Genomic DNA, 56,524 nt, shown 5'->3' on the forward strand with positions numbered 1-56,524 from the left:
GCTTCGGCTGGCCGGGCTCGACTGGCCGGCCATCGAGAAGATGGCCGGGGATCTGGCGGCCGGCTACGAGGTCGAGTTCCACCCGGGCGGGCCGCCCGCCGAGCTGATCGACGCGTACGCCCGCACCAAGGCCGAGCAACGGGTGCTCGAGGACGGCGACCTGGACCTGCGGCCCAGCTCGTACGACCCGCAGCGGTTGCAGGAGAGCCTCGGCTGCCTGTACCGGCGGGGCATGAAGCCGTACATCGTGCTGGCCCGACACCCACGGACCGGTCAGGTCGCCGGGCTCACCGAGGTCGTCGTGCCGGCGCAGCACCCGAACCGGGCCGATCAGTACGACACCATCGTCGCTCAGGACCATCAGGGCCAGGGCATCGACCGGGCGGTCAAGGCACGGATGCTGCTGGAGCTGCGCTCGGCCGAGCCCCAGCTCACCGAGGTGCAGACCTGGAACGCCGAGGGCGACGAGCAGCTGATCGCGATGAACGAGGAACTCGGCTTCCAGCGGGACCGGGACTGGTGGGACTACGGTGCCGACATCCCGACGCTGCTGCACCGGCTCGGAGTGCGTAGCTGAACCGGCCCGCCTGAGGCCGACGGCGCGTCCTCGGCAAGGACCGCTGGCCGGGGCCGGCCGTCAGCGGCGCAGGGCGTGCGCGGCCTCGACCGCCCAGTAGGTCAGGATGATCTGCGCACCGGCCCGGCGGATCGACGTCAGCGTCTCCATGATCACCCGTTCCCGGTCGATCCAGCCGTTCGCCGCAGCCGCCTCGACCATCGCGTACTCGCCGGAGACCTGGTAGGCGGCGACCGGGACCTGGACGAGCTGGCGGACCGCGGCGAGCACGTCCAGATACGGCAGCGCCGGCTTGACCATGACCAGATCCGCGCCCTCGGCCACGTCCAACTCGACCTCGCGCAGCGACTCCCGTAGGTTCGCCGGATCCTGCTGGTACGTACGCCGGTCACCGACCAGCGCCGACTCGACGGCGTCGCGGAACGGGCCGTAGAACGCCGAGGCGTACTTCACGGCGTAGGCCAGCAGCGCGGTGTCGGTGTGCCCGGCCGCGTCCAGCGCCCGACGCACCACGCCGACCTGCCCGTCCATCATCCCGGACGGGCCGAGCATGTCCGCCCCGGCTTCCGCCTGGGCCACGGCCAACCGCGCGTACGCGGCGAGCGTGGCGTCGTTGTCGACCGTGCCGTCGTCGGCGAGCAGCCCGCAGTGCCCGTGTGAGGTGAACTCGTCCAGGCACAGGTCGCTCATCACCACGGTGGCGTCGCCGACTTCGGCGACCACGTCCCGGATGGCGACGTTGAGGACGCCGTCCGGGTCGACGCCGCCGGAGCCGGTGGCGTCCCGCCGCGCCGGCACCCCGAACAGCATGATCCCGCCGACTCCGGCCGCCACCGCCTCGGCGGCGGCCTTGCGCAGCGAGTCCCGGCCGTGCTGGAACACCCCGGGCAGCGACGCGACCGGTCGTGGCTCGGTCAGCCCTTCCCGGACGAACATCGGCAGCACCAACTCGGCCGGCGCCAGCCGGGTCTCCTCGACCAGCCGTCGTACCGCCGCGGTACGACGCAGCCGACGTGGCCTGATCTGCGGATAACCCATGCCCGGCCACCCCATCCTCGATCGTGCGTGGTCAGCGGACCCTGGTCGTGGTGATCAGCGGAACCGCAACGCGGTCGGGCCCTGCACCTTGGAACCGCGTCGCTGCTTGGCCGGCATGGCCACCAGTTTCTCCCGCAGCTCGACCGCGTAGCTGGCGAGCGCCTCGACCAGGTCGGGCACGGAAGCGTGCGCCGGCTGCACGTCGACCCGCAGGCCGAACTCGGTCGCGGTCTCGGCGGTCTTCGGGCCGATCACCGCGACCACCGTACGGGCGTGCGGCTTGCCCGCGATCCCGACCAGGTTGCGCACGGTCGACGAGGAGGTGAACAGCACCGCGTCGAAGCCACCGGACTTGATGGCGTCGCGGATCTCCGCCGGCGGCGGCGCGGCTCGTACCGTCCGGTAGGCGGTGACGTCGTCGACCTCCCAGCCGCGTTCGGTCAATCCGGCGGCGAGCGTCTCGGTGGCGATGTCGGCCCGGGGCAGCAGCACCCGGCCGACCGGGTCGAGAATCTCGTCGTGCGGGGAGAACTCCGCGAGCAGGCCCTCGGAGGACTGCTCGCCGGCCGGCAGCAGCTCCGGCTGGATGCCGAAGTCACGCACCGCCTTGGCGGTCGCCTCGCCGATGCAGGCGATCTTGACACCGCCGAAGTGGCGGGCATCCAGTCCGTGCTCGGCGAACTTCTCCCACACCGCCCGGACCGCGTTGACCGAGGTGAAGACCACCCAGGCATAGCGACCGTCGACCAGACCCTTGACCGCCCGCTCCATCTGCGCCGGGGTCCGTGGTGGTTCGACCGCGATGGTCGGCACCTCGCACGGGATGGCACCGTACGCGCGCAGTTGTGCGCTCATCACCCCGGCCTGCTCCTTGGTCCGTGGCACGAGCACCTTCCAGCCGTACAGCGGCCGGTTCTCCCACCAGCTGAGCTTGTCCCGCTCGGCGACGCCGGCACCGAGGGTGAGCACCACCCGGCCGGTGAACCCGAGCGCCGCCGCCACGAAGCTATCCACAGTAGAGGTGGTGGTGTACTGTGTCTCACCGGTGCCGTCGCCGGTGACCGCGACCGAGGTCGCACCGTCGACCCCGGCGGCCAGCAGTCCGTCGCGGACGGTCGCCAGCTCGCCGGCGTCGACCGCGAGGGCGAGGGATCCGCGGCCGACCGCTGCGGCGAGCGCGTCGAAGTCGAGGCCACCCGTGTCGTCGACATCGGCCACCGTACGGATGCCGGGCAGCGGCACGCCCGCGTAGCTCGCCACTCCCTCGGCCTGGCTGACGCCCGGCACCACCTCGAACGGCACCGCGGTACGGGCCACCGCCTGGACCTCGGTCACCACCGCGTGATGGCCGAACGGATCACCGGCGACCAGGCGGACCGCCGCCTGACCGGATCGGGCCGCGGAGATCAACACCTTGGCCACGTCGCCGGGCACGCCTTCGGCCGGGCTCAACTGGGCGTCCGCCTTGGCCTGGGCGCGGATCACGGCCAGCAGGGCTTCCGGGACACCCCGGTCGTACACCACCTGGTCGGCCTCGACCAGGGCGTCGTGCGCCCGGCGGGTCAGCAGGCCGGGGTCGCCGGGGCCAGCCCCCACGAAGGCGATGTGGCCTGCGAGCTTACGGGTGCGGGTCATCTATGCTCCCCATGTTCTGGGTCGTCGCGCCGGACGGATTGGGCGCTGAAGGTCGCTGGGGCACCACGCCGCCATCCGCGGCGTCTGCGCGCAGGCCGCCAGGCGTGGTCCCGGGAAGGATCGTGTCGGCCCCAGCGTCGAGCAACTCGGTGGCGAGTGCCTTGCCGATGTCGGCGGCGTCAGCCGGAGGACCGGTACGCGACAGCCGGATCTCCCGGACCCCGTCCGGGCTGATCACGGCCGCGCGCAGGTAGATCTCGTCACCGTCGTCCCCTTCGGCGACTTCGGCGTACGCCGCGACGGGTGCGCTGCACCCGGCTTCCAGCGTCGCCAGCAACGACCGTTCCGCGGTGACCACGCAACGGGTCGGTGCATGGTCGAGCAGGCTCAGCAGCTCGACCAGGTCGGTGTCATCGGCCCGGCACTCCACCGCCAGCGCGCCCTGCGCGGGGGCCGGCAGCATGAGCATCGGGTCGAGCGTCTCGGTGATCTCGTCGGCGCGGCCGAGCCGGACCAGCCCGGCCCGGGCCAGGACGACCGCGTCGAGATCGGCCCGCGGACCGCGGACCCGGCCGATGCGGGTGTCCACGTTGCCGCGGATCGGGGTGACCACCAACTGGCGACCGAGGGCGTGCAACTGGGCGATCCGGCGCAGCGCGCCGGTGCCGACGGTAGTGCCCGGGGACAGCTCGGCGAGCATCCGCCCGTCCCGGGTGAGCAGGGCGTCGCGCGGATCCTCGCGCGCCGGCACCGCCGCCACCAGCAGCTCCGCCGGGGTCGCGGTGGGTAGGTCCTTGTACGAGTGGACCGCGAGGTCGATCTCCTTGGCCTGCAACGCGTCGCGCAGCGCCGAGACGAACACCCCGACGCCGAGCGCGGCCACCGGTGCCGTGGACCGGTCCCCGGTGGTGACGATCTCCACCAGCTCGACGTCGCGGCCGGTCGCCGCGCGCAGCATGGCGGCGACCCGGCCCGACTGGGCCATGGCCAGCGCACTACCCCGGGTGCCCAACCGCAACGCGCTCACGAGGCACCGTCCAGATCCGGTATGGCAGCCGCGCCGGAGGTTCCCGGCACGTCCAGGTCGAACAGCTGGCGCAGCAACGCCGCGTACTGGTCCCCACCGGGTTCGGCGGCGAGCTGACGCACCCGCACGGTCGGTGAGTGCAGCAGGCGCTGCACCACCCGGTGCACGGTGTGCGCCACCTCGGCGCGTTGGGCATCGGTCAGGTCCGGACGGCGCTGCGCGAGCCGGCGCAGCTCGGCGCCGACGACGTCGTCGGCGCGGCCACGCAGGGCGGCCACGGTCGGCGCCACGTCCGCACCACGCATCCAGCTGAGGAACGCGGAAACCTCGGTGGTGACGATCTCGGCGACCGCGGCGGTGTCCGCCGCCGCGGGCGCCTCGGTCAACGCGCCGGCCAGTCCGTCGACATCGACGACCGCCACGCCGGGCAGGGCGGCTGTGGCCGGCTCGACGTCTCGCGGCACCGCCAGGTCGAGCAGGACCAGCGGCCCGTCGCGGCCGGCCGGGCGGTGCCGCAGGACCTGCTCGACGGTGGCGCGGGTGAGCACCGGTTCGGCCGAGGCGGTCGCGCTGATCACCAGGTCGACACCGACGAGCGCGTCCGACAGCCGCGCGTACGGCACCGCCGTGGCGCCGTACGTACCGGCCAGCCGCACCGCGCGCTCGTCCCGACGGTTGACCACCTGGATCGTGGTGACGCCGGAGCGCGCCAGGGTGGCGACGGCCAGCGCACCCATCGAGCCGGCGCCGAGGACCAGCACCGACCTGCCGGTCAGCCCGCCGGGCAGCAGGTCGCCGCCGATCCGCAGAGCCGCGCTGACGACATTCTGGCCGGCGCGGTCGATCCCGGTCTCGGCGTGCGCGCGCTTACCGACCCGCAACGCCTGCTGCATGAGTTCGTGCAGCAGGCGGCCGGTGGCGTCGGCCTCGTTGGCCGCGTGGTACGCGTCGCGCAACTGCCCCAGGATCTGGGCCTCGCCGACGACCATCGAGTCGAGCCCGGCGGCCACCCGGTAGGCGTGCTCGACCGCCGCCTGGCCGTAGTGCACGTACAGGTGGTCGGCAAGCTGGTTGGGCAGGCTACCGGTGCGTTCGGCGAGTACCGCGCAGATGTCGGCGAGGCCGCCGTGGAATCCGCTGACCGCCGCGTACACCTCGACCCGATTGCAGGTGGAGAGCACGACGGCGGCATCGACGTAGGGCTTGGCCAGCAGCAGACGCAGCACCGCGGGCTGGTCCGCAGGCGCCACGGCCAGCTGTTCCAAGGTGGCGACCGGCGTGGTCCGGTAGGACGCTCCGACGACGAGCAGATTCACGATCCAACCGCCTCCGCAGGCCCGGACGGCAGCGAACCGGACGGCAGCGCGCCGCCCGCTCCGGCCACGAAGCCGGCCGGTGCGCCGGTGCCGTCGAAGCCCGCCGCACCGGGCAGCCCGGCGTCGCGCCCGCCGGGCAGCGCGGTCAGCCCGGACTTGCGGTGCTCGCCGACCGAGGCGGACTTGCGGTGCTCGTGGAAGGAGAGGATCTGCAGCTCGATCGCGAGGTCGACCTTGCGCACGTCGACGCCGGACGGCACCGCCAGCACGCACGGGGCGAAGTTGAGGATGCTGGTCACACCGGCGGCGACCAACTGGTCGGCCACCTGCTGCGCGGCGGTCGCCGGGGTGGCGATCACCCCGATCGCGATCGACTCGTGCGCCGCGACCGCCGGCAGGTCGTCGATGTGCCGGACGACCAGTCCGTTGATGTCTTCACCCACCCGCGCGGCGTCGGCGTCGAACAGGGCCGCGATGCGGAACCCCCGGGTGGCGAAGCCGGCGTACCCGGCCAGCGCGTGGCCGAGATTACCGACGCCGACCAGGGCGACGGCCCGTCGATGGGTGAGACCGAGAACGTACTCGATCTGCTCGATCAACAAGGTGACGTCGTAGCCGACCCCACGGGTGCCGTACGAGCCGAGCTGGGACAGATCCTTGCGCAGCTTGGCGGAGTTGACTCCGGCGGCGTTGGCCAGACCCTCGCTGGAGACCGTCTCGTGGCCGGCTTCGGCGAGCGCGTGCAGTGCGCGGAGGTACTCCGGGAGTCGGGCGACCGTCGCCTCAGGGAGGTCCGGCAGCGCCGGAACGGCGTCGACCCGGCCGGACGCGCCTGGCTGGCGGTGCTGACTCATGCGTCTCCGTGCGGTGCGATCGTTGACCCGCCGACCGGCCGGTCACTCCGGTGCCCCGGCGGCGACCCGCCGTCACCTGTTGTGCTATCGGGGCTCGTCAGGGTTACAGCGTAGGCGCTTGTGAAGGCGCGCACAAATCGCGATCTTGATGGAGCATCATGAAGGAACCCGGTGCCACATCTTACCCACAAGGCAACCGATCCACCCAGGTGCGACTTGCTCTATTGTCCCCAAATCCGGACTTATCTCCCCGTAGGCCCGACCGGCGCACGAACCGCGACGACGAACCGGCAACTGCCGGGACCGGCGCCCGAGCAGGTAGGGACAACCCCACCCGAGTCCGCCAGCCGACGGGAATGACCCGACGACCGGCAGCATCTAGCGTCGACCTCATGACCACCGCCAGCCCCACGTCGGCCGTCGCGCCGGCTCCCCCCGGCCTGATCACCCGCCGGCTCGGCGGCGACTCGCTGTTCGTCCTCACCGGCCTGCCGCTCGCCGTGGCCAACTTCGTGGTCGCCGTGACCGGCTTCGCGCTCGGCCTGAGCCTGGTCGTCACGGTGATCGGCCTGCCGATCCTCAGCGCGACGTTGCACGCCGCCCGCGCCTTCGCCCAGCTCGAACGGCGGCGGGTGGCCACAGTGCTGGAGACGACCCGGATCGAGCCGAGCTACCACGGGGCCGGACCGGACGCCGGTACCTGGCGCCGCGTCCTGGCGCCGATCATGGAACCGCAGTCGTGGCTGGACCTGGCCTTCGGCGTACTGCGGTTGCCGGTGACGCTGATCGCCGTGCCGGTGACGCTCACCTGGTGGGCGGGGGCGGTGGCCGGTTCGCTCTACTGGGTCTACGACTGGCTGCTACCGGTCGATCGGGGCGAAGGGCTGGCTCCACTGCTCGGGCTCGGCGACGCCCCGGCCACCCGGATCGCCCTGCACACGGTGATCGGCATATTCTTCCTGATCACCTTGCCGATCGTGGTCCGCGGCTGCGCCCTGCTGCAGGCCGGATTCGCCCGTGGCCTGCTCACCGGAGTGGCCGAGATGCGCGACCGGATCACCCGGCTGGAGGAGCAACGGCAGGCGGCGGTGTCCGCCGAGGCGATCGCGTTGCGCCGGCTGGAACGCGACATCCATGACGGGCCGCAACAACGGCTGGTCCGCCTCGCGATGGACCTCGGTCGGGCACGCGAACAACTCGCCGCCGACCCGGACGCGGCGCGGCAGACCATCGACGAGGCGCTGAGCCAGACCAGGGAGACCCTCGCCGAACTCCGCGCCCTGTCCCGGGGCATCGCGCCACCCATTCTGGTCGACCGTGGGCTACCGAGCGCACTCGCCGCCCTGGCCAGCCGAGGGGTCGTGCCGATCGACCTCTGGGTCGATCCGCAACTCGCGACACCTGACGGACGGCTGGACTCGGCGGTGGAGAGTACCGCGTACTTCGTGGTCGCCGAGGCGTTGACCAACGTCGCCAAGCACAGCGGCGCGACCATCTGCACGGTGGCGGTGCGCCGGCAGGGCGACCGGCTGATCATCGCGGTTACCGACGACGGAGCAGGTGGCGCCCACCTGGCCAAGGGACACGGACTGGCCGGTCTCGCCGACCGGGTGCGCACCCACGGCGGTGTGCTGAGCGTCACGAGCCCGACCGGCGGGCCCACCGACATCCGCGCCGAACTGCCGGCCAGCCGGTGATGGCCGAATCAGCCGGCCGGCCGGTGCTGGTAGACATCAATGCCATGCGGGTAGTGATCGCCGACGACGCCGTGCTCCTGCGAGAAGGTCTCATCCGCCTGCTCACCGAGCACGGCCACCACGTGGTGGCGGCGGTCGCGGACGGACCGGCGCTGGTCGCGGCGGTCGTCGAGCATCGTCCGGACGTCTCCATCGTCGATGTGCGGATGCCGCCGTCGCACACCGACGAAGGGCTGCGGGCCGCCGTGGAGATCCGCCGCCGGCTGCCGGGCGCGCCGGTGCTGGTGCTCTCCCAGTACGTCGAGGTGTCGTACGCCGACGACCTGCTCGCCGACCGGGCCGGTGCGGTGGGCTATCTGCTCAAGGACCGGGTCGCGGCGATCGCCGAGTTTCTCGACGCGCTGGGCCGGGTGGCCGGTGGCGGCACCGTGCTCGATCCGGAGGTGGTCAGCCAGTTACTGGTCCGCCGCCGCCGGGACGATCCGTTGCGTGACCTGACTCCCCGTGAGCGCGAGGTGCTCGGCCTGATGGCCGAGGGACGGTCCAACGGTGCGATCGCGCGGCTGCTGGTGGTCAGCGATGGCGCGGTCGAGAAGCACGTCCACAACATCTTCACGAAGCTGCAGCTGCCGCCGGACATCGAGCAGCACCGGCGGGTACTCGCGGTGCTGACCTATCTGCGCAGCTGACGGCCGATACCGCCCTGGCCCGGATGACCGCCGGCCAGCCGGACCGCGTCGGTGAGGCTCTCCGCCACCGGAACACCACGGGCCCGTAGCCGGTCCGGGTCGGTGAAACCGCCCGTGTACAGGACGCAACTCGCACCTACCGCCTCGGCGGCGTCGGCGTCGTCGATCGAGTCGCCGATGAGCACCGTGGTGACCGGGTCCACGCCGAGCTGGGACAGGTGCTGGTCGAGGTGGGCGGCCTTACGGTCGCCGCCGACCTCGGTCCGCAGCCCGTCGATGCGACGGAAGGTGGCGGACAGCCCGTACGTCTCGACCAGTAGCACCAGTTCGTCGTGGAACCACATCGACAGCAACGACTGGGTACCCGCCCAGCCGCGCAATGCCCGTTCCGCGTCCTCGGCGAGGGCGCACGTGGTCAGCCCGGCCCGGTAGGCGTCGTGGAAGATCCGGTCCAGTCGGCCGAACTCCTCCGCGTCCACCACTCGGCCGAGCACCTCGGCGTAGTAGTCGGCGACCGGCCGTCGGAACGCGGTCCGGTGCTGTTCGGCGGTGAGGACCGGCCCGTCGACGGTGGCGATCGCGTGGTTGGTCGAGGCGACCACCAACGCCAGATCGTCGAGCAGGGTGCCATTCCAGTCCCAGACGAGATGGCAACCGGTCACGACCGGCGTCCCTGGCGCAGGTCGGCCAGCAACCGGTCCTCTTCGACCCGCCAGTAGCCGTGCTCGCGCCCGTCGAGCAGCACCACCGGCAGGCGTTCGCCGTACTCACGTTCCAACTCGAAATCGGTGGTGACATCGAGTTCGGACCACCGGTCGCCGGTCTGCCGCGCCACCCGGGTGATCGCCTCGCGGGCGGCCTCGCACAAGTGGCAGCCGGGTCGGGTGATCAGGGTCAGTCGTGACTGGCTCACCGGTCTCCTCACGGTCGGACGCGACACGCCCGAGCAGCGTACCGGTTACCGACAGCGCGTGCGTCGGGTAGCTGACAGCGCACAGAGTGTGCGATATCCCGAGATGGCCGACGGAAATACTTCGTCGTTGTGTAACGGACTCCACACGCCTGGGTGACGTTGGCCCTATCATCGCCTTGGGTCGGCTCACCCGTTTTGCCGTGAGTCGCCACCCCTCAGCCCGAGGAGGCCCGCCGTGCCCGTTAATGCACCGCACCAGCACCTCAGGGAGGTGTGTCGGTCGGCGACACACGTCACCGGCGTGACGGATCGTGCCAGCAACGGCACCCATCCCACCGAGCCAGGTGCCCGGGCCAGCCACCCGGCCGGATCGCCACGGGCACGAACGGAGGACGCCCCATGAGTGTCTACTCCCCCCGACTCGTCTACCCAGCGGTCAGTCGCGAGGTGCACGGCGCCCAGGTCGCCCTGACCCAAGGGCTCCGGCTGCTACGTGCCTCGATGGACGAGATGCTCAGCATCACCCTGCGCGGCGACGGCAACACCAGGCGGGCCAGACAACGCACCCACCCGAACGAGGTGCCGACCCGGCACCAGCCGGGCACCAACGCCAAGCCGATGGGTGGCGCGGTGGCGACCCCGGCCCGGCCGACGATGCCTACCCAGCCGGGCGGCAACGACGCGGAGACGGCCGTCCTGCCGGTGGTGCCGGACCAGGACCGCCGCCGCGGCGCACCGCCGGGCAACTACCCGGACCGTCCCGACGAATCCGACCCGGCCCGGGAGGTGTGGGCGCTGGTCGAGCGAGCGCAGGCCGGGGACACCGAGGCGTTCGGGCTGATCTACGACCGGTACCTCGACACGGTCTTCCGGTTCATCTACTTCCGGGTCGGCAATCGGCAACTGGCCGAGGACCTGACCTCGGACACGTTCCTGCGTGCGCTCAAGCGCATCGGCAGCTTCACCTGGCAGGGCCGTGACCCCGGCGCCTGGCTGGTGACGATCGCCCGCAACCTGGTCGCGGACCACTTCAAGTCCGGAAGGTACCGCCTCGAAGTTACTACGGGTGATGTTCTGGATGCAGAGCGCGAGGATCGTGGGCCGGAAGGCAGCCCGGAAGCCGCCGTCGTGGACCACATCACGAACGTCGCTCTGCTGACCGCGGTCAAGCAGCTCAATCCCGAGCAGCAGGAATGCATCGTCCTGCGCTTCCTGCAAGGATTCTCGGTCGCCGAGACCGCGCGGGCGATGGGCAAGAACGAAGGTGCGATCAAGGCGCTGCAGTACCGTGCGGTACGCGCGCTGGCCCGGCTGCTGCCCGACGGCTTCCAGGCGTAGCGGTCGCGCCTGAGGCTCTGGCATCGGTCACGCGTAGTGAGGATTCCCCGCGCCGGCCCGTAACCCAACTGGCCACTCAGCCGTTTCACGGGGTGCGACCGGTGGTGCCCTTGCGAGGTCAGCCATCCGGCGACGTACCCGGGTCCGTGCGGGACACCTCCCCAACGACCCTGGCCGTGGTCGCATCGGACGGCGGCGACACCCCGCCGCACAAGCCGTGACCTGCAAAGGGAGGGGCCCGCGATGAGCAAGCTCAAGCTCTTGCGTCGCCGCGCCGAGCGTTTCGCACAACTTCTCGATCGGGGAGACGGTGGTGGGCGGCGCCACGTCCGTGACCCGTTGGACGAGGAACTGGCCCCGCTCACGGATCTCGGACGTCGGATGTCCGAGCTGCCACCCCAGGCGACGGGCGCCGTGGACCCCGGCTTCCGGGCCTATCTACGCGCCACCCTCATCGCCACCGCCGAACGGGAGGGGATCGGAGCCACCGCTGCGGCGGCGGCCGGCGGCAACGCGCCCGAATCCAGATCGGTCCGGCGCCGTGCCCGTGCCGTGGTGCCCGGGCGCGCCATCGGGCGGGCACGTGCCCGGGCCGTCGTCATCGCCACCGTGGCCTTCGGTGCCATCACCGTTTCGGGCATGTCGGCCGCGACCGAGCAGGCGCTGCCCGGCGACACTCTGTACGGGATGAAACGGTCCACCGAACGCGCGCAACTCGCCTTCACCCACTCCGACGTGTCCCGGGGCCAGCTCTTCCTCGGCTTCGCCCGGGTCCGGTTGGACGAGGCGATCACCTTGCAGGATCAGCCTGACGCGTTCCGCGCGGTGCTCGACGACATGGACGGTCAGACGCGGCAAGGCGTCGAACTGCTCACCGCGGCCGCCGCCGAGCGCGGTGAGCACGGACCGCTGGACACCGTCGACGCCTTCATCGCAACCCAGCGACCGGTACTTCGCGAACTAGCTGCGGCGGGTACGGTCACCCAGGAGCGGGCCACGGACTCGCTGGCGCTGGTGGACGCGGTCCGCGCCCGTACCCAGGCGTTGCGCAACGGGCTGGCCTGTACGACATCAGCCGGGCTGGAAACCGATGCGCTCGGTCCGCTACCCACCACCTGCACCGTTGGCGAACATGCCGGCGGCGTCGGTGTCCGGATACCGGGCAATGGCCAGCCGGAACTGCCGGGTGAGGCCGCCGCTGGCGAAGGCAAGACAGATGTGGCGCCGGAATCCGTCGGCCCGCCCTCGGCCGCGACCGACGGGAGCGGGCAATCGTCCGCCGCCGCCCCTGATGCCCCGCCGACCGGCTCGCCGTCGTCGGAACTGGCCGAGCCACAGGTCGACGGCGCCGACCAGGTCTTGCCGAACACCCCGCGCCCGGCGGTGAAGGACACCCCGGCGTCCGACCGTTGACGTCCGGTCCCCCGCTCACGCCCCGGCCGGCCAGCTACCCTCGCGAAAGGCGACAGACCGGTGGCGGACGCAAGTCCCGGTGACGGACGGGGGGTGACATTGGGGTGGGCCGCACCCGCAAGGTGACCATCAGCACGGATGCCTACGGCCACACCGCAGGTTGGGCGACCGCCGACCTGGCGGCCGCGCCACCCACCCCCGACACCCGCTCGGCTGCCTTCTTCGACGTCGACAACACCATGCTCCGCGGCGCCTCCATCTACTGGCTGGCCCGCGGTCTGGCCGCGCGCAACTACTTCACCACCGCCGACCTGGCCCAGTTCGCCTGGCGGCAGGCCCGGTACCGGCTGCTGGCCACCGAACACGCCGCGGACATGTCCCGAGCGAGAGAAGCCGCCCTCGCGTTCGTCGCCGGCTGGCGGATCGACGACGTGGAACGGCTCACCGAGCAGATCTTCGACGAGTTGATGGCGCCGCGTATCTGGCCCGGCAGCCGGGCGCTGGCCCAGCTCCATCTCGACGCTGGTCAGCGGGTGTGGCTGGTCAGCGCCGCCCCGGTGGAGATCGGCCGGGTGATCGCCCAGCGGCTCGGGCTCACCGGCGCGCTCGGCACCGTGGCCGAAATCGTCGACGGTGCGTACACCGGCCGGCTGGTCGGCGAGCTGATGCACGGCCCGGCGAAGGCTGAGGCGGTGGTACGGCTCGCCGCGGTCGAGGGATTGGATCTCGGCAGGTGCAGCGCCTACAGCGACTCGGCCAACGACATACCCATGCTCTCGGCGGTCGGTCGCGCCGCAGCGGTCAACCCGGACGCCGCGCTGCGGCGGCAGGCGCGCGAGCGTGGCTGGACGATCCACGATTTCCGGACCGGTCGCAAGGCGGCGCGGATCGCGGTACCGTCGACGGTCGCCGCCGGGTTCCTGGCCGGCGTGGTGACGGCTGGTCTGGCCATGCGCCGCCGCCGGACGGAGGAAAGGTCATCGGTGTGACGGTCACCGTACGCCCGCCCGAGCAGGTCGGGACACCGGGTCGGCGGCCGGGGCGGCACCGGCGCCCCGGCCCGTGGCACCTGGCCGGTCTGGCCGCCGCGTTGGTGGCCGCCGCGCTGCTGATCGCGCTGCCGCAGGCCGGTCCGCCGTCGGCCGACGAGCCGCGCGGACTGCGTACGCTGGCCGAGGTCTGGCCGGACGCCGAGGTCGCCGACCTGGCCGCCAACCTGCCCGACGGCCCGGCGTACAGCCCGGTCCTGTTCATCGACGCGGGTACCTCGGTCGGCACCGCCCCGAGTCCGGACGGAACCGCGCTACGACTGGTGGTCCTGGCCCCGGACGGGTCCGTCCGGGAGCTGCGCCGGCTGCCGCTGACCGCCACCCCGCAGTACGGTGGATTCACCCTCGACGGGGCGACGCTGGCCTGGTCCGAGTCGGTCGCGGACGAGGCCGGGCACGGCCGTACCGAGATGTGGGCGGCCGACGTGAACGGTGGTGGAGCACCGCGCCGACTCACCGGTGACACCGGCGACGTGGTCTTCTTCAACTCCCAGTACGACATGGTGATCAATGACGGGCGGCTGTACTGGGTGGCGGTCGCGCCCGGCGAGGAGCCCGCCACCGAGCTGCGCTCGGTCGCGCTCAGCGGCGGCGACGTCACGGTCCGCACCGACCCGGGCGCCTGGTCGCTGTCCGCCTGGCCGATGATGGTCAGCGCCGGCAGCGGAGAAACCGGTCCGGTCCGGGTCCGGAACCTCGACGCGCGGCGGATAATCGACGTCCCGGCCGGGCCGACCGAACTGGTTACCTGCGGCCCGACCTGGTGCCGGGTGCTGGTGCTGGCGGCGGACGGGCCGGGCCGTATCGACCTGATGCGCCCCGACGGTACGGACCGTCGCCGCGTCGGTGATGGTTCGGTCACCGCCAGCACCATCGATGTCGGCATGCTCGACCGGTTCGAGGTGTTGTCCCGCTCGGCCGCCCCGAACGCGCTGACCAACGCCCAGCAGCTGATCATCTACGACCTGGAGCGGGACGAGGCGTTCGTGGTGGCCGACGGGGTCGGCATGGTCCTGTGTCGGGCCGGGACGCTCTGGTGGTCGGTCGGCGACAGCGAGAGCACCGCATGGCAGGTGCTCGACCTGCGCACGCTGCTGACCTGAGCCGGGTCAGCGACCGAACGGATCGGGCCGGCGTTCGAGCAGCCGGTGTACCGCCTGCTGGATGGTTTCCCGCACCTGGTCGGCGAGGTTGAAGACGACCAGTGGATCGTCGGCGAGCTCGGCCAACGCGGTGGTCTGGATCGGCGGGCAGAACTCGATCATCCATTTGCTCGGCAGCGGAATCAGGCCCAGCGGCCCCAGCCAGGGAAAGGTCGGAGTGACCGGAAAATAGGGCAGGCCGAGCAGCCGCGCCAGCGGGGCGACGTCGGCGAGCATCGGGTACGTCTCCTCGGCCCCGACGATCGCCACCGGAATGATCGGCGCGCCGGTCCGGATGGCCGCGGCCACGAACCCGCCCCGACCGAAGCGCTGGAGCTTGTACCGCTGTGCGTACGGCTTGCCGATGCCCTTGAACCCCTCGGGAAAGACGCCGACGAGTTCACCGGCACCGAGCAGCCGTTCGGCATCGGGGTTGCAGGCCACCGTGCCACCGAACTTGCGCGTCAACTCCGACAGGAACGGCAGCCGGAAGACGAAGTCCGCCGCGAGCAGCCGCAGGCGGCGGTGCTCGGGGTGCTCGTCGTACAGGATCGCGGTGAGCACCATCGCGTCCAGCGCGACCGTGCCGGAATGGTTGCCCACCACCAGGCCGGCGCCCTTGGGCGGCAGGTGCTCGACCCCGAAGATCTCGGTGCGGAACCACTCCCGGTAGAGCGTCCGTAGAATCGGCTGGAACACCCCTTCGGCGAGGTCCGGATCGAACCCGAACTCGTCAACCTCGTACTCGCCGGCCAGTCGACGGCGGAGGAAGGCCAGGCCGGCGGCGACCCGCCGGTCCCAGATGTCCCCGGCACGCACGTCACCGGTGCTCATGCCGGCTCCAAGCCATGGCGCTCGGCGCGATCGGCACCACGGACCCGGCGGATGCCGTCCAGGATCGCGCGCTCCGCCGCCGCCAGCCGATCCCGGCCCAGTACCGTGCCGTCCGGATGGGCCCGGAGGAAATCGTCGAACGCCGCCGCGGTGGAGCGGGGTACGAAGCCGAACTCGCGGGCCAATCGGCTGGTGTCGACCACCCGGCCGTGGATGAACAAATCGATCTGGTCCAGTCCGTACCGCCCCACGCCGAAGACCCGGGTGAAGCCGGCGGCGGTGGACATCCCCGGCTCAGGCACTCCGACGCCCAACCGGCCGGCCCGCCGAATCGCCTGGGACAACGTCAACACCCCGGGCCCGGCCACGTTGAACGTCCCCGGATGGTCCTCGACGGCTGCCCGGTGCAGCACCTCGAGCGCGTCGTCGACGTGCACGAACTGCAGTCGCGGATCGCGGCCGATGACGGTCGGGACCACCGGCTGGGCAAAGTACCGGGTCAAACTGGTGTGTGCCGCGGCACCGATGAACGGCGCGAACCGCAGCACGGTGGCGGTGACGTCCGGCCGACGACGCCGGAAGCCGCGTACGTAGGCCTCGATGTCGAGGATGTCACGGGCGAAGCCGCCCCGAGGGACCTCTCGGGGCTCGGTGTCCTCGGTGAACACCGCCGGGTCACGAAACGACACGCCGTACGCCGCGGTGGACGAACGGATCACCAGCTTGCGCAGTTGCGGCGCTTGTTGGCAGGCGGCGAGCAACTGCATCGTACCGATGACGTTCTGTTCCTTCATCGCCGCGCGACCGCCGTACTGCTGATCCGGTCCGCTGACCACGGCCAGGTGCACGACGGCCTGCGCGTCGAGGTCCGCGACGATGCTGCTGACCGCACCGGCATCGGCCCGCACCTGATCGACGTCACGGAGCAGGTCGGAAAAATCCGGCGACGGATTCGCGACATCCAGTCCGACGACCCGCCCGACCCGGGAGTCGGCGGCGAGCCGGCCCGCCACGCGGGCACCGATGAAGCGGCTGATCCCGGTGACCACGACGGTCGGGGACGTCACGATGTGGCCCTCCCAATGCCGGCGGGTGACCGGGGTGGGTGTGCGCCGGGCCGGAGCCCGGCCACGGTCACTTGCCGAGACGTCGACGCTGGACGCGGGTCTTGCGCAGCAGCTTGCGGTGCTTCTTCTTCGCCATGCGCTTGCGGCGCTTCTTGACCACCGAGCCCATACGACAGCCTTCCCAACGAAGTGCGGGTCGGTTCCTGCGCCGCACGGGGACGCTGGCGGGAACCGAATCTGGACAACCGGCCCGACCACGCTGGTGGTGCACCCACCCGCGCAGGCGATGGCACGGCCGGCGTCAAGCCTAGCCCGCACGCGTCATCAGCACCAACGCGGCCCCGGCACCGGCCGGTCGCCACGCTGGCGCCGCAGCGTCCAGGCAGACCGCTACGCGGTCTCTCGGAACGCACCTCGCAGGTACTCGTGCACCGCGTGTTCCGGCACCCGGAACGACCGGCCTACCCGAACGGCGGACAGCTCACCGGAGTGCACGAGTCGATAGACGGTCATCTTCGACACCCGCATCACCTTCGCCACCTCGGCGACGGTCAGGAACTTGACCTCCGACAGCCTGCCCTCGGACTGTTCGGACTGTGGTGATCCTGCCATGGTTCACCGATCCATCCCATTCCCCGGCACGTGCCGCCCGGCGGGACACTTCAAACGCCGCGACGGGCAACGCGCGTGTTACCAGTACGGTAACGGGGTAGCTGTGACCGGCGCGATCTGTTCCGTCATTTGATCATGCCGCGCCACCCGCCGACACCCGGACGGGCGACTTCTGCCGCCGCCGGCCACGACGGCCGTACGCTGGCGCTTCACCCGGTGCACGGCACCGTGGCTCATCCGGCGGCCTGCCGGACGTAGTCGATGCATGCCTGGTGCAGATCTTCCCACGGCTGGTCGAAATGCCGCCGGGACGCCACGTCGATGGCCAGTCCGTCGTGCACCACCGACCGGAAGAACATCAGCAGCCGCTCCTCACCGAACCGATCGACCAGATGACGCACGGCCAGGTAACCCACTCCGTAGCCGGCCCCCACCTGCCAGTCGGCCGTCTCGGCGGTCGGCTCCATGCCCTGCAGCGGCCCCTGCCAGTCCTGTTCCAGCACCAGCCGCCGGACGTTCGGCAATCCCTCGTAGCGGACCACCGGGCGTCCGTCGGCGGCGGCGTACTCGGCCAGCCCTTCGATGAGCCACCATGCCTCCCGCTCGCGGTGGCCGCCGTCGGGCAGCGAAGCGGCATGCGTCAGTTCGTGCCGCAGCAGGTCGGGCCGCAGCGCATCGCGCAGGTCGGTGCCGTTGAGCACCACCTCGTAGTGCCCGCCGCCGACCGCCACCGCGTAACCGGCAGTCCACTGCGGACGGTTTCCGCCGTACCAGTGCGACCACTCGTCCTCGCCCGCGTAGAAGACGCGGTACCGGTCGGGCAAGGTGCCCGTCACCGCGTACCGGTCGGCGACCAGCGCCGCCTGTTCGGCGTCACGCAGCAGCGCCGGCAGCAGGTCACGGTACGCCGGGGTGGTCGCGACCAGCGTACGGTTGCCGGTCGCCACCACCAGCTCGCTGACTTCCCACGGCCGGGGCCCGTCCTGCAGCATCATCGACGGTTCGACCGCGATCAGCTGCAGTCGTCCATGCACGGTGGTCCACCGCTGTCCGATCACCACCGGGCTGGTCCGACACGACGGTACGACGAAGCAGTGCTCGTAGCTGACCAGCAGCCGCCAGTGGGCACCGCCAGCCGATACGGTCGCCGTGGCCGTGGCCGTCGGTGCCGGCGTGGCCGTGGCCGTCGGTGCCGGCGTGGCCGTGGCCGTCGGTGCCGCGGTCGGCGTCGGGATCACCGTCGGCTCGGGGGAAACCGTGTCAGCGTCCGGATCGATCTGCACCGGCAACGTACTGACCGCCGGTTGCCACGCCGTCACCCGCATCGCCCGCAACGCGTGGTACTGCCGGGTCAACTCCTCGCGTGCCGTCGACCCGGCAGCGGCGATCGACAAGAAGGTCCGCTCGTCTCCGGCGAGTAGCGCTGCGGCCTGCTGGTCGAGCAGCGCCTCGATCTGGGTACGCAACCAGATCTGCGTCATTTCGGCCGGATCACCCGGTAGCGGGCTGGCCGCTGGTGGCGCCACGGTGGACGCCGGCACGGCCGGCGGCTCGGGCTCGGGCAGCCGGTCGACCAAGGCCACCACCCCGGCCACCGGTGCGACGCAGAACAGCAACGTGGCGACGATGCCGAGCACCGGCCAGAGCGGCCAACGCCGCTCAGGCGGCGGACCTGCCGGCTGGCTCGGCCCTGGCTCCGACGGCGACGGGGAATCCGCCGCGGCCGGTGCCGAGATGTCCACTGGAGACGGCGCACGGGGTGGGGGCGGGTCCACCGGTGGCGAGGTAGCGGCCGGCTCCTCCTGCCGGTCAGTCAGCCGGTCGGTCTCCCATTCGCGGTCCGGGTCCGTCACCCGCCGCATGATACGGCTATCCGGTGCGCCCCGATCCGCCCCGGTTAGCCACGAACCGGTTGGCCACGAACCACGGACACGGTCGGTCGTCAGCCGCGCGAACGCAGGGCCCGACCGAGGAAAGCCACGTTCGCCGGTCGCTCGGCGAGCCGACGCATCAGGTAGCCGTACCAGTCCGTCCCGTACGGTAGGTAGATCCGCATCGTGTAGCCCTCATCAGCGAGCCTGACCTGCTCCGCCGGACGGACCCCGTACAGCATCTGGAATTCGAACTCCTCGGGTGCCCGGTCGAACCAACGTGCCCGGTCCTCGCCGATCGCGATCAACCGTGGATCGTGGGTGGCCAGCATCGGATAGCCCGGACCGGACATCAGGATGTTCAGACAGCGGACGAACGACTTGTCGACGTCGATCGCGGACTGGTAGGCCACCGACTCCGGCTCGGCGTACGCTCCCTTGCACAACCGCACCCGTGAGCCGGGGGTGGCGAGCTCCCGGCAGTCGGCCTCGGTACGCCGCAGGTACGCCTGCAGCACCGCCCCGGTGTCCGGATGTTCGACACGCAGCGCGTGCAGGATGTCCAGGGTCGAGTCGGTCGTGGTGTGGTCTTCCATGTCCAGCGTCACGGTGGCGCCGACGGACGCCGCGGCGACACAGATGGCCCGCGCGTGCTCGGTCGCCACCGGCTCGTCGAAGCGCTGTCCCAGCGCGGACAGTTTGACGCTGACGTCGGACCTGGCGGCCAGCCCGGCCCGACCGAGCCCGTCCAGCAACGCGAGGTACTCCGCACGTACCGTGCTGGCCTGCTCGGGTGTCGCGGTGTCCTCGCCGAGGTGGTCCACGCTGATGGTCAGGCCGGCACCGGTGAGTGCCGCGGCGGCGGTCAGCGCCTCGTCGATGTTGGTGCCGCCGACGAAGCGACGGACGACATCGCGGCTGAACGGGGCGGTGGCGACCAGCCGTTCGATCGTGGCCGACCGGGACGCGGCGAGGATGACCGAGCGAAGCATAGGGCGAGCGTATCGTCCGCCGCCCGGGTCGGCCCGGGCAGCGCGCAAGCTGTTGGCGTACGGAGCCGCGCGGGCACAGGTCGCGACGTGCGGGGACAGGCACGGGTGACGACCCGGACGCGGCCGTGGGAGCCCTGCCCGGTCGTGCCCGACGTGCGCGGATGAGCTACAACAGTGCCGTGGACAAGACCTCCCCCCGCCGGCTGCGGTCGACCAGCGTCCAACTGGGCACGCTCACCGCGCTGGCCCTGACCCTGTCCGGCTGCAATCTGGTGACCGACGACGACTGCGACGACGACTGGTCGATGCGCTCCGGCACCTCCGCCGGTGGCGGCACGGCTGCGGTGGCGCTGGCGGTACCGGCCGTCGCTGCCGGTACCGGCGGCGAGGCGGCACTGGCCGCGCCGGCCGCGGTTCCCGACCGGGGTGGTTTCGGCACCCACCTCGCCTCCTGCGGCGGCTGAGCATGCGCCGCCAGACCTGCCGGCCCAGGCCGGACTGGGACGCCACGGTACGCGCGCAGGGCCTGGTGTACGTCGACACCGAACTGCCTGGCGGCTCCGTCATGTCCTACTGGGACGAGACCGCCTGCTACGCCCTTGATCTGCCGGAAGTGTTGCGGCTGGAGGAGGCGACCGAGGAACTGCACCGGATGGCGGTCGCCGCCGCCGAGCACGTGGTCGCCCACCGCCGGTTTGCCGATTTCGGCATCCCGCACTGGGCCGCCGACGCGGTGGCCCGGTCGCTGCGCGAGCAACCACCGACGTTGTACGGCCGGTTCGACCTCTGGTACGACGGCTCGTGGCCGCCGAAGCTGCTGGAGTACAACGCGGACACCCCTACCGCGCTGGTCGAGGCGGCGATCGTGCAGTGGTACTGGCTGGAGGACACGTACCCGCATCTGGACCAGTGGAACAGCCTGCACGAGCGGCTGGTCGCGGCATGGGCACAGCTCGGAGCCGGGCTGTACCAGCCAGGGCTGCACGTGACCTGGTCGAGCGAGGAGGAGACCGGCGAGGACCTGATGACGGCCGGCTACCTGGCTGAGACGGCCCGCCAGGCCGGACTCGACATCGAGTTGCTGCCGATGCTCGACATCGGCTGGGACGGCCGGCGGTTCGTCGACGCCGCCGACCGGCCGATCACCACCTGCTTCAAGCTGTACCCGTGGGAGTGGATGCTGGCCGAGCCGTACGGACGGCTGGCGCTCGAACCCGGCACCCCGACCACCTGGATCGAGCCGGCGTGGAAGCTGCTGTTGTCCAACAAGGCGCTGCTCGCGGTGCTCTGGGAGCTCTTCCCCGGCCATCCCTACCTGCTACCGGCCTACCTCGACGGGCCACGGGACATGCCGGAGTACGTGGCCAAGCCGCTGTTGGGCCGCGAGGGTGCGTCGGTACGGATCGTCACCCCGGCCGGCGAGTTCGCCAGTCCCGGCGAGTACGGCGCCGAAGGCTGGTGCTACCAGCAGTTCCAGCCGCTACCCACGTTCGACGGGAACCACCTCGTGCTGGGTAGCTGGGTGGTGGCCGGCGAGTCCGCCGGTGCCGGGCTACGGGAGAGCGACGGGCTGATCACCGACGGGTACGCCCGCTTCCTGCCGCACTACGTGGCCGCCCACCGCGAGGACTGAATCGTCTACGGTTGTCAGGTGGACTTCGACGCCTACGCGCGAACCGCGGTTGATCTGGTCAACTCCCCGCTGGCCGGCCTCGATGACCTGAAGACGCTGTTCCACGGCGACCACGCCTGGATGCGCGAGGAGGTCACCGAGCGCGATGTGACGACATTCCGACGGACCGCCAAGCGGCTACGGGACGTCTTCGAAGCCGGTACCGCGGGACGCGACACCGACGCGGTCGCCGAGCTCAACGCGCTGCTGGCGGCATTTCCGGTGCAGCCACGGATCTCCGGCCACGACTCGAACGACTGGCACATGCACGTGACCAGCCGGGGGGCGTCGGTCAGCGCGGAGTACCTCACCGGTGCGGTCTGGGGCCTGTCGGTCTGGCTGTGCGAGTACGGCAGTGCCCGGTTCGGTGTCTGCGCCGACACCCGGTGCGGCAACGTCTATCTGGACACGTCGTCGAACTGCTGCCGGCGCTTCTGTTCGGAGCGTTGCGCCACCCGTTCGCACGTGGCGGCGCACCGGGCCCGTAAGCGGGCGGCGGTCGGTGCCAAGGCCCTGGTCCCGGTCTCCTGACCGCCCACACCGCCAGGGACCCGCCGGCCGCGACCTTCTGCTCAGGGCCGCCGGTCGGCGGTCGTGGCGTGGTCGCGACTGGCTTCGCCGGTGCGGGCGAGGTGCCGGCGGGCGAACTCCAACGATTCCCGCAGATCACTTTCGCGCACCGTACGGCTGCGCGCACCCCGGGTGGCCACCTCCACGGCCACCGCACCGGTGAACCCCAGACGGGCCAGCGAGCCGAGCAACTCGCCGCAGGGTTGGTTGCCTCGTCCGGGGACGAGATGCTCGTCGCGGCCGAGCCCGGAACCGTCGCCGAGGTGCACGTGCTGCAGCGCACCGCCCATCGCGTCGGCGAGGGCGAACGCGTCGGCCCGCGACGCCGCGCAGTGCGAGAGGTCCAGGGTGTAGGCGTCGTAGCCGACCGTGGTCGGATCCCACCCCGGCTGATAGGGCACGAACTCGCGGCCGGCCATCCGCACCGGGAACATGTTCTCGACCGCGAAGCGCAGGTCGGGGTGGGCTTCGGCGAGTGCCCGCAGCCCGTCGGCGAACGTCCGGGCGTAGTCGCGCTGCCAACTGAACGGCGGGTGCACCACCACGGTCTGCGCGCCCAGCGTCTCGGCCAGCACCGCCGAGCGCCGCAGCCGCTCCCATGGATCCGGACTCCAGACCCGCTGGGTGACCAGCAGACACGGGGCATGCACGGCGAGCACCGGCACCCCGTAGTGACGGGCGAGGCCGCGCAGCGCTCCCGCGTCCTGGCTGACCGCGTCGGTCCAGACCATCACCTCGACGCCGTCGTACCCGAGGGTCGCGGCCAGCTCGAAGGCGGCCGCGGTCGGCTCGGGAAAGACCGAGGAACTGGAAAGCAGCACGGGGACCGGGGACGTCACGTTGCCCAGCCTAGCCCGGTCCCGCCCACCGCGCCGATCGGCGACGAGGCACTCCCCGTCCCGAGCCGGCTATCCGGACATCAGCTCCAGTCGTGCCATCCGACGCAGGATCACCCCTTCGCGCAAGGCCCACGGGCAGATGTCCAGTGACTCGATGCCCAGCTGGCGCATCACCGACTCTGCCACCACCGCCCCCGCCAGCAACTGGTGTCCCCGGCTGGCGCTGACCCCTTCCAGCTCGGACAGCTCTGCCGGCGGGATGTGCCGGATGAAACCGGACACCTGTCGCAGCCCGGTACGGGTCAGCCGGCGGGGGGCCCACAGGCCGGCGCTCGACGGCGCAGCGCCAGTCAGCCGGGCCAGCGTACGGAACGTCTTGGAGGTGCCGACCGCCTGATCCCAGCCCTGTGCCTGCACCTGCGGAACCAGCAGCTGCACCTGGGCGTCGACATGGTCGCGCAGGTCGGCGACCCGTTGGGCGGGTGGCGGAGTCTCGGTCAGTGGCGTCACGTCGAGCCACTCCCGGGTCAGCCGCCCCGCACCCAGCGGTAGCGACTCGGCCAGATGCGGTTCCTCGTCGACTCCGCAGGCCAGCTCCAGTGACCCCCCGCCGATGTCGAGCACCAGCAGCCGACCGGCCGACCAGCCGAACCAGCGGCGGACCGCGAGAAAGGTCATCCGCGCCTCGTCTGCGCCGGACAGCACCTGCAGCTGCACTCCGGTCTCCGCGCGCACCCGGGCCAGCACCGCGGCGGAATTCGCCGCGTCGCGCACCGCGGAGGTGGCGAAAGCGATCAGGTCGCTGGTCTGCCAGCGCACCGCTGACGAGCGGGCCGCTGACACCGCCTCCACCAGCGCGTCCGCCCCGGCCGTGGTGAGTGCGCCGTCCGGCCCGGTCTGCTCGGCCAGGCGCAGCAGGGACTTCTCCGAATGGGCCGGCCACGGGTGGGCTCCGGGATGGGCGTCCACCACGAGCAGGTGCACGGTGTTGGAACCGACGTCGAGCACACCCAGCCGCATGCGATCACCCTATGGCAACGCGACCGGCCGGCCGCTTGCCCGGCTCACCGTCTCGGCGCGGCGTAGGCTGACCAGGTGGCACGCCGTGACGAGCTCCGCGTACTGGTCGAGGACCCGGACGATCCGCGCAGCCGGGAGGTCGGGCTCGACTTTCCGCGTGAGTGGATCGAGTTCGTCGACCCGGCGGACGGCAAGCACCTGATCCGGGCCGACCTGACCTGGTTGCTGTCCCGCTGGACCTGCGTGTTCGGCCGGTCCTGCCACGGCATCATCGCCGGCCGGGCCGGCGACGGCTGTTGCTCGCACGGAGCGTTCTTCACCGACGTGGACGACGAGGCCCGGGTCAAGGCTGCGGCGAAGCGGCTCACCCCGCAGACCTGGCAACACCACCGGCGAGGTTTCAAGAACTACACCGAGATGGACACCATCGACGGCAAGAACCCGGCGCGGCGCACCGCCACCCGCTCCGTCGACGGTCCGTGCGTCTTCCTCAACGACGCGGACTTTCCCGGCGGCGGTGGCTGCGCTCTGCACGGGCAGGCGTTGCGTGACGGGGTGCACCCGCTGGAGTACAAGCCGGACGTCTGCTGGCAACTGCCGATTCGCCGGGACCAGGAGTGGACCAAGCGTCCCGACGCCACCAAGGTGCTGGTCACCACGCTCACCGAATTCGACCGGCGGGGTTGGGGCGCGGGCGGGCACGACCTCGACTGGTGGTGCACCTCGTCGCCGGAGGCGCACGTCGGCACCGAGCCGATGTACCTCACCTACGAGCCGGAGCTGACCGCGTTGATCGGCAAGGCCGCGTACGCCCGGTTGGCGGAACTCTGTGCCGCGCGGTCCCGGCGTGGCCTGGTCGCCGCGCATCCCGCCACCCCGCGCCGCCGCCCTCCGACGGCCCGCCGGGCCGACTGACCGGGCCCACCGCCGTCGGCCCGACCGCGCCGGTGCAGTGGTACGGATCACGGCTCGAACTTGTAGCCCAGTCCGCGGACGGTGACGATGTAGCGCGGTGCCGACGGCTCGGGTTCGATCTTCGAGCGCAGCCGTTTGACGTGCACGTCGAGGGTCTTGGTGTCGCCGACGTAGTCCGCCCCCCAGACCCGGTCGATCAGCTGTCCACGGGTGAGCACCCGACCGGCGTTGCGCAGCAGCAGTTCCAGCAGCTCGAACTCCTTGAGCGGCAGCTGGACCGACTCGCCGTCGACGGTCACCACGTGCCGCTCGACATCCATCCGGACCGGACCGGCGCTCAACGTCGGCGTCGCCGGCTCGACCGCCTCGGTGTTCTGCCGGCGCAGCACGGCCCGGATCCGGGCGACCAGTTCCCGTGGCGAGTACGGCTTGGTGACGTAGTCGTCAGCGCCGATCTCCAGCCCGACCACCTTGTCGATCTCGCTGTCCCGGGCGGTGACCATGATGATCGGCACCCGGGAACGCTGCCGCAGCTCGCGGCAGACCTCGGTGCCGGACATTTCCGGCAGCATCAGGTCCAGCAGCACGATGTCCGCACCGGTCCGGTCGAACTCGGTGAGCGCGACCGTACCGGTCGGGGCCACCGACACCTCGAACCCCTCTTTGCGCAGCATGTAGGAAAGGGCGTCGGAAAACGACTCCTCGTCTTCCACCACCAGTACGCGGGCCAACTGATCTTCCTTCCCTGTGTCCGGCCTGATCACTCAGACCTGCTCAAGACGCGGCCGGACCGACCTCGATCTCAACCGAATCGGGTAACGGCAGGACCTCGTCCGGCGGGCTGGTGGGCAGCCGCAACGTGAACGTCGACCCCCCACCCAGCGTGCTGGACACGTCGACCCGACCGCCATGGTTGGTGACGATGTGTTTGACGATGGCCAGACCCAGCCCGGTCCCGCCGGTGGCCCGCGAGCGGGCCTGGTCGGCCCGGTAGAACCGCTCGAAGATCCGGTCGACCTCGTCCGGCGCGATACCGATGCCCTGGTCGGCGACGGCGATGTCGATGTACTCGTCGCCGCGCGCCACGGTCACCGTCACCCGGGTGCCTTCGCCCGAGTACGCGATCGCGTTCTCCACCAGATTGGCGACCGCGGTCGCGACCTGGGTGTCACTGCCGTAAACGGTCAACCCGCGCACCCCGTCGACGACGACGTCGATCCGGCGGGCGGCGGCGGTGGTCCGGGTCCGGTCGACGACCTCGGCCACCACCCAGTCGACCGAGATCGGGTCCGGGGTGGGCAGCGGTTCGGCGCCCTGCAGCCGGGTGAGCTCCAGCAGTTCGTTCACCAGCCGGCCGAGCCGGGTCGACTCGTGCTGGATTCGTTCGGCGAACCGGCGGGCGGCCGCGACGTCGTCCGACGGATCGGCGACCTCGCTGTCCGGGTCGGTGGCGTCCAGCAGTGCCTCGGCGAGCAGTTGCAGTGCGCCGATCGGTGTCTTCAGCTCGTGGCTGACGTTGGCCACGAAGTCCCGTCGTACCCGGGCCACCCGATGGGATTCGGTCACGTCCGCGGCCTCGATCGCGACGTGGTTGCCGCTGAGCCCGACGGCCCGTAGGTGGACGCCGAGCGGATCCTGTGCCCCGCCTTCCCGTCCACGCGGCAGGTCGAGCTCGACCTCCCGGCGCACCCCGGTCCGGCGTACCTGCCCGGCGAGGGTCCGGATGATCGGATGGGCGGCGATGGTGCCCACGGTGGGTCCGGCCCGCAGCATGCCCATCGCCCGGGCAGCCGGGTTGACCAGCACCGGAATGTCCTTGGGGTCGAGCACGACCACACCGACCCGCAGCGAGTCGAGGCTCTTGCGCGCCAGCGCGTCGAGCAGTCCACGGTCCGGCGTCGATGCCGCGGCGGTAGAGGCGTCGTTGGTGGCGATCGGCGGCCTCCCGTTGCTGGGCATGCGGTCTGCGCCCGGCCGGGCATCCCGGGCGGCTGCCAGTTGTCGCGCCCGGGCTCGCGCCAGGAGCAGCCCGGCGATCAGCCCGCCGCCGGCGCCGACGGTCGTGCCGCCAGCGAGAACCGCCCAATCCACGGGGCGATCGTAGGGTCATTGTTAACCTGGGCGGCCACCCGAACAGGACATATCTCGCCGCCATCGCCAGATGTTCATACGTACGCCTGATTCCGTTCATCCCTGTTCACCTCGGCGCCCCACCGCCGCCATACGGTGTGCTCGACATCTGGTAGAGGCTGGAAGCACAGCTGCCCCGGCGGGAACTCCGATGGCGAGGCCTCCCGCCACGACGATGGAAGGCGATCATGCGCGAGGAGTTCCAGGCCGAACTGCAAGAAATCAGCGACCTACTGGTGTCGATGGCGCAAGCGGCCCAGACCGCGCTGCAGCGGGCCACCGGGGCGCTGCTCACCGCCGACCGCGAGGCCGGCGAGCTCGTGGTGGTCAGCGACGCGGAGATCGACGCCCTGTACCGCACCGTGGAGGAGCGGGCCAGTGACCTGCTGGCCCGGCAGGCACCGGTCGCCTCCGACCTACGGATGGTGATCACCGCCCTGCACGTGGCGTCCGGCCTGGAACGGATGGGCGACCTGGCCGATCACGTGGCCAAGACCGCGCTGCGCCGGCACCCGTCTCCGGCCGTGCCGGCCGAGTTGCGCGGCGTGTTCTCCGAGATGGCCGAGGTGGCCGACCGGATGATCGCCAAGGTGATCGAGGTACTGCGTACGCCGGACGCGCAGACCGCCGCCGAGCTGGACAGCGACGACGACGCGATGGACGAGCTGCACCGCCGGCTGTTCCTGATCCTGCTCGGCAAGGACTGGCCCTACGGCGCGGAGACGGCGATCGACGGCGCCCTGCTCGGTCGGTTCTACGAGCGGTACGCCGACCACGCGGTCAATGCCGGACGGCGGGTGGTCTACCACGTCACCGGGGTCAATCCCGGCGACTGACCGACACCGACGGCCCAGCAGGGCCGGGGGCCCGGCTGACGCGGATCCCGGGCAGGGGTACAGCGGCCGAGACCCTGCCGTACCCCTGCCGTCGCCCGGGTAGTAAGGTCAGCGCCCCTGGCTGGCGACTGCCGCGGCGGCCTCGGTGGCGGCCTCGGGGTCGAGGTAGTCACCGCCGGCGTTGATCGGGCGCAACGCGCCGTCGAGGTCGTAGCGCAGCGGGATGCCGGTCGGGATGTTGAGCTTGGCGATCGCCTCGTCAGTGATCCCGTCGAGGTGTTTGACCAGCGCCCGCAGCGAGTTGCCGTGTGCGGCGACCAGTACCTGCCGGCCGGCGAGCAGGTCCGGCACGACCGCGTCGTACCAGTAGGGCAGCATCCGCTTCACCACGTCGGCCAGGCACTCGGTGCGCGGCATCAGTTCGGGTGGCAACTCCCGGTAGCGGGGCTCACCCACCTGCGACCAGTCGTCGTCGTCCGCGATCGGCGGTGGCGGAGTGTCGTACGAGCGTCGCCAGAGCATGAACTGCTCCTCGCCGTACTCCTCCAGGGTCTGCTTCTTGTTCTTGCCCTGCAGCGCGCCGTAGTGGCGCTCGTTGAGCCGCCACGACCGGCGTACCGGGATCCAGCCGCGATCGGCGGTGTGCAACGCCAGTTCGCTGGTGCGGATGGCCCGCTTCAGTACGCTGGTGTGCACGACGTCGGGCAGCAGGTTGTGCTGGGCCAGTAGCTCACCGCCACGTCGCGCCTCGGCCTCGCCTTTGGCGGTCAGATCCACGTCGACCCAACCCGTGAAAAGGTTCTTTGCGTTCCACTCGCTCTCCCCGTGCCGGAGCAGCACCAGTGTCCCCACAGTCATGGCCTCATCCTGCCGGACCCGCCTGGTCCGGGCGCGCCGGCCCGCGGTGACGACCACCACGTGGAAAATCGGATGCCCGCCGGCCGGGCCGGCCCCTACGGTGTAAGGATCTGGGCTCGATACGGCCATTACGGCGGGGGTGCTGGTTGCGCGGCGTGCGGGTGTGGTTGGAGCAGACCGCGGGCGGACTGCCAGGCACCTTCTGGTATTTGTGGACCGGCAGCTTGATCAACCGGCTCGGCTCGTTCGTCGCCATCTTCCTGGCCATCTACCTGACCGCCGAGCGCGGCCTCACCGAGACCCAGGCCGGCCTGGTCATCGGCGCCTGGGGCGCCGGCGGGGCCGCTGGCACCCTGGCCGGCGGGACGCTCGCCGACCGCTGGGGGCGCCGACCCACCCTGGTCACCGCCCACGCCTGCGGTGCGGCCGTGCTGCTTTTTCTGGGTCTTGCCGAGCCACTGTGGTTGCTGGTGGCCGGCGCGGTCCTGCTCGGCGTCTGCAACGAGGGTGCCCGGCCGGCGTTCAGCGCGATGATGATCGACGTGGTGCCGGCACGGGACCGGCTGCGGGCGTTCTCGCTGAACTACTGGGCGGTCAACCTCGGATTCGCGTGCGCGGCCGTGCTCGCCGGACTGGCCGCGCAACTCGACTTCGTCCTGCTGTTCGCGGTGAACGCGACGACCACCCTGCTCACTGCCGCGATCATCTTCGTCAAGGTCGGTGAGACCCGGCCGGTCAGCCAGCGTGCGGCCGGCACCGTCGGTGGCGGAGTTGCCAGTGCCGGGGTTGCCGGCGTGGCCGGCGACGACCGACCCGGACTGCGTACGGTCGTCACCGACCGCGTCTTCCTCGCCTTCGTCGCGCTGAACCTGTCGTTGGCGCTGGTGTTCATGCAGCACGTGGCGATGTTGCCGATCGCGATGGCCGACGACGGGCTCGCCCCGGCGACGTACGGCACGGTCATCGCGCTCAACGGGGTGCTCATCGTCGCCGGACAGCTCTTCGTGCCCCGGCTGATCGCGGGTCGCGACCGCTCGCACGTACTGGCCCTGGCTTCGGTGATAGTCGGTGTCGGATTCGGGCTCACCGCGATCGCCGACGCCGCCTGGTTCTACGCGGTGACGGTACTGGTCTGGACGATCGGCGAGATGCTCAACTCGCCGTCGAACGCGACGCTGATCGCCGAGCTGACGCCGGCCGAAGTGCGTGGCCGCTACCAGGGCGTCTTCTCACTCTCCTGGTCGGCAGCAGCGTTCGCCGCACCGATCATCGGTGGGTTCACCCGGGAGTACGCCGGTGACACCGTGCTCTGGCTCGGGTGCGCCGTGATCGGCGTCGCGGTGGCGGTCGGCCAACTGGTGGCCGGACCGGCAAGGGAGCGGCGCGCCGCGATGCTGCGCAGCGAGCAGACCCGGGCTCGGCGACCCGCGCCGGAGCCGGAGCCGGAGCCGGAGCCGGAGAAACTGGAGATGTCGGACAGCGGCGGAACCGGCGGCGGAGAGCGACGCTCACCCCCGTGAGCGTCGCTCCCGCGCACCGCCGGTTCAGGTGGCGCCGTCCCCCAACGGCCCAATGCCACCGATCCCCCGACACCATCACCCGGTCACGCGGACCGTACCGGTCCGGCGGCCCCCGGCCATTCCGGGCTCGGTGCGTTGCCATTAACCGTAGTTGTCGACGGTTCGCCGGCACAAGCCGGAATACTTGTACCGCCAATCACATGAACCAGCGTGACCAGCTAGGTTTAAACCCAACGGACACCCGCGAGTAGCGGGAAATGTACGGTCAGGCATCCTCCCGGTCGGGCGATTCGAGCCGAAAGAAATTGCTCTGCGTACCATCAGTGCGCTGTTCCTGGTAGATGAAGTTGAGTCGCCGCAGATCAAACGTCTCAAACCACTCGTTCCAGGAGATAGGCCGCAGATTGGCGCCGCCATAGCCCGGAAAATCGAACCGCAGCACGCTGGCCCGCCCGTCGCGCGGGGCACCGACCGTCGCGGGTCGGCCTCCGCGCGCCTCGGCCCACTGGCGGATCACCTCGTGGTCGGTGGTCACCAGACTGCGTCCCGCCCGCTCGGCGTGCTGCCGCGGATCATCGATTCGCTGCGCGTACCGCAGCGAACGCGACGACGATCCGCCGGTGCGGATCTTGCCCGCGCCAGTGGTGGCGCTCTTCCGAGCACCCGAGCCGTTCTTGCGGGTAGCGGTCCCGCCGCCACGACCCGCCGCCGTGGTGCTCTTGCGCGCCGGCGTGCTGCTCTTACGCGCGGCGCTTGTGCTCTTCCGCGCCGACGCCGTGCTCTTGCCAGCCGTGCCCGCCGCACTCTTACGAGCCCTGCCCGCCGCACTCTTGCGGGCCCCGCCAGCCGTGCTCTTGCCAGCCGTGCCCGCCGTGCTCTTGCGGGCGTTCGACCCGTTACGGCGGGCAGCCGGAGCGCCGTTCCTCGGGCGCGACGCCTGTTGGGCACGGGCCGGGGTACCGCGTCGCATCGCCTGCGCCAGCGACTTGATCAGTTCCGGCTTCCGCAGATTGGAGGTGCCGGTCACACCGCGGCTGCGCAGCTGTGCCCGCAACTGGTCGACCCGTAGGTGTGTGAGGTCGCTCTCCCGGATGCGGCCGTTGGCTCGGGCGACGGTCGAGGTGGCACCGCGCGCCGTACCCGCGCTGCGGTTGGCCTGCGTCCGCCCGTTCGACCCGGACTTGCCGCGACGGACCCTGGTCTGCTGAGGCATGGTCTGCTCACTCCCTTGACAGTGACCTGCGGGGGGCAGTGGGCGACGGTTACGCCACTATGCGAGCAGTACCCGACTGGTTGTCTACAAACCCGGATCTTCTGCTGGCTTACTGTCGAAAAGGTGTGCAAACGCCTGCAGGTTCGTCAGTGATTCACCTCGCTTGACCCGCCATTCCCACTCGCGGCGGATCGCCATACCAAAGCCAATCTCCAGCATCGTGTCGAACGACTCGTCGGCGTATGCCAGTACCGCGCCCAGTATCCGGTCGAGTTCGTCCTCGGTCACTCCGGCGAGACCGATACGACCAGTCAGGTAGACGTCGCCCACCGCATCGATCGAAAAGGCGACGGCGTACATCCGGGCGTTGCGCTGCAGCAGCCAGGTCCACAGCTCGGTGCGGCGCTCGTCGGGCTGGCGCATCACGAATGCCTCGACCCGTAGCGCGTGCTCGCCGACGATCAGATTGCAGATCGTCTTCAGCTTGTGAGTGCCGGGCAGCGTCACCGCGTACCCGAAATCACCGGTCGATTCCCAGGCCAGGTCCTGTTCCGCGCAGACCGACTCGATCAACGCGGCCACCTCGGCTCGCCTGCCCATGGTCCTCCCGACCGCCGGTACGCGTCAGCGGATGCTCGCCGAGAGCTCTGCCGCCTGCCGGCACATCCCGCTGGTGACCGCCGCGCGGTGCTTGCACACCGCCTCACCGTAGACGTCGAGCAACCCGGCCGCAGTGCGAGTCCAGGAGAACTGCCGGGCGTGTGTGACCGCACCCTGGCCGAGTCGTCGGCGTAGCCGCGGCGCGGCGAGCAAGGTGCCGATGACACGCCCCCAGTCGTCCGGGTCGTGCCCGTCGACCAGTACCCCGCTGTGCCCGTCACGGACCGCCGTGACCAGGCCACCTACCGAGGCGGCCAGCACCGGCGTCCCGCAGGCCTGCGCCTCCAACGCCACCAGCCCGAAGGACTCGTTGTACGACGGCACCGCGACCAGGTCGGCGGCCCGGAACAGCGCCGGCAGGTCCGCCCCGCCCAGCGGCGGCAGGAACGAGACCAGGTCGTCGATCGCCAACGCCTTCGCCAGATCGATCAGGGCACCGGGCTCGTCCAGCCCACTACCGCTCGGCCCGCCCGCGACCACCACACGCAGATCGACCGCAGCGGCCGGCTCCCGGCGACGCAGTGCGGCGACCGCGCGCAACAGGACGTCCGGAGCCTTCAACGGCTGGATCCGGCCGACGAACGCCACCAGGTGGCCACCCGGTGGCAGGCCGAACCTGCGGCGGGCCGCCTGCCGGTCCGCCACCGCCTGCCCCGCGGGCGCCGGACGGAACCGGTCCAGGTCGACGCCGGGCTGCACCACCGTCACCCGGCCGGGGTCGGCTCCGTACCGGTCGATCAGATCGGCTGCCTCGGTGCGGGTGTTCGCCACCAGATGATCGGCCTCGGCCACCACCTGCTCCTCACCCACGATCCGAGCCGCCGGCTCCGGCCGGTCACCCAACGCCAACTGGGCGTTCTTCACCTTGGCCAGGGTATGCGCGGTGTGTACCAGTGGCGCCCCCCAGCGGTCCTTGGCCAGCCAGCCGACCTGGCCGGAGAGCCAGTAGTGGGAGTGGACCAGATCGTAGTGGCCGGGCGCGTACGCAGCCTCGGCGCGCAGCACTCCGGCGGTGAACGCACACATCTGCGCCGGCAGGTCTTCCTTGGGCAGCGGCTCCAACGGCCCCGAGATGATGTGCCGCACTCGGACGCCGGGCGCCATCTCCACCACCGACGGCAGACCGCTGGCGGTGGCCCGGCTGAAGATCTCGACTTCGACACCTGCCTCGGCCAGCCTCCGGGACACTTCCACGATGTAGACGTTCATGCCGCCGGCGTCCCCGGTGCCCGGTTGATCCAGCGGGGACGTATGCACCGAAAGCGTCGCGATCCGGCGCGGGATCGGCCACGGCTGGGGACTGCGCTGCCCGACCTCGCCCGCTCGCACCACGTCCTGCTCCCTCCGACAAGGCCCTGACGACAGCCACCGGCAGCAACCAGTACGGCCCGCCACATCTTCCCGATCGCTCCCGCGCCATGCCGGGCCCCGGCGGGCGGGGTGATCCACCTCTCCCTGCCATACGCCTGCCGGCCGCGACGAGCGGACAGCGACAATGACGGGATGACGCCGATTGCCATCGTCACCGGAGCATCCAGTGGAATCGGGGCAGCCACCGCGCACCGGCTGGCCGCCGAGGGCTTCCACGTGCTCGCCACCGCCCGCCGTGCCGACCGACTCGCCGACCTGGTCGCCACGATCAGCCGCGCCGGCGGCGCGGCCACCGCCGTTGTCTGCGACGTCACCGAGGACGCGAGCGTGGCCGCGCTGGCCGAGGCTGTCGCCGACCTGCCCGGCACGGCCACCCTGCTGGTGAACAACGCCGGTGGGGCACTCGGGATGGACCCGGTCGAGTCCGGCTCGGTGGCCGACTGGCGCTGGATGTACGAGGTGAACGTGCTCGGCACGCTGCGAGTCACCCAGGCACTGCTACCGGCACTGCAGGCGAGCGGAGCCGGCACCGTGGTGGTGGTCGGCTCGACCGCCAGCCAGATCGTCTACGAGGGCGGTGGCGGGTACACCGCCGCCAAGCACGGGCAGACCGCGCTGGCCGAGACGCTGCGGCTGGAGCTGTGCGGTCGCCCGGTCCGGGTGGTCGAGATCGACCCGGGGATGGTCCGCACCGACGAGTTCGGTCTCGTCCGGTTCGGCGGCGATGCCGAACGCGCGGCCAAGGTCTACGAGGGCGTCGCCGAGCCGTTGGTCGCCGCCGACATCGCCGACTGCATCGCGTGGTGCGCCACCCGCCCGCAGCACGTCAACATCGACCGGCTGGTGGTCCGGCCGCTCGCCCAGGCCGCCCAGCACAAGGTGCACCGGGTGCTGCCCGGGTGAGTACGTCGGGCACTCCCCGACCTGGGACGCCGCGCGCCAGCGGGTCGTCACCCGGGACGTGGTGCGCCGACGGACCGCGTCCGGTAGGTGCGATCACCCGCGGCACCACCACCGCCAACCGACTGCGTCGGGCCGACCGCTGGATCGTCCACCGGTGCGGCCCCGCCCTTTCCGCCGCGGCCGACCCGCTCGTCGTCGACCTCGGCTTCGGCGCCAGCCCGGTGACCACGGTCGAACTGGCCGACCGGCTGCGGGCAGCGGTGCGTCCGGACGTACGGGTGATCGGCCTCGATATCGACCCGCTGCGGGTCGCCGAGGCGCAGCCGGCCGCCGCGCCACCGGCACTTGCCTTCGCATCTGGTGGGTTCGAGCTCGCCGGGCTGCGGCCGGTGCTGGTCCGCGCGTTCAACGTGCTCCGCCAGTACGCCGAGGAGGAGGTCACGCAGGCGTGGGCGACGATACGGGCGGCGTTGGCCCCGGACGGGCTGGCGGTCGAAGGCACCTGCGACGAGCTGGGCCGGATCGCCACCTGGGTGCTGCTGGACCGGTCCGGCCCACGGTCACTCACCCTGGCGGCCAGGTTGGCCAGCCTGGCCGAGCCGGACACCGGCGGACCGGCGGTGCTGGCACAGCGCCTGCCCAAGGCACTGATCCACCGCAACGTGCCAGGTGAACGGGTACACGCGCTGCTCCAGGCGCTCGACCGGAGCTGGCAGGCGGCTGCCGGCTACGCGCCGTACGGGCCACGGCAGCGCTGGCTGCGGACGGTGGCCGCGCTGCGCGACGGTGGCTGGCCGGTGCTGGACCGGCCGGCCCGGTGGCGACAGGGTGAGTTGACCGTCCCCTGGCCGGCGGTGGCCCCCGCGACCGACTGACCACCTGTTGGCCGGTCCGGCACGCGGACGGCTCAGTCCAGCACGCAGTTGACCAGCACCGGCTCGGGCCGCAGGGTGACGCCGAAACGCTGGCGTACCCCGTCGCGGATGGTGCCGGCCAGTTCCAACAACGCGGCGGTGCTGCCACCGCCCCGGTGGGTCAACGCCAGGGTGTGCTTGCCCGAGATGCCGACCGGGGTGTCCGGACCGGGGTAGCCCTTGGCGAATCCAGCTCGGTCGATCAGCCAGGCGGCACTGACCTTGAGCGAGCCGTCCGGGCCGGGCCAGGCCGCTGGTTCGCCGACACCGGACGCGCCGGTCCGCGTGCGCAACCGCTCGGCGGCGGCGACGTCCAGCACCGGGTTGGTGAAGAAGGAACCGACCGAGCGGGTGTCCGGGTCGGTTGTGTCGAGCACCATGCCCTTGCCGGCCCGCAGCCGCAGCACCGCCGCACGGGCGTCGGCCAGCGGGACCCGGTCGTCCGGGGCGACGTCGAGGGCACGGGCGAGTTCGGCGTACCGGATCGGGGTCGACCGTTCGCTGCGGGTCAACCGGAAGTCGACCGCGAGCACCAGGTAGCGGTCGTTGCGTTTGAACAAGCTCTCCCGGTACGCGAACCGGCACTCGGCGGCGGGCAACGCCCCCCGCTCGCCGGTGAGCCGGTCGTACACGTGCACCTTCTGAATGGTCTCGGCGACCTCCTGGCCGTACGCGCCGACGTTCTGGATCGGGGTGGCACCGGTCGCCCCGGGGATGCCGGACAGGCACTCCACCCCGGACCAGCCGGCGGCGACGGTAGCCGCCACCAGCTCGTCCCACGGCTCGCCGGCCGCTACCCGGACGGTGACCGTGGTGGCGTCCTCGGTGACCACTCGCAGGCCACGGGAGCGGACCAGGATGACTGTGCCGGGGAAGCCGTCATCACCGATCACCACGTTGCTGCCGCCGCCGAGCACCAGCACGGGCTCGCCGCGCCGGCCGGCGGTGACCACGGCCTCGACGAGTTCGTCGGCACTGGTCGCCTCGGCGAGCCGGGCGGGCGGTCCACCCAGCGCGAGCGTCGTATAGCGTGCCAACGGCGCAAGGGCCGTCGGGTCTTCAGCAGATGGCGCGTGGGCACTAACGTCAGGCACGCCCCTCACCCTAGGCTGAACTCGACCCGCACCACGCCACTGGCTGTCAGCTCGACCCGGAGGATCGCGATGAGCAGGCTGCACGGCACCAAGGACTTCTGGCTCGGTGCGCTGCGGACCGAGGGTCCGACTTTCCGCGCCGCGATCACCGAGGCACCGATGGACGCACCGGTGCCGTCCTGCCCGGATTGGACGGTGCTCGACCTGGTCCACCACCTGGGTGCGCTGTATTCCTGGGTGCACGAGATAGTGGCGCGTGGGGTCACCGACCCACCGTCCGGGCGTTCCGACATGACTGGTCGGCCGGGTGGGGACGAGGCGGTCGTCTGGTGGCAGCAGGAATTCGACACGCTGGTCACGCTGCTGGACGGGCTGGATCCGGAGATGCCGGCCTGGAACTGGGCGCCGCAGGCCAAAAAGGTGGGCTTCTGGCCACGCCGGATGGCGCACGAGACCGCGGTGCACCGGTGGGACGCGCAGATGGCGATTGCCGGGGTCGAGCCGATCGAGACGAAGCTGGCCGCGGACGGCATCAGTGAGGTGCTGGACAGTTGGCTGCCGGCGGGTCGCGGGCGTGGCCCGAAGCCGGCGTACGGCGTGGTGCACCTGGTGGCGACCGACGCGGAGCACGAGTGGTACGTGCGGCTGCGTGGCGAGGGCATGGCCCTGCTGGACACCGACACGATCCTCGATTCCGACGACCACCACACCCGCACGGTGGCCTCGGGCACCGCGAGCGACCTGCTTCTCGGCTTGTGGGGGCGGATCCGGCTCGACGTACTGGACATCTCCGGCGACGTCGCCCTGCTGAACTCGCTCCGCGTCGGCTGAGGCCGAGGCTTCCAGGCGTGGCATGTAACGTGCTGGCAACTTTCTGAGAGCGCTCTCTTGACATCATGGTCACCGGCGTCCCACTCTCGTGAGAGCGCTCTCAAGCATCGTCGGCAACCGGTCCGGCGAGCGCGCGTGGGCGCCACCAACCAGCGCAGTTTCCCGCACCCCACCATGCCTGGACCGAAAGAGGGGTCAATCCATGGGCGCCAACCAACGCCGCCGGCTGGTCACCGCGACCGCCGCGGCAGTCACCGTGCTCGTCGCAGCCACCGGCTGCGGCGGCGACGACACCGCCGACGACGGCACCATCACCCTCACCGTCGACGTGTTCGGCCAGTTCGGCTACGAAGAGCTGTACAAGCAGTACGAGGCCGAGAACCCCGGCATCAAGATCGTTGAACGGGGCACCGGCAGCAACCTCGACGAGTACTCCCCCAAGCTGACCCAGTGGCTGGCCGCCGGCAAGGGCGCCGGCGACGTCGTCGCCATCGAGGAGGGGCTGCTCGTCGAGTACAAGGCCAACCCGCAGAACTTCGTGAACCTGCTCGACCACGGCGCCGCCGAGCTTGAGAGCAACTTCATGGAGTGGAAGTGGGACCAGGGGCTGACCGCCGACGGCAGCCACCTGATCGGGCTCGGCACCGACGTCGGCGGGATGGCCATGTGCTACCGCACCGACCTGTTCGAGGCCGCCGGGCTGCCCACCGACCGGGAGGAGGTCTCCGCGCTCTGGCCGACCTGGGACGACTACATCACCGTCGGCGAGCGGTTCGTCGAGGCCGAGACCGGGGCGTCGTTCCTCGACGCCGCGACCAACACCTTCAACACCATCGTGCTGCAGACCGCCGGTGCCGCCCAGGGCTACCACTACTACGACCTGGACGACAACCTGGTGGTGGACACCAACCCGGCGGTCGAGCAGGCCTGGGACATCACCATGGACATCATCGACTCGGATCTGTCCGGCAAGTACGGCGCCTGGTCCGACGAGTGGGTGGCCGCGTTCAAGCAGGCCAAGTTCGCCACCATCGCCTGCCCGGCCTGGATGACCGGGGTGATCGAGGGCAACGCGGGTCCGGAGGCGGCCGGCAAGTGGGACATCGCCGACGTGCCCGGCGACGGCGGCAACTGGGGCGGGTCGTTCCTCGCCGTGCCGGCGCAGAGCGAGCACCAGGAGGAAGCGGTCAAGCTGGCGACGTTCCTGACCAGCCCGGCGGGGCACATCGCGGCGTTCGAGGCCAAGGGCCCGCTGCCGTCGTCGCCGCAGGCGCTCGACGACCCGGCGATCCTGGAGTCGACCAACGAGTACTTCAACGACGCCCCGGTCGGCAAGATCTTCGGTGAGGGCGCCAAGAGCCTCAAGCCGGTCTACATGGGACCGAAGAACCAGGCGGTCCGCACCGAGGTGGAGAACGCCGTCCGCACGGTCGAGCTGGGCCAGCGTACGCCGGAGGAAGGCTGGACCGACGCGGTGAACAACGCCAAGAAGGCGGCCGAGAAGTGACCACCGGCCGGGTGGTGCCGACCGGCGTGGCGGCGGACGCGGCGGACGACGCCGCCAGCCCCGCCCCGGCCGGCACCACCCGGCCGGCCCGGCGACAGCCCGAGCCGCCGCCGGCGCGGCGCCGGGTGTGGCTGGACCGGCTGGACACCAAGGCCTCGCCGTACCTGTACATCGCGCCGTTCTTCGTCCTGTTCGCGATCTTCGGCGCCTATCCCCTGGTCTACACGTTCTGGGTGTCGCTGCACGACTGGGACCTGCTCGGCGCCGACCACCCGTTCGTCGGCCTGGACAACTACACTCAGCTGGTCGGTGACGCCGACTTCTGGAACTCGGTGGTCAACACAGTGGGCATCTTCGTCATCTCGACGGTGCCGCAACTGCTGCTCGCGCTCTGGCTGGCCCACCTGCTCAACCGGCAACTGCGCGCCCGCACGTCGTTCCGGATGAGCGTCCTGATCCCGAACATCACCTCGACCGCGGCCGTGGCGATCGTCTTCGGGCAACTGTTCAGCCGTGAGTTCGGCATGATCAACTGGGCGCTGGACCTGGTCGGCGTCGACGCCATCGACTGGCGCAACAACAAGCTCGCCTCCTGGGTGGCCATCTCCACCATGGTCGACTGGCGGTGGACCGGCTACAACGCGCTGATCTTCCTGGCCGCGATGCAGTCCATCCCCCGCGACCTGTACGAGTCGGCGGCGATCGACGGCGCCCGTCCCACCCGGCAGTTCTGGTCGATCACCGTCCCGATGCTGCGGCCGACCATCATCTTCTGCGTCATCATCTCCACCATCGGCGGATTGCAACTGTTCACCGAGCCCCTGCTGTTCAACTCCGGCACCAACCCGATCCGCGGCGGGCCGCTGCGCGAGTCCCAGACGATGACCATGTACATGTTCGAGAACGCCTTCGCGCCGCACTTCAACTTCGGGTACGGCTCGGCGGTCGCCTGGATGCTGTTCGCCCTGATCGTCGTCATATCGCTGATCAACGTGCTGGTGATCCGCCGGCTCGGCAACGGCAACCGGAAGGGGGCGTGACGGTGCGGGGCACAAGCGCGAGACCCAGCCAGCACCTGTGGAGCGCCAGCAAGCTGACCTACGCGACACTGATCGTCGCCGGGCTGATGTCGGTCTTCCCGATCTACTGGATGTTCGTCGTCGCCACCCGGTCCAGTGACGCGATGGGCGAGGTGCCGCCGCCGGTCACCCCCGGCGGCAACCTGCCGGCCAACATCGAACGGCTGCTGGGCAACACCGACGCGTACTTCCTCACCGGCATGCTCAACTCGGCGATCGTCGCCGGCACGGTCACCGTGTCGGTGGTGCTCTTCTCGTCGCTCGCCGGGTTCGCCTTCGCGAAGCTGCGGTTCAAGGGCGCCAACGCGCTGCTGCTGGTGATCATCGCGACCATGATGGTGCCCACCCAGCTGGGCGTCATCCCGCTCTACATGCTGATGACCCAGCTGGACTGGAACGACCGGCTCGCCGCGGTGATCGTGCCGGCGCTGGTCACCGGCTTCGGGGTGTTCCTGATGCGGCAGTACGCCAGCCAGGCGGTGAGCACCGAGCTGATCGAGGCGGCCCGCGTCGACGGGTGCACGACGCTGCGGATCTACTGGAACGTGGTGCTGCCGGCGCTGCGGCCCGCCGCAGCCGTACTCGGCCTGCTCACCTTCATGACCATGTGGAACGACTTCCTCTGGCCGTACGCGGTGCTGAACGACCCGGAGAACCCGACCGTCCAGCTGTCGCTGCGTGCCCTGTCGAACGGCTACTACACCGACATGTCCCAGGTGTTCACCGGTACGGCAATCGCTACGCTACCACTACTGATCGTGTTCCTGATCTTCGGCCGCCAGATCATCGGCGGCATCATGGAAGGTGCTGTCAAGGCGTGACGAACTCCGCAGAACCCGTACGTTTCCCCGATTCGTTCATCTGGGGAGCGGCCACCGCGTCGTACCAGATCGAAGGTGCGGCCCGCGAGGATGGTCGCGGCCCGTCGATCTGGGACACCTTCAGCCGTACGCCGGGAAAGGTGCACCACGGGCACACCGGTGACGTGGCGTGTGACCACTACCACCGCTATCGCGACGACGTGGCGCTGATGGCCGAGCTCGGGCTGCACACCTACCGGTTCTCGATCGCCTGGCCGCGCGTGCGGCCCGACGGCACCGGCCCGGTCAACCCGTACGGGCTGGACTTCTACGACCGGCTCGTCGACGAACTGCGCGGACACGGCATCGAGCCGATCGTCACGCTGTACCACTGGGATCTGCCGCAGCCGCTGGAGGACCGCGGCGGTTGGACCAACCGGGAGACCGCGGAATTCTTCGCCGAGTACGCCCGCGCCGTCTACACGCGCCTCGGCGACCGGGTCAACACCTGGACCACGCTGAACGAACCGTGGTGCTCGGCGTACCTCGGCTACGGCAACGGAGTACACGCCCCGGGCCGCGCCGACGCCGGGGCCGCGTTCCAGGCCGTGCATCATCTGCTGCTCGGTCACGGCCTGGCGAACCAGGCGCTGCGGGCCGCCGGCGCGTCGACCGTCGGGATCACCGTCAACCCGGTCGCCGTGTCTCCGGCCGATCCGCACAGCGACGCCGATGCCAGAGCCGTGCACCTGGTCGACGGCCTGCAGAACCGGATCTTCCTGGATCCGTTGCTGCGCGGCGGCTACCCGGCCGACGTGCTCGACCATATGCGCCGGTTCACCGGTGTGGAGCACATCCGCGACGGCGACGAGAAGATCATCGGCGAGCCGATCGACCTGCTCGGCATCAACTACTACTCGCCGACCTACGTGGCCGGACGCGACGGCGCGCCGGGCAGCGACGCCTACCCCGGTACCGAAGGCGTGGAGTTCGTCCCCCCGGCACCGCCGTTGACCGACATGGGCTGGCAGATCCAGCCGTCCGGGATGACCGCCCTGCTGGAGAAGCTGGGGCGGGACTATCCGGGCGTACCGCTGATGATCACGGAAAACGGTGCCGCCTTCCCCGACCAGCCCGACGCCGGTGGCGATCAGGTCGCCGACACCAGCCGGATCGACTACCTTGACGGGCACCTGCGGGCCGCGCATGCGGCCATCACCGCCGGTGTCGACCTGCGCGGATACCTCGTATGGTCACTACTGGACAACTTCGAGTGGGCGCTGGGTTACGCCAAACGGTTCGGCATCGTCTACGTGGACTACCTGACCCAGCGGCGGGTGCCGAAGGCCAGCGCCCGGTGGTACCAAGAGGTGATCCGGCGTAACGGCGTCGGCTGAGCCGGTCACCGGGTAGCGGGTCCTTCGACAGACGGGGAGCGTGCGTGAGCGTGGCCAGGGAACGACCGACGCTGGAGGCGGTGGCCCGGCGGGCCGGCGTGTCCCGGGCCACCGTCTCGCGGGTGGTGAACGGCTCCACCACGGTCGCCGAGTCGATCCAGGAAGCGGTCCGTCGGGCGGTCCAGGAACTGGGGTACGTGCCCAACCTGGCCGCCCGCAGCCTGGTCACCCAGCGCACCGACTCGATGGGGCTGATCCTGCCGGAGACCGCCACCCGGGTCTTCTCCGACGACCAGGTCTTCCCCGGCATCATCCAGGGCGTCAGCCAGGAACTGGAGGCCGCCGACAAGCAACTGGTGCTGATGATGGCCGGCTCGGTCGGCAGCCACGACCGGGTCGAGCGGTACGCGCTGGGCCGGCACGTCGACGGCGTCATGTTCGCCTCGATCCACGGTGTCGACCCGATGCCCGGCACGCTGGCCCGTAGCGGCCTGCCGGTGGTGTGCAGCGGCCGGCCGATGGGCCAGGTCAGCGCCGGAGTGCCGTACGTCGACGTCGAGAACGAAGCGGGTGCCGAGCGAGCGGTCCGCCACCTGTTCGGCTCGGGCCGGCGACGGGTCGCGACGATCGCCGGCCCGCAGGACATGATCGCCGGCGTGGACCGGCTGGCCGGCTACCGTACGGTGATCCGGGAGACCGGCGGCCGATCGCTGGTCGCCGCCGGCGACTTCACCCGTGAGTCGGGTGCGGTCGCGATGCGTCAGCTTCTCGAGGACGACCCGGCGCTGGACGCGGTCTTCGTCGCCTCCGATCTGATGGCCCACGGCGCCATCCGCACGCTGCGCGGAGCCGGCCGCCGGGTGCCCGACGACGTGGCGATCATCGGCTTCGACGACATCGAGATGGCCCGCTACATGGATCCGGCGCTGACCACCGTGCGCCAACCGATCCAGGAGATCGGCCGGACGCTGGCCCGACTGCTGCTGCACCTGGCCGGCGGCGACGCCGTCGAGCCGGCCGTGGTGCTGCCCACCGAACTCATCCTGCGCGACTCGGCCTGAGATTTGAGATTCGACGCGAGTTCCGGCGAATTCCTGCAATTGTCGAAACGCCTCAATGATCTCCCTTGCCCAGTTTAGTCATTTTGTGAGATCATGCAAAGAAATGCAGTCAACATAATCGCTGGTCAACCACGAATTCAATCTCGACTTTCCATGGTCGCCGCAGGTCGGGTACCATCACGGTAAACGAAAACAGCAACGTTCGACATTGCTCTCCGCAAATACATCCGTTACGGTGTAACCAAATCCACCCAGGAGAGGGGACATTCGTGCGCACTCTCGTGAAAGCAGCCGTCGCGGCGGCAGTGCTCGTGGGAACGATGACCGCCACCGGGACGGCGGCGGTCGCCGCCGAGCCGTCAACCAGCACAACGACCAGCGTCCAGGCCGTCGACTGGTACTACGGCTACGGATCTGGAAGCACCGCGAACAGCGCCTACCTCAGCGCCAAGTACCAGGCCGAGAACTGGGCATGGATTGGTGGTTACACCCCGATCATCGACTGCTTCGTGGCCAGTTCGTACGTGACTCCGGTCAGCGACTACTACTACACCGCGAACGTCACTCTGATTTGCTACTGACCTGAGCGGAGGTCGGGATAACGGAAACATATGCGCCGGCTCACCACTCAACAGCGGTGGCCGGCGCGGCCACAGCGGTCCAGAAAACGTCCACACCCAATCGTCAGGCGGGCGACATGGCGCCGTATCCGACGGGAGGCGGTCGGCCCTTCCCGCCCTACGGCCGGCCGAACCAGCGAGTGAGGGCGGCGCGAAGCTCGTCCGGATCCGGGTCGTCCATGCCGGACTCCCACGCCACGTAGCAGTCGGGGCGTAGCAGCAGGGCGAGGGTCGTACTCCCCTCGATCTTCGCGCGGACCACGTCGACCCGGTCCCGCCATGCCCCGGCGACTCCGGCGAGAGTGCCGGTGGCGTCCAGCAGCAGCGGCCGGGCCCCACGGGTCGCCTCGGCCAGCCGTACCGCCCCGGTGTCGGTGTGCAGGACCAGGTCCGGTGCCCACCGCCCGACCAGCGGCCGGTCCGGGCCGCCCATGTCGTACCGCAGGTCCGCGCCTGCCAGCAGAGCGGCGACGTGCGCGGCGGCGGCCGGCTCGGCGAGGAGTTCGGCGACGAGCGTCCGCAGCGCGGTGACGTTCGCGCCCGGCGTGATCAACGCCGACTGGGCCTGCGTCGACATGGTCACCCGCTGCGCGGCCGGGCGACGTTCGGCCTCGTACGTGTCGAGCAGCCCGTCGGGTGCCCAGCCGTGCAGCTGCGCGGCCAGCTTCCAGCCCAGGTTGACCGCGTCCTGCAGGCCCAGGTTCAGCCCGGGGCCGCCGATCGCGGAGTGCACGTGCGCGGCGTCGCCGAGCAGCAACACCCGTCCGGCGCGGTACCGCCCGGCGATCCGGGTGTTGCCGCCGACCAGGCGGCGCAGCAGGTGCGGTCCGTCGCCGGCCGGCGGGCCGATCGGTACGTCGACTCCGAGCACCCGGGCGACGCTGGCCCGCATCTCGGCGAGGGTCATCGGTGTGCCGCCGTCGTCGGTCGACTCGGGCGACTCGATCGTGTCTGGCCACTCGATCGTCGTGATGCCCGGCGGGCGGCCGGGGAACGGCGCCCAGGCGACCAGCCCACGCCCGGTGCGGGTGTGCAGGAACGGCGGGACGACGCCGTAGCCGGGCACCGCCAGGCCACCGGTCGCCGGGTCGATCACGTCGGCGGGCACGCTGACGTGGGCGGTCCGGGAGACCGAGTCATCGCTGGTCACGCCGGGAAAGTCGATACCGGCGAGGTTGCGTACGGTGCTCTGCCCGCCGTCCGCGCCGACCAGGTATCGGCAGGTCAGCGTCGCGCCGTCGGCAAACGTCACCGCCACCGAGTCCGCGTGCCGCGTCAGCCCGGTCACCGCGCACCCGCGACGCACCCGCACGCCCAGCTCGGCGGCCCGTTCGGTGAGCAACCGCACGATGCGGGCCTGCGGAACGGCCACCGTGTGCAGCGGGTTGTCGGGCATCGCGCGCAGATCCAGCGGTAGCGCCCCGAACACGTAGCCGGGTTGCGGTCGCGGTGGGCCAGGATCCCCGGTGATCCGCTGGTAGAGGCCACGCCGGTCGAGCATCCGGACGACCTGGCCGACCAGACCGTTGGCCCGCTGCTCGGTGGTCGGCCCGGTCAACCGCTCGCAGACGACCGGCCGAATGCCGGCCAGCGCCAGCTCACAGGCGAGCATCAGGCCGTTCGGACCGGCACCGGCGATAATCACATCGATCATGACAAGATCCCTCGTTGTCAACGGGTTTCGGGCACCGGCAGGCCGGCTGCGACCTGGTCCAACGCGTCGAGGAGCAGGTGTTTCATCGACGCGGGCGGGTCGGCGTACACGAAGTGACGCGTCGCCGTGTTGACCGCGGCGCTGACCGTCGCCGCGACCAGGCCCGGATACAGGTCGTGCTTGACGTCGGTGCCGGTACGTTCGGCGACGGCGGCGGCCAGCTCCGCCTCGGCGAGCGCGGCGGCGCGCAGCATCTCGCCCTGCAGTGCCGGCTCGGCGAGCATCACCTTGAGCCCACTCACCCAGTCAACCTGGTCACCCGGCGGTGACCGCTCGACCTCCGGGCCCGGCTCGAACTGCGCCAGGGTCGCCGCCCGAATCGACGTCCACAGTGGTTCTTCGGCCGGTCGGGTACGGAGCACGTCGGCCAGGCGCCGGCTGCGGTCGAGGTGCCGGGACGCGATCGCCTCGGCCTTGCTGGAGAAGTAGTTGTTGAACGTGCGAGGAGACACGCCTACGGCCTGCGCGATGTCGTCGACCAACACGTTGTCGAAGCCACGCTCCACGGTCAGCCGGATCGCCGCCCAGCTCAGCGCCGCCCTGGTCGCAGCCTTCTTCCGTTCCCGCAACCCGCTCATGCTCCGACGCTAGCACAACATGCGTGCTACGCAAATATTCGTGATGCGCACTTTCTGAACCAGGAGACGCGTCACCGCCACCCGACGGCGTCCGCGTCGACCTCGATGACCGTGGGCCGGTCCGCGGTGAGCGCCCGGCGAGTGGCACTGACCAGCTCGTCGATGCCGGTGGCCCGCACACCGTGCGCGCCGAACGCGCGGCCGAGGAGCACGAAGTCGGGTGTCACGAGGTCCACCGCGACCGGGGTGATGCCGGCCGCGACCATGCCGTCCCGGATCTCCGCGAAGCCGCGGTTGTTCACGACGATGACAGGAAGCGCGATCCCTTGTTCGACAGCCGTCGCGAGCTCGGCGACGGAGAACATGAAGGCGCCGTCGCCGACGAGCACCACCACGGGCGCCGCGGGTCGTCCGAGCTTGGCGCCGATCCCGGCCGGGAGCCCGTAGCCGAGGGTGGCGTAGATCGTCGGGTAGAGCAGCCGCATCGGCGCCCGCGCGGTCCAGTGATGGGCGGTGCCGTAGTAGGTCACCTGTGAGCTGTCGCCAGCGACGATGGTGGTGGCCGGCAGGGCGGCGCTGAGCGTCTGGTTGAGGCGTGCCCACGGCCCGGCGTCCCGGGCCGCGACGGCCGCCGACGCGACGCGGGCGCGCCCAGCCCGCTCCGATGCCACGCGTCGGGTCGCCGTACGCACCGCTGCGGGATGGTCGCCCGCGAGTCGCTCGGCCAGGGCGTGCAACGCCTCGCCGGCGTCGGCGTGCAACGCGAGCGTCGGCACGAGGTTCTTCGTCAGCGCACCGGCGTCGATGTCGATCCTGATGACGGCGCCGGGCAGCTCGGGCCGCCACCCCCACAGCTCCGCGTCGGACAGTCCGCTACCCACGACCAGGACCGTGTCGGCGGCGGTGAGCAGTTCCTGGGCGGGCCCGAGCCGCACCGACGCACCGACCGACAGCGGGTGCGTTTCGTCGAGCACGCCCTTGCCGGTCACGGTGGTGACGACGGGAGCGGCCAGCAGTTCGGCCAGGTCGCGTACCTCGCGCGCGGCACCGACGGCCCCGCGCCCCACGAGCAGGGCCGGTCGGCCCGCCGAGGCCAACAGCTCGGCGGCACGGGCCAGATCGTCGGGCGAGCCGGCCGGCGTCGGCGGCGGCACCGGCATCGGCGGGTGCCGGCCGTCCCAGGCGGCGGCGAGGACGTCGAGCGGCACCTCCAGGAACACCGGTCGTTGTCGGGCGGTCCGCCAGCGGGCGAAGGTTTCGTGGATCACGGTCGCGGCCTGCGCGGCGCTGTCGACCCGTACGCTGCGTTCGGCCACGGCGGCCATGTGACCACGCTGGTCCCGCATCTCGTGCAGGCTGCCGATGTCGGCGCCGTCCAGTCCGCGCGGCGGTCCGGGAGCGACGACGAGCAGCGGGATCGAGTCGGCGTGGGCGGTGCCGACGGCCGAGGCGATGTTGTTGACCGCCGGGCCGCTGGTGACGAAACAGACGCCGGGGCGCCCGGTGGCGCGGGCGTAACCGTCGGCGGCGTAACCGGCGCCCTGCTCGTGACGGGTCGTGACGTGGCGGATCGAGGTGTCCGACAGGGCCCGGTAGAGCTCCAGGTTGTGGGTGCCGGGAATGCCGAAGACGACCTCCACGCCCTCGGCCGCCAGGGCGGAGACCACGGCGGTGCCCCCGTTGCCGGACCGACCCGTGTCAGTGTCGGGTGTCACGCCGACGCTCCGCTCTTCCCCAGCGGAACCGTTCGGTAGCAGGTGAGGCGATCACCGCGCTCGTACCGTCCCGGGTCTCCGGGTCTCCGTGCCTCCGCGCCTGGTCATCCTGGTCTCCCTGTGACGTCATCCGCCGCAGATACTTCTGCAACCAGCGGCAAGACGTACTTCTCGCAGCTTGCGGTTGTGTTACGTCCGCGCGGAGGGAAGGGCGCAAGCGCGGAAGGGTAGGCATAGTGCGTTCGCCCCCCGGCCTCCCGCCGACGGCGTACCGACCAGGTGCCTCATCGCTATCCGGAACGTGGTCACGGCGATCTCCGCCGCCAGCCGGGCAGTCAGGTCGTCGACACCGCGACCGCGGAAGCCCTGCTCCATTGACTGCCTGCGACAGCAGCGAGAACTTGCGCAGGTCGCGCTCGTGCAGAGCGGGTTCGGCGTCGATCACGGCCCGTCGGCGTAACAGGTAGTCGAGGCTGCGGCCCTCGAAGATCGCGGCCGCAGCGGGGCCCAGACCCGTGGCGATCAGCTCCATCGGGCCGAGCGAACTCCCACCAAAGCGTCCGGTCGAACAGCAGGGTAATCACGAAGGCGAACAAGACCACGTCTGTCCTGGTTTCGACTGAGTCGTTGGCGACCTCAGGTGCAGTCGTCGGCAGGCTGCCAGGGGTTGATGATCTCGACACCGGCAGGTGCGAAGTCGGCCACGTTGCGGGTTACGACCGGGATCCCGTGCACGAGTGCGGTCGCGGCGATGAGCGAGTCCCGCACGGGCTGCGGGTCGGGAACGTTCAGCACGGCGCTGCGCCGGGCGACCGCAGTGTCGACTGGGAGGATGCGCTCGGCGAATGCGGGCAGCACCTGCGCTTCCAGCCAACGACGCAGGATCGCGCCCTGAGCCGGGTCCCGTCGTTCGGCCAGCAGGACCCCGATCTCCAGCTCATGCACGGTGATCGCCGACACGAACATCCTGCCGGCCGAGGCGCTGGCCGCCCAGGCGACGACGTTCTTGTCCGCTCTGCCGGCCTTGGCCTTCCGAAGTTCGGACACGACGTTCGTATCAAGCAGGAACATCAGCCCAGGTCCGCCGTCCGGGCGAGATCACGCGACGACGAAACCTCGAACTCGATGTCGGCTTCGTCCGGAGACAGCCCGATCAGGTCAATGATGTTCCCTTGGCTCCCGGTCAACCGCTGGTAGTCCTCGAACGTCAGGAGCACGTGCGCCGGACGGCCCCGATCAGTGATGAAGACTGGCCCGCTGCGAGCAGCGATCTTCGCCCGACCCGCGTCCTGGTTGAACTCACGACTCGACATCGTAGTAACGGTCATTGCCACCACCTCCCGACGACCAGCAAGTAGCAATGTTACTACGTTCGGCCCTCGCGGTGGTATCGCCGACACGGCGGCTGTCCATCAATGGAGCAGTGCATGACCACCGGCGGTCCGGCACAAACAGTGGTACCGAGAGAACGTCCCGGTCGCGGAGGTCCGGTACGAGGAGTACCTGGTCGAGCGCAAGAGTGGGGAGGAGTCATGACCGCCGGTGGAGCGGCGTGAACGACCTCCTGCCGGGCCAGCCGAGAGGCGAGCGACGTCTCGACGTCGTCCACCGGGCCGACGTCGGTGAGCACGTGCCGGGCGTACGCCTCGGTCTGCAGCAGACCCGGCACGACCGAAAGTTGGAAGGAGCGCAGCATGCTCGCCTGTGCCTCGTTCTCGGCCCACGAGCGCAGGAACGGCGCCACCGACAGCCCGCGTGCCTGGGCCGCCAGCCGCTGGATCCGGTCGCCGGTCTCGAAGACGCCGTCGAGCGCCTTGGCGATCGCCGGCACCGGGACCAGCCGCTCCGCCTCGTAGCTGCCGATCGACGACCCGCTCACCCCGACCAGCGCCCCGAGCTGCTCCTGCGACAGCCGACGCGCGGTCCGCTCCTTGCGGATGGCCCCCTGCAAGTCGATCATTATCCGATCTCCTTATCAGATTCGTAGGAACTCTCCGACAACCCTCGGACCCCGACATCTTCCGTTGCCCGGCTAAATAGTCCAGGGTGGAGGGGTAGGAAATCTCGGGGCCTATCCACGGAGGACTTTCATGATCAGCAATTGCAACCCTGGCGTGGTCGACCGCGACTGAGCGAGGGCCGCACAGAGCCCCGGGGCGCGTGCGAGAACTCATTTCACGGCCACAGCCGAAAGCGCGGCCGACACCGCGTTCCCGCCAGTAACCTGACTTGGGTCATGTGGTGCGTACGACGATCGGTGCGGCGTTTCCGCTGGTGGCAGCGGTGCCGCCCGTTGAGCGCCCCGACTGAAGGAGCACCTTCGCACTGGATAGCGGCGCGTCGGCTTGACGGATACTTCACGGCAGGTCGCCGCGCCGAGATCGGAAGGTGATCGTGGCCCGGGTCGGGATTCACCATGCCGCCGCCGTGCTCGGCTGCCGGCTTACCCGTTGCCTGCCGCCGCTGAGCCCGTTGTGTCCGGCTGGACGGCGGCTGACCGTCGGTGGATGAGCCGGCGTAATCACGCACGGTCACGAATGTGATGTCACCTCCTGCCCATTTCGGGCACTGCGTCGTGCTGCCTCCGTCCAGCCATCGCCATGTCCGCAGCGAGTGGAGCCAGACTGACGTCATCCCTGGCTGTTGAGGTGTGCCAGAGTCCAGTCGCGATGGAGATCCCGTGGTTACCCGGGCCGGCTCCAACTCCCTGGTCACCGTGAGTGACCCGACTGGGGTCATGTGGTGCGTACGATGATCGGTGCGGCTTTTCCGCTGGTGGCAGCGGTGCCGCCCGTTGAGCGCCCCGGCTGGAGGAGCGCCTTCGCACTGGATGGCGGCGTGTCGGCGTGGGCGGATATCTGGCATCCGCCGGCGTGGGTCCTGGTGGGCACGTCGTGGTCGGCGACCTTTGCGGCTCTTCCGGTAGGATTGGTCATCCACATCGGATGCCCGCGTCTCTTCCTGGGCGCTTAAGGAAGTCGCCAGTGCCTGGGCTGTTCAGGCGCTGGCCGGTGGCCGAAAGCGCGGCCGACACCGCGTTCCGCCAGTAACACAGAAATGGAGTACGCACGCGTCCCGGGCCACTCACCGTATTTGCTGCGTCGTGAATCATTTACTGCCCTGGTCGCCGTACCGCCGAGGAGGGCTGCGGTGATTGGGGCGGGGTGGCCCTGCCGAATCGGCAAGCGGCAGGGCCACTCTTTCACAGAACCCGACACGCAAGGGGAGGAAACGTGATGCGAGAACTGTGGCGACGGTGGCGGATGCGACGGCAACGGCGTCGGATGGCGTCCCTGCCACCGCGCGACTGGCCGAGCGGCAGCGGCGTGTACCGCGTACCCGGAAACGGCCGCAACCAGCGACCGACCGCGTACCGGCCGATCCGGCCGTGGCAGGTCCGCAGCCACCGCTTCCCCACCGTCACCCGGCGCGCACACGGACGCGGCCTCGACCCGGGCGAGGTCGCCGCGTTCCTCGAACGCGTCGCCCACGACCTCGGCGTCCTTTACGCCGAACTCGACCGCACCATCGAGCAGAACGACCGGATCAAGGACGCGCTGCGCCGCTGGCAGAGCAGCCACGCGGCCAGCTGATCGTGGACCATGCCTCATAGACTGCTACGCATGGTTCGGGAGGGGTCGCGCATCAGGCACGTCGGGCGGGTCGAGCACATCCGCTACGGCCGGAAACGCGCGGTCGTCACGGCGCTCCTGCTCACCGCGTTGCTGGTCGGCGGCTGCGGCGACCCGGCCTTCGATCCGGTCATCGCCCGGCCATGCGACTTTCTCACCGCCGAAGAGCAGAAGGATCGCGGATTCGTCCTCAAGCGCGACGAGCCGGACCAGTGCCTGTACGGGTTCCGATCCATCATCGAGCACCGACCGATCATGCAGGTGCTCGTCGAGTATCTCGGTGGTGATACTGCCACGGTCGCGTCGACGCTCGGTGTGCAGCGGCTCGCGGCAAGCGACGACGAATGGCTCGGTGACTCCCGGGTCGAGTTCGCCGGTTCGATCGACGTCGACCCGTGCTCGACGAGCGGCACCTGCGTCATGATCGCGCCGATCGACGACGAACGGGTCGTGGTCGTCTCGGTCAGGACCGACACCAGCAATGTGACGTGGTTCCAGGGTGACCGGATCGACGACCCTTGCGACTACGTGGCACACAGATTCGAAGAGATCGAAACCAAACTCCGCCCGCTCTGATCGGCGACGTCCTCGACCCTTCTGGCCCGGCTGGATCAGCGGAAGCTTCAGCCGTACGGCCGGACGACGGTGCCCGGCGCGGCTGGCCGCCGAGTTGCTGCTCGCCACGACGCTGCTCGGCGGCTGCGGCGACGACAGCGTCCCCGCCTTCGATCCCGCCAACGCCCCGACCGTGTGACTTCCTCAACGCCGAGGAGCGGGACGAACACGGGTTCGAACTCAAACGCAACGATCCCGACCGGTGCTTCCCGGATCGAGTTCGCCGGCTCGATCGACATCGACTTCTGGCGCGGCACCTGAATACTGATCGCGCCGATCGACGACGAACGGGTGATGATCGAGACCGGTAGCGGTGTATATACTCGTGAACATCCAGTATTCACAAGGAGGTAGACGTTGAAGACGGTGATCGACCTGGACGAGGAGTTGCTGGACCGCGCCCGTCGTGAACTCGGGACCAGCACCAAGAAGGAGACGATCCACGAGGCGCTGCGTCTGGTCGCCGAACGTGGGGCCCGGCTGGCTGCGATCCAGGAGCTCATGTCCATCGACCGGGACTGGGACGGCATCGTCGATGACGACAAGACGCCAACCAGCGGCAGAGACGCGGCGTGAACATCCCCCGAGGGCTGTACCTCATCGACACCTCGGCCTGGGCCCGGATGTCCGCACCCGCCGTGCACAAACGGCTCGTCATGATCCTGCAGGAAGGGGCAGCGGCGACCTGCCTCCCACTGGACCTCGAAGACGGCCGCAGCGCCCGCAATTTCCGGGACGCGATGGCGATCCGCGCCCGCCGCGCCGAAATCATGACTGATCTTCCGATCACCTCGGCAGTCGCTACTCGGGCACGGGACATCCAGATAGCGCTGACCCGACATGGGTACCACCGAGCGGCCAGCCCGGTCGATCTGATCGCTGCCGCGGCAGCGGCTGAGCACGGCGCGACAGTCCTGCATTATGACCGCGACTTCGACCTCGTCACCGAGGCCGGCGGACCGCGCAGTGAGTGGATCGCCCCTGCCGGAACACTCCGATAGCTATCCGCGGCTCCTGCCGCACCGCGTCAGCGGGTCGCCGGGTTGGCGGGTAGGCGGGTCGCCGGGTTGGCGGCGAGCATCGCGCAGAACAGGGCACCCTGCTCGATCGCGTCGTCCAGGGCGACATGCTCGTGCGGATGCTCGCCGAACCACTCCCGTGGCATGGTCCGCTTTGACGTCGTCCGGTAGCCGGTGCCGAGCAGCGCCATGGCGTACGACTTGATGTCCAGCGCCGAGTGGGAGAACGGGCTCGATCCGGTGAAGCGGATCAGATACCAATAGACGAACATGAAGTCGTACGCCGCCGGGTAGCCGATGAACACCGGCCGCCCCGGTAGCTGGGCCAGCCACTCGGTGTACCGGGCCATCGCGACCGCTGGCTCCTCCTGGTCGGCCCGGCACGCCGCCCACGCCTTCGGCTGCGTCTCCCACCACGCCATGGTCTGCGGGGCGCCGCTGGCGCCGGGCAGCGTGACGAGGTTGGCGCTGAACGTGCCGACCAGCTCCTTGCCGGCCGTGTACGCCGCCGAGGCAAAGCTCAACATCGAGTGTGGGCCGGGGATCGGCCCGTCCGCCTCGACATCCGTGCTGACGTAGATTTCCGCTTGTGTCACACCCGCACCGTACGGCAGCCGTACCGGCGGGCCACGAGTTGAGGGCTGACGCACGTAATTCTCGCGTTTCAACGTGCGTCAGCCCTCAACTCGGCGTCGGAGCCGGTGCTCAGCTGAGGGCGAAGGTGGCCGAGGCGCGGCCGACGGTGTCCGGTACGGCTTCCAGGTAGAGCAGGCCGTCACGGTGCCGGACATACTGGCCGGGGACGTTGACCGACTCCAGGGACAGTTTGCCGGCATCAGCCAGCCCGTTCCGCGCCATGAAGGTGGCGTCTTGGCGGAACAGGTTCGATCCGTCGTTGGCCTCCACCCAGATCTGGTGGTTGCGGTGCCGCAGGTAGTAGCCGGGGAAGTTGGTCGACTCCAGTGAGACGCCGGCCGGGTCGGCCAGCCCGGTGACGACCCGGAACTGCGAGTCGGCCAGGTTGGTGACGTTCGCCTCAAGGCGGACCCGGTACTCCCAGTGCCGTAGGTAGCGGTCCGGCTGGTCGTGGGCGCTGAGTCGGATCGGGGTGGCACCGTCCGGCACCGGTACGCCGAAGTTCGGCATACCGTCCGCGTTCCAGTAGATCTTCTGCACCCGGGTACGCCGGTTGGGGTCGTTCAGCGGGTCGTAGCCGTTGCCGAGGTACCGCTCGTAGTCGCGGGAGTGGTAGACGATGACGTCGCTGCCGTCCTCGGCGACGGTGAACGAGTTGTGCCCCGGCCCCCACTGGCCGGTACGGCTGTTGCTGGCCAGCACCGGGTTCGGGCTCTTGGTCCAGGACGACGCGTTGAGCAGGTTGCTGCTCGCCGACGCGGTGAGCAGCCCGACGGCGTAGTTGGCATCGGTGGCGCTGGCCGAGTAGGTCATGAAGACCCGGCCGTTGCGGATGATCACCGCCGGGCCTTCGTTGACCCGGTAGCCTCGGGTCTCCCAGGCGTACGTCGGAGTGCTGATCATGACCGGGGTGCCGGTGTAGGTCCACGGATTGACCATGCGGGCCAGGTAGATGTTGGAGTTGCTGCCGGCGTACTCGGCCCAGGCCAGGTAGCGAGCTCCGTTGTGGACGAAGGTGGTGGCGTCGAGGGAGAAGCCGGGGCGCGGCGGCTGGATCTGGCCGCGTTCGGTCCAGGGTCCGTCGAGCGGATTGGCGGCGGCGGACTCCAGCACGTACGGGCGGATCGCCCAGATGTCCTCGGCCCGACCGGCGGCGAAGTGGATGTACCACCTGCCGTCGATGAAGTGGATTTCCGGCGCCCAGATGTGCGCACCCATCTCCCCGCTGCCGTGCCTGCGCCAGATCACCCGTTCGGCGGCGGTGGCCAGGCCCTGCAGGGTCGTCGCCCGGCGCATGACGATCCGGTCGTACTCGGGGGCAGTGGCGGTGAAGTAGTAGTAGCCGTCGGTGTGCCGGTAGACGTGCGGGTCGGCACGCTGCTCGGCGATCGGGTTGGTGAACTGGGCGGTGGACGGGATCGCCGCCGCGAGGGCAGCCGGGGCGGCACGGGCAGCCGGGGCAGCGGCCCCGGCGGTGGTCGCGGCGGCCAGCAGGGCAGCGGTCAGCACGGCTGCGGTCACCGCTGCCAGCCGACTGGCGGTGGGTCGAGGTCGCTTCATGATCGACGCCTTTCGCACTCACATCCTTCGATCAATGCAGTGTTAGCGTTAACACGGCTCAGGTCAAGCCGCTGCCGACATCTACCCGAAACACACGAGACACCGGAGCGGGTGATCCGCTCCGGTGTACGACGGATGATCCACCGATCTGAGACGTTCCGATCCGACTCGTCTGATCGGAACGATCCCCTACTCTTCCTCGTCGCCGCCGAAAGCGTCGAAGACCTCCTCGGCCACCATGCCGGCGGCGAACCCGGCGATGGCGCCACCGGCCGCACCCGCGAGCATGCCGCCCATCCCGGAGCCGTGATCGCCGTGGTCACCGTGCCCGCCGTAACCACCCAGCAGCGTGTGGCGCTGCTCCAGGGACTGCCGCAACCAGGAGTCCACCTGGCCGACCCAGTCGACGCTGTCGGCCGCCGCGTGCTCGACGCGATAGTGGCCGTACGAGTCATGGCCCGGGGTGAACAGGCCGGACTTCTTGTCGAACTCCAGGACCACCGTGACCCCGTGCGGGTCGGCGAGGAACGTCAACTCGATCTGGTTGACCCCCGGGTACTGCGGCGCGGACGCGTACTCGATCTCCTGGTAGAACGGCATCGTCTGGGGCAGGCCGGCCAACTTGCCGTGCTCCAGGTCGGCGCCGGTGAACGGCAGACCGAGCGCGGCGAACGCCGCCAGAATCCGCTCCTGTACCGGCAGCGGGTAGACGTGCACGTCGTCGAGGTCACCCGGGTCAAGCGCACCACGCACCCAGATCTTGGTACGCAGGCCCATGGTCATTCCGGGCAGCCGTTGGCCGTACACGTCCGTGACCGGGGTCTCCCACGGCACGTCGACCTCGAACGGCAACGACAGCTGTTGCCCGGCCGCCAGCCGCAGCTCGCCGCAGATGGGCACCCGGTGGAACTCGACCGTACCGTCGTACTCCTCGTCGCTGGTCTCCATCTCGACGCGGGTCACCAGCGCCACGGTGATCTGATCGATCTCCACGTCGTGGTCGCCGCCGGTGATGTTCACCTGACCGGCCAGGGTCAGACCGGGGCGGGTGTTGGGGTTGGACAGAACGGTGTCGACACTCGGTCCGCCGACGCCAAAGGCACGGAGCATCCGTTTGAAGACCACGTGACTAGCTCTCCCTGGCAGTGCGGTCTATTTTGGAACCCGAATCACCGCGATGT

General features: G+C 70.4%; 54 protein-coding genes and 3 pseudogenes (1 of these 57 running past the window's edge). 26 read left to right on the plus strand and 31 right to left on the minus strand.

The window, feature by feature from the left end; genetic code table 11:
* A protein-coding gene (locus ACN27F_RS14070; protein ID WP_421440195.1) for a GNAT family N-acetyltransferase crosses the window boundary here: on the plus strand, positions 1-577 show its 3' portion. Its footprint begins 443 nt before the window's first position; 577 of the gene's 1,020 nt are visible here — the last part of the coding sequence; the start codon falls outside the window, past its left edge; it ends in the stop codon at positions 575-577.
* A gap of 60 nt (positions 578-637) precedes the next feature.
* Here ACN27F_RS14070 and hemB read toward each other — a convergent pair whose 3' ends face one another.
* The 5 genes and pseudogenes from hemB to ACN27F_RS14095 form a co-directional block, all read right to left on the minus strand.
* Positions 638-1,615 (minus strand): porphobilinogen synthase, encoded by a 978-nt coding sequence (gene hemB / locus ACN27F_RS14075; protein ID WP_421433864.1) that lies wholly within the window; start codon positions 1,613-1,615, stop codon positions 638-640.
* 54 nt (positions 1,616-1,669) lie between these two features.
* A complete protein-coding gene (locus ACN27F_RS14080) occupies positions 1,670-3,250 on the minus strand; it encodes a uroporphyrinogen-III synthase (protein WP_421433866.1) in 1,581 nt (526 codons plus the stop codon).
* Positions 3,251-3,344: 94 nt separating this feature from the next.
* A pseudogene (gene hemC / locus ACN27F_RS14085) lies at positions 3,345-4,277 on the minus strand (hydroxymethylbilane synthase); the annotation flags it as partial.
* Positions 4,274-5,593 carry a glutamyl-tRNA reductase gene (locus tag ACN27F_RS14090; RefSeq protein WP_421433867.1) on the minus strand — a complete coding sequence of 440 codons (1,320 nt, stop codon included), beginning with the start codon at positions 5,591-5,593 and terminating at the stop codon, positions 4,274-4,276. The pseudogene hemC and the gene ACN27F_RS14090, both read right to left, overlap by 4 nt.
* Positions 5,594-5,694: 101 nt before the next feature.
* Positions 5,695-6,447 (minus strand): annotated as a pseudogene (locus tag ACN27F_RS14095) (redox-sensing transcriptional repressor Rex); the annotation flags it as partial.
* 392 nt (positions 6,448-6,839) lie between these two features.
* Here ACN27F_RS14095 and ACN27F_RS14100 point away from each other — a divergent pair.
* Positions 6,840-8,144 (plus strand): sensor histidine kinase, encoded by a 1,305-nt coding sequence (locus ACN27F_RS14100; RefSeq protein ID WP_421433869.1) that lies wholly within the window; start codon positions 6,840-6,842, stop codon positions 8,142-8,144.
* 44 nt (positions 8,145-8,188) lie between these two features.
* Complete coding sequence (locus tag ACN27F_RS14105) at positions 8,189-8,833, plus strand: response regulator (RefSeq protein WP_421440196.1); 645 nt, start codon at positions 8,189-8,191, stop codon at positions 8,831-8,833.
* On the opposite strand, the gene ACN27F_RS14110 is transcribed toward ACN27F_RS14105, so the two are convergent.
* On the minus strand, positions 8,818-9,495 hold the full coding sequence (locus ACN27F_RS14110) for an HAD family hydrolase (protein ID WP_421433871.1): 678 nt from the start codon (positions 9,493-9,495) through the stop codon (positions 8,818-8,820). The genes ACN27F_RS14105 and ACN27F_RS14110 overlap by 16 nt on opposite strands.
* On the minus strand, positions 9,492-9,746 hold the full coding sequence (locus ACN27F_RS14115; RefSeq protein ID WP_421433872.1) for a glutaredoxin family protein: 255 nt from the start codon (positions 9,744-9,746) through the stop codon (positions 9,492-9,494). The genes ACN27F_RS14110 and ACN27F_RS14115 overlap by 4 nt, the downstream gene beginning before the upstream one ends.
* 399 nt (positions 9,747-10,145) lie before the next feature.
* Between ACN27F_RS14115 and ACN27F_RS14120 the strand changes: the two genes are divergently transcribed.
* The 4 genes and pseudogenes from ACN27F_RS14120 (at position 10,146) to ACN27F_RS14135 (ending at position 14,649) form a co-directional block, all read left to right on the plus strand.
* Complete coding sequence (locus ACN27F_RS14120) at positions 10,146-11,084, plus strand: ECF subfamily RNA polymerase sigma factor, BldN family (RefSeq protein WP_421433874.1); 939 nt, start codon at positions 10,146-10,148, stop codon at positions 11,082-11,084.
* Positions 11,085-11,327: 243 nt separating this feature from the next.
* Positions 11,328-12,203, plus strand: a pseudogene (locus tag ACN27F_RS14125) (DUF5667 domain-containing protein); the annotation flags it as partial.
* A 398-nt stretch (positions 12,204-12,601) separates the two neighbouring features.
* On the plus strand, positions 12,602-13,486 hold the full coding sequence (locus ACN27F_RS14130; RefSeq protein ID WP_421433875.1) for an HAD family hydrolase: 885 nt from the start codon (positions 12,602-12,604) through the stop codon (positions 13,484-13,486).
* Positions 13,483-14,649: a hypothetical protein gene (locus ACN27F_RS14135; protein WP_421433877.1), complete on the plus strand. Its 1,167-nt coding sequence runs from the start codon at positions 13,483-13,485 to the stop codon at positions 14,647-14,649. The genes ACN27F_RS14130 and ACN27F_RS14135 overlap by 4 nt, the downstream gene beginning before the upstream one ends.
* A gap of 6 nt (positions 14,650-14,655) precedes the next feature.
* On the opposite strand, the gene ACN27F_RS14140 is transcribed toward ACN27F_RS14135, so the two are convergent.
* The 6 genes from ACN27F_RS14140 to ACN27F_RS14165 all read right to left on the minus strand — a co-directional run bounded on the left by ACN27F_RS14140 (position 14,656) and on the right by ACN27F_RS14165 (position 20,064).
* On the minus strand, positions 14,656-15,522 hold the full coding sequence (locus tag ACN27F_RS14140) for a lysophospholipid acyltransferase family protein (RefSeq protein ID WP_421433878.1): 867 nt from the start codon (positions 15,520-15,522) through the stop codon (positions 14,656-14,658).
* On the minus strand, positions 15,519-16,589 hold the full coding sequence (locus ACN27F_RS14145; protein WP_421433880.1) for an NAD-dependent epimerase/dehydratase family protein: 1,071 nt from the start codon (positions 16,587-16,589) through the stop codon (positions 15,519-15,521). Before ACN27F_RS14145 ends, ACN27F_RS14140 begins: the two co-directional genes overlap by 4 nt.
* Before the next feature lie 67 nt (positions 16,590-16,656).
* On the minus strand, positions 16,657-16,758 hold the full coding sequence (locus tag ACN27F_RS14150) for a 30S ribosomal protein bS22 (protein WP_007465623.1): 102 nt from the start codon (positions 16,756-16,758) through the stop codon (positions 16,657-16,659).
* A gap of 221 nt (positions 16,759-16,979) precedes the next feature.
* A complete protein-coding gene (locus ACN27F_RS14155) occupies positions 16,980-17,201 on the minus strand; it encodes a helix-turn-helix domain-containing protein (protein ID WP_421433882.1) in 222 nt (73 codons plus the stop codon).
* Positions 17,202-17,434: 233 nt separating this feature from the next.
* The gene (locus ACN27F_RS14160) at positions 17,435-19,054 is read right to left on the minus strand and encodes a hypothetical protein (RefSeq protein WP_421433883.1); all 1,620 of its coding nucleotides are present in this window, start codon (positions 19,052-19,054) and stop codon (positions 17,435-17,437) included.
* A gap of 89 nt (positions 19,055-19,143) precedes the next feature.
* Positions 19,144-20,064, minus strand: coding sequence for a proline dehydrogenase family protein (locus ACN27F_RS14165; RefSeq protein WP_421433885.1), 921 nt, complete (start codon positions 20,062-20,064; stop codon positions 19,144-19,146).
* Between the two features lie 161 nt (positions 20,065-20,225).
* On the opposite strand from ACN27F_RS14165, the gene ACN27F_RS14170 reads away from it, so the two are divergent.
* From ACN27F_RS14170 to ACN27F_RS14180, 3 genes are read left to right on the plus strand one after another with little or no spacing between them, the layout of a single operon-like run.
* Positions 20,226-20,528 carry a hypothetical protein gene (locus tag ACN27F_RS14170; RefSeq protein WP_421433886.1) on the plus strand — a complete coding sequence of 101 codons (303 nt, stop codon included), beginning with the start codon at positions 20,226-20,228 and terminating at the stop codon, positions 20,526-20,528.
* Between the two features lie 2 nt (positions 20,529-20,530).
* The gene (locus ACN27F_RS14175) at positions 20,531-21,697 is read left to right on the plus strand and encodes a glutathionylspermidine synthase family protein (protein WP_421433888.1); all 1,167 of its coding nucleotides are present in this window, start codon (positions 20,531-20,533) and stop codon (positions 21,695-21,697) included.
* A gap of 18 nt (positions 21,698-21,715) precedes the next feature.
* A complete protein-coding gene (locus ACN27F_RS14180; protein ID WP_421433890.1) occupies positions 21,716-22,267 on the plus strand; it encodes a CGNR zinc finger domain-containing protein in 552 nt (183 codons plus the stop codon).
* A gap of 41 nt (positions 22,268-22,308) precedes the next feature.
* On the opposite strand, the gene ACN27F_RS14185 is transcribed toward ACN27F_RS14180, so the two are convergent.
* Both ACN27F_RS14185 and ACN27F_RS14190 read right to left on the minus strand, forming a co-directional pair.
* Positions 22,309-23,145, minus strand: coding sequence for a sugar phosphate isomerase/epimerase family protein (locus tag ACN27F_RS14185; RefSeq protein WP_421433892.1), 837 nt, complete (start codon positions 23,143-23,145; stop codon positions 22,309-22,311).
* A gap of 69 nt (positions 23,146-23,214) precedes the next feature.
* Positions 23,215-24,165: a Ppx/GppA phosphatase family protein gene (locus ACN27F_RS14190; RefSeq protein ID WP_421433893.1), complete on the minus strand. Its 951-nt coding sequence runs from the start codon at positions 24,163-24,165 to the stop codon at positions 23,215-23,217.
* A 75-nt stretch (positions 24,166-24,240) separates the two neighbouring features.
* On the opposite strand from ACN27F_RS14190, the gene ACN27F_RS14195 reads away from it, so the two are divergent.
* Positions 24,241-25,080, plus strand: a complete 840-nt coding sequence (locus ACN27F_RS14195) for a hypothetical protein (protein ID WP_421433894.1) — start codon at positions 24,241-24,243, stop codon at positions 25,078-25,080.
* A 47-nt stretch (positions 25,081-25,127) separates the two neighbouring features.
* Here ACN27F_RS14195 and ACN27F_RS14200 read toward each other — a convergent pair whose 3' ends face one another.
* Together ACN27F_RS14200 and ACN27F_RS14205 are read right to left on the minus strand one after the other, a co-directional pair.
* The gene (locus tag ACN27F_RS14200; RefSeq protein ID WP_421433895.1) at positions 25,128-25,811 is read right to left on the minus strand and encodes a winged helix-turn-helix domain-containing protein; all 684 of its coding nucleotides are present in this window, start codon (positions 25,809-25,811) and stop codon (positions 25,128-25,130) included.
* Between the two features lie 43 nt (positions 25,812-25,854).
* On the minus strand, positions 25,855-27,171 hold the full coding sequence (locus ACN27F_RS14205; protein ID WP_421433896.1) for a sensor histidine kinase: 1,317 nt from the start codon (positions 27,169-27,171) through the stop codon (positions 25,855-25,857).
* 227 nt (positions 27,172-27,398) lie between these two features.
* Here ACN27F_RS14205 and phoU point away from each other — a divergent pair, with 227 nt between their 5' ends.
* Positions 27,399-28,046: a phosphate signaling complex protein PhoU gene (phoU, locus tag ACN27F_RS14210; RefSeq protein WP_421433897.1), complete on the plus strand. Its 648-nt coding sequence runs from the start codon at positions 27,399-27,401 to the stop codon at positions 28,044-28,046.
* 108 nt (positions 28,047-28,154) lie between these two features.
* On the opposite strand, the gene ACN27F_RS14215 is transcribed toward phoU, so the two are convergent.
* The gene (locus tag ACN27F_RS14215) at positions 28,155-28,904 is read right to left on the minus strand and encodes a phosphoglyceromutase (protein ID WP_421433898.1); all 750 of its coding nucleotides are present in this window, start codon (positions 28,902-28,904) and stop codon (positions 28,155-28,157) included.
* A 146-nt stretch (positions 28,905-29,050) separates the two neighbouring features.
* Here ACN27F_RS14215 and ACN27F_RS14220 point away from each other — a divergent pair, with 146 nt between their 5' ends.
* Positions 29,051-30,424: an MDR family MFS transporter gene (locus tag ACN27F_RS14220; RefSeq protein WP_421433899.1), complete on the plus strand. Its 1,374-nt coding sequence runs from the start codon at positions 29,051-29,053 to the stop codon at positions 30,422-30,424.
* A 265-nt stretch (positions 30,425-30,689) separates the two neighbouring features.
* On the opposite strand, the gene ACN27F_RS14225 is transcribed toward ACN27F_RS14220, so the two are convergent.
* The 3 genes from ACN27F_RS14225 to mshA form a co-directional block, all read right to left on the minus strand.
* Entirely contained in the window at positions 30,690-31,637 is a 948-nt protein-coding gene (locus tag ACN27F_RS14225) for a hypothetical protein (RefSeq protein WP_421433900.1), read from the minus strand.
* Positions 31,638-31,721: 84 nt separating this feature from the next.
* Entirely contained in the window at positions 31,722-32,237 is a 516-nt protein-coding gene (locus ACN27F_RS14230) for a YbjN domain-containing protein (RefSeq protein WP_421433902.1), read from the minus strand.
* A 24-nt stretch (positions 32,238-32,261) separates the two neighbouring features.
* Positions 32,262-33,629 (minus strand): D-inositol-3-phosphate glycosyltransferase, encoded by a 1,368-nt coding sequence (gene mshA, locus ACN27F_RS14235; protein ID WP_421433903.1) that lies wholly within the window; start codon positions 33,627-33,629, stop codon positions 32,262-32,264.
* A gap of 171 nt (positions 33,630-33,800) precedes the next feature.
* Between mshA and ACN27F_RS14240 the strand changes: the two genes are divergently transcribed.
* Together ACN27F_RS14240 and ACN27F_RS14245 are read left to right on the plus strand one after the other, a co-directional pair.
* Complete coding sequence (locus ACN27F_RS14240) at positions 33,801-34,571, plus strand: SDR family oxidoreductase (RefSeq protein WP_421433904.1); 771 nt, start codon at positions 33,801-33,803, stop codon at positions 34,569-34,571.
* Positions 34,572-34,663: 92 nt separating this feature from the next.
* Positions 34,664-35,446 (plus strand): class I SAM-dependent methyltransferase, encoded by a 783-nt coding sequence (locus ACN27F_RS14245; RefSeq protein WP_421440198.1) that lies wholly within the window; start codon positions 34,664-34,666, stop codon positions 35,444-35,446.
* 32 nt (positions 35,447-35,478) lie between these two features.
* Here ACN27F_RS14245 and ACN27F_RS14250 read toward each other — a convergent pair whose 3' ends face one another.
* Positions 35,479-36,579 (minus strand): UDP-N-acetylmuramate dehydrogenase, encoded by a 1,101-nt coding sequence (locus ACN27F_RS14250; protein ID WP_421433905.1) that lies wholly within the window; start codon positions 36,577-36,579, stop codon positions 35,479-35,481.
* A 69-nt stretch (positions 36,580-36,648) separates the two neighbouring features.
* Between ACN27F_RS14250 and ACN27F_RS14255 the strand changes: the two genes are divergently transcribed.
* From ACN27F_RS14255 to ACN27F_RS14285, 7 genes are all read left to right on the plus strand, one after another.
* Entirely contained in the window at positions 36,649-37,410 is a 762-nt protein-coding gene (locus ACN27F_RS14255; RefSeq protein ID WP_421433906.1) for a maleylpyruvate isomerase N-terminal domain-containing protein, read from the plus strand.
* Positions 37,411-37,612: 202 nt separating this feature from the next.
* A complete protein-coding gene (locus tag ACN27F_RS14260) occupies positions 37,613-38,917 on the plus strand; it encodes an ABC transporter substrate-binding protein (protein WP_421433907.1) in 1,305 nt (434 codons plus the stop codon).
* A gap of 125 nt (positions 38,918-39,042) precedes the next feature.
* Complete coding sequence (locus ACN27F_RS14265; RefSeq protein WP_421440200.1) at positions 39,043-39,957, plus strand: carbohydrate ABC transporter permease; 915 nt, start codon at positions 39,043-39,045, stop codon at positions 39,955-39,957.
* An 86-nt stretch (positions 39,958-40,043) separates the two neighbouring features.
* Positions 40,044-40,817, plus strand: a complete 774-nt coding sequence (locus tag ACN27F_RS14270; RefSeq protein ID WP_421440202.1) for a carbohydrate ABC transporter permease — start codon at positions 40,044-40,046, stop codon at positions 40,815-40,817.
* The gene (locus ACN27F_RS14275; protein ID WP_421433908.1) at positions 40,814-42,193 is read left to right on the plus strand and encodes a GH1 family beta-glucosidase; all 1,380 of its coding nucleotides are present in this window, start codon (positions 40,814-40,816) and stop codon (positions 42,191-42,193) included. The genes ACN27F_RS14270 and ACN27F_RS14275 overlap by 4 nt, the downstream gene beginning before the upstream one ends.
* A 50-nt stretch (positions 42,194-42,243) precedes the next feature.
* Positions 42,244-43,254 carry a LacI family DNA-binding transcriptional regulator gene (locus tag ACN27F_RS14280; RefSeq protein WP_421440204.1) on the plus strand — a complete coding sequence of 337 codons (1,011 nt, stop codon included), beginning with the start codon at positions 42,244-42,246 and terminating at the stop codon, positions 43,252-43,254.
* Positions 43,255-43,523: 269 nt separating this feature from the next.
* The gene (locus ACN27F_RS14285) at positions 43,524-43,835 is read left to right on the plus strand and encodes a hypothetical protein (RefSeq protein WP_421433909.1); all 312 of its coding nucleotides are present in this window, start codon (positions 43,524-43,526) and stop codon (positions 43,833-43,835) included.
* A 157-nt stretch (positions 43,836-43,992) separates the two neighbouring features.
* On the opposite strand, the gene ACN27F_RS14290 is transcribed toward ACN27F_RS14285, so the two are convergent.
* The 6 genes from ACN27F_RS14290 to ACN27F_RS14315 form a co-directional block, all read right to left on the minus strand.
* Positions 43,993-45,528: an FAD-dependent monooxygenase gene (locus ACN27F_RS14290; RefSeq protein WP_421433911.1), complete on the minus strand. Its 1,536-nt coding sequence runs from the start codon at positions 45,526-45,528 to the stop codon at positions 43,993-43,995.
* A 17-nt stretch (positions 45,529-45,545) separates the two neighbouring features.
* Complete coding sequence (locus ACN27F_RS14295) at positions 45,546-46,166, minus strand: TetR family transcriptional regulator (RefSeq protein ID WP_421433913.1); 621 nt, start codon at positions 46,164-46,166, stop codon at positions 45,546-45,548.
* 71 nt (positions 46,167-46,237) lie between these two features.
* Positions 46,238-47,881 carry a 5-guanidino-2-oxopentanoate decarboxylase gene (locus ACN27F_RS14300; RefSeq protein ID WP_421433914.1) on the minus strand — a complete coding sequence of 548 codons (1,644 nt, stop codon included), beginning with the start codon at positions 47,879-47,881 and terminating at the stop codon, positions 46,238-46,240.
* Positions 47,882-48,517: 636 nt separating this feature from the next.
* Positions 48,518-48,952, minus strand: coding sequence for a type II toxin-antitoxin system VapC family toxin (locus ACN27F_RS14305; protein ID WP_421433915.1), 435 nt, complete (start codon positions 48,950-48,952; stop codon positions 48,518-48,520).
* Positions 48,952-49,194, minus strand: coding sequence for a type II toxin-antitoxin system prevent-host-death family antitoxin (locus ACN27F_RS14310; RefSeq protein ID WP_421433917.1), 243 nt, complete (start codon positions 49,192-49,194; stop codon positions 48,952-48,954). Before ACN27F_RS14310 ends, ACN27F_RS14305 begins: the two co-directional genes overlap by 1 nt.
* A 53-nt stretch (positions 49,195-49,247) precedes the next feature.
* Entirely contained in the window at positions 49,248-49,841 is a 594-nt protein-coding gene (locus ACN27F_RS14315; protein WP_421433918.1) for a Scr1 family TA system antitoxin-like transcriptional regulator, read from the minus strand.
* Positions 49,842-51,117: 1,276 nt separating this feature from the next.
* Between ACN27F_RS14315 and ACN27F_RS14320 the strand changes: the two genes are divergently transcribed.
* The 4 genes from ACN27F_RS14320 to ACN27F_RS14335 all read left to right on the plus strand — a co-directional run bounded on the left by ACN27F_RS14320 (position 51,118) and on the right by ACN27F_RS14335 (position 53,129).
* Entirely contained in the window at positions 51,118-51,474 is a 357-nt protein-coding gene (locus ACN27F_RS14320; protein ID WP_421433919.1) for a DivIVA domain-containing protein, read from the plus strand.
* Between the two features lie 30 nt (positions 51,475-51,504).
* On the plus strand, positions 51,505-52,089 hold the full coding sequence (locus tag ACN27F_RS14325; RefSeq protein ID WP_421433921.1) for a hypothetical protein: 585 nt from the start codon (positions 51,505-51,507) through the stop codon (positions 52,087-52,089).
* A 405-nt stretch (positions 52,090-52,494) separates the two neighbouring features.
* Positions 52,495-52,704, plus strand: a complete 210-nt coding sequence (locus ACN27F_RS14330) for a type II toxin-antitoxin system VapB family antitoxin (protein WP_233606701.1) — start codon at positions 52,495-52,497, stop codon at positions 52,702-52,704.
* The gene (locus ACN27F_RS14335; protein ID WP_421433922.1) at positions 52,701-53,129 is read left to right on the plus strand and encodes a PIN domain-containing protein; all 429 of its coding nucleotides are present in this window, start codon (positions 52,701-52,703) and stop codon (positions 53,127-53,129) included. Before ACN27F_RS14330 ends, ACN27F_RS14335 begins: the two co-directional genes overlap by 4 nt.
* Before the next feature lie 26 nt (positions 53,130-53,155).
* Here the strand turns inward: ACN27F_RS14335 and ACN27F_RS14340 are convergent, their stop codons facing one another.
* From ACN27F_RS14340 to ACN27F_RS14350, 3 genes are all read right to left on the minus strand, one after another.
* Entirely contained in the window at positions 53,156-53,743 is a 588-nt protein-coding gene (locus ACN27F_RS14340; protein WP_421433923.1) for an exonuclease, read from the minus strand.
* A gap of 109 nt (positions 53,744-53,852) precedes the next feature.
* A complete protein-coding gene (locus tag ACN27F_RS14345; protein ID WP_421433925.1) occupies positions 53,853-55,343 on the minus strand; it encodes a family 43 glycosylhydrolase in 1,491 nt (496 codons plus the stop codon).
* 189 nt (positions 55,344-55,532) lie between these two features.
* Positions 55,533-56,468 carry a sporulation protein gene (locus ACN27F_RS14350; protein ID WP_421433927.1) on the minus strand — a complete coding sequence of 312 codons (936 nt, stop codon included), beginning with the start codon at positions 56,466-56,468 and terminating at the stop codon, positions 55,533-55,535.
* Positions 56,469-56,524: the final 56 nt, after the last annotated feature.

Origin of the sequence: Solwaraspora sp. WMMB335 (genome assembly GCF_049179075.1) — a bacterium.
Classification (GTDB): Bacteria; Actinomycetota; Actinomycetes; order Mycobacteriales; family Micromonosporaceae; genus Micromonospora_E.

What these genes read in the sequence shown, in the direction of transcription:
- ACN27F_RS14105 (WP_421440196.1), top strand. Translation starts at nt 8,189, where the DNA reads ATGCGGGTAGTGATCGCCGACGACGCCGTGCTCCTGCGAGAAGGTCTC.
- ACN27F_RS14100 (WP_421433869.1), top strand. Translation starts at nt 6,840, where the DNA reads ATGACCACCGCCAGCCCCACGTCGGCCGTCGCGCCGGCTCCCCCCGGC.
- ACN27F_RS14165 (WP_421433885.1), bottom strand. Translation starts at nt 20,064, where the DNA reads ATGCTTCGCTCGGTCATCCTCGCCGCGTCCCGGTCGGCCACGATCGAA.
- ACN27F_RS14215 (WP_421433898.1), bottom strand. Translation starts at nt 28,904, where the DNA reads ATGACTGTGGGGACACTGGTGCTGCTCCGGCACGGGGAGAGCGAGTGG.
- ACN27F_RS14170 (WP_421433886.1), top strand. Translation starts at nt 20,226, where the DNA reads ATGAGCTACAACAGTGCCGTGGACAAGACCTCCCCCCGCCGGCTGCGG.
- ACN27F_RS14240 (WP_421433904.1), top strand. Translation starts at nt 33,801, where the DNA reads ATGACGCCGATTGCCATCGTCACCGGAGCATCCAGTGGAATCGGGGCA.
- ACN27F_RS14255 (WP_421433906.1), top strand. Translation starts at nt 36,649, where the DNA reads ATGAGCAGGCTGCACGGCACCAAGGACTTCTGGCTCGGTGCGCTGCGG.
- ACN27F_RS14270 (WP_421440202.1), top strand. Translation starts at nt 40,044, where the DNA reads ATGTCGGTCTTCCCGATCTACTGGATGTTCGTCGTCGCCACCCGGTCC.
- hemB (WP_421433864.1), bottom strand. Translation starts at nt 1,615, where the DNA reads ATGGGTTATCCGCAGATCAGGCCACGTCGGCTGCGTCGTACCGCGGCG.
- ACN27F_RS14175 (WP_421433888.1), top strand. Translation starts at nt 20,531, where the DNA reads ATGCGCCGCCAGACCTGCCGGCCCAGGCCGGACTGGGACGCCACGGTA.
- ACN27F_RS14190 (WP_421433893.1), bottom strand. Translation starts at nt 24,165, where the DNA reads ATGCGGCTGGGTGTGCTCGACGTCGGTTCCAACACCGTGCACCTGCTC.
- ACN27F_RS14310 (WP_421433917.1), bottom strand. Translation starts at nt 49,194, where the DNA reads ATGTCGAGTCGTGAGTTCAACCAGGACGCGGGTCGGGCGAAGATCGCT.
- ACN27F_RS14320 (WP_421433919.1), top strand. Translation starts at nt 51,118, where the DNA reads ATGCGAGAACTGTGGCGACGGTGGCGGATGCGACGGCAACGGCGTCGG.
- ACN27F_RS14315 (WP_421433918.1), bottom strand. Translation starts at nt 49,841, where the DNA reads ATGATCGACTTGCAGGGGGCCATCCGCAAGGAGCGGACCGCGCGTCGG.
- ACN27F_RS14080 (WP_421433866.1), bottom strand. Translation starts at nt 3,250, where the DNA reads ATGACCCGCACCCGTAAGCTCGCAGGCCACATCGCCTTCGTGGGGGCT.
- phoU (WP_421433897.1), top strand. Translation starts at nt 27,399, where the DNA reads ATGCGCGAGGAGTTCCAGGCCGAACTGCAAGAAATCAGCGACCTACTG.
- ACN27F_RS14295 (WP_421433913.1), bottom strand. Translation starts at nt 46,166, where the DNA reads ATGAGCGGGTTGCGGGAACGGAAGAAGGCTGCGACCAGGGCGGCGCTG.
- ACN27F_RS14260 (WP_421433907.1), top strand. Translation starts at nt 37,613, where the DNA reads ATGGGCGCCAACCAACGCCGCCGGCTGGTCACCGCGACCGCCGCGGCA.
- ACN27F_RS14345 (WP_421433925.1), bottom strand. Translation starts at nt 55,343, where the DNA reads ATGAAGCGACCTCGACCCACCGCCAGTCGGCTGGCAGCGGTGACCGCA.
- ACN27F_RS14140 (WP_421433878.1), bottom strand. Translation starts at nt 15,522, where the DNA reads ATGAGCACCGGTGACGTGCGTGCCGGGGACATCTGGGACCGGCGGGTC.
- ACN27F_RS14155 (WP_421433882.1), bottom strand. Translation starts at nt 17,201, where the DNA reads ATGGCAGGATCACCACAGTCCGAACAGTCCGAGGGCAGGCTGTCGGAG.
- ACN27F_RS14225 (WP_421433900.1), bottom strand. Translation starts at nt 31,637, where the DNA reads ATGCCTCAGCAGACCAGGGTCCGTCGCGGCAAGTCCGGGTCGAACGGG.
- ACN27F_RS14120 (WP_421433874.1), top strand. Translation starts at nt 10,146, where the DNA reads ATGAGTGTCTACTCCCCCCGACTCGTCTACCCAGCGGTCAGTCGCGAG.
- ACN27F_RS14290 (WP_421433911.1), bottom strand. Translation starts at nt 45,528, where the DNA reads ATGATCGATGTGATTATCGCCGGTGCCGGTCCGAACGGCCTGATGCTC.
- ACN27F_RS14305 (WP_421433915.1), bottom strand. Translation starts at nt 48,952, where the DNA reads ATGTTCCTGCTTGATACGAACGTCGTGTCCGAACTTCGGAAGGCCAAG.
- ACN27F_RS14325 (WP_421433921.1), top strand. Translation starts at nt 51,505, where the DNA reads ATGGTTCGGGAGGGGTCGCGCATCAGGCACGTCGGGCGGGTCGAGCAC.
- ACN27F_RS14230 (WP_421433902.1), bottom strand. Translation starts at nt 32,237, where the DNA reads ATGGGCAGGCGAGCCGAGGTGGCCGCGTTGATCGAGTCGGTCTGCGCG.
- ACN27F_RS14150 (WP_007465623.1), bottom strand. Translation starts at nt 16,758, where the DNA reads ATGGGCTCGGTGGTCAAGAAGCGCCGCAAGCGCATGGCGAAGAAGAAG.